A 52,915-nucleotide genomic window follows, 5' to 3' on the forward strand; every position below is an offset into this window, starting at 1 on the left:
ACCCAGTGCGGTGTCTCGCCGGAAAAGTACAGGCAGTCGCCTTTCTTTAGGACGATCTCTTCGTCCTCGATCTTGATCGCCATCTTGCCTGATATGACGAACAGGAATTCTTCGCCCGCATGCGATGCGCGCGGCGCGAATTTCAGCGGCGGCCGGATCAGGAACGGCTCCATCATCTTGCGTGTGCGTCCCGCAGCCAGCGCCAGCAGATCGACGCCGTCGTCCTGCATGGGCGTTTGCTGTTCGTCCTGCCGGAATAGCGTGTAGCGCGGGGCCGGCGTTGGGTTGGGGTCGAACAGATAGGTGACGTTGACATCGAGCGCAGCGGCGAGGCGCAGCAGCGCATTGACCGACGGCGTTTTCAGGCCGCGCTCGACGAGGGAGATATAGCCGCGTGTCAGTTCGCTCTGGGTGGCGAGCTGATCCAGCGTCAGTCCCTTGGTGGTGCGTAGCTGGCGCAGGTTGAAGCCAACCGCATTCTTGCTGACGTCGAGCAACGTCGATCTCCTGATGAGGTGCTTGTTCTTTTAGAGGGCGCGCGGCGATGGTGGAAGGGCCGTCTCGCTGATCTCTTTGAAAGCGCTCCAGAGCGATACCGGAGTGTTTCTACAGGAAAACATTGCTGCAGATATTTCCAGCACGGGCAAGGATAATTTAGGCAAAAGTGCTGGGAAATGCCGATTTTCCGCCTGTGTTATGTGCATCGGACGCCTTTTGCCGATTTAGGCATCAGATGCCGATTTTCGTGACGTTGATTTCTGTCAGTAAACCTGTTGGATTTTGATGACGGGAATATGTCCTCAGAAAACGACACGAAGGCAGATAGATGATCAAGCGTTTGAAGCCCGGTAAGCGGCTCAGCATGGCCACGGTGCATGGTGGTCTCGTTTATCTCGCAGGACAAGTGCCGGACGATCTGTCTGTCGGCGTCGAAGCGCAGGCCACTGAGGTGCTCGCCAAGATCGATGCGCTGCTGAGCGAAGCCGGCACCGACAAGTCATCGATCCTGAGCGCCACGGTGTGGCTGCCGAACATCGCGGATTTCGCGGCTTTCAATACGGTCTGGGATGAGTGGGTGCCGCCAGGCGCATCGCCCGCGCGCGCCTGTGTCGAAGCACGGCTCGCCAATCCGTCGATCCGCGTTGAGATCGCAGCCATCGCTGCCATTCCTTAAGCATCACCACCGCCTGCGCTGGGGCGACTGAAGCAACAGCGAAAGTTCACGAGAAGACCCGGACCGCGCCGCGAGATGTCGTGGCACGGAACGAGCCCATGCGCCTGAAACTGAACATGTCTTTTGAAGGAGTGAACGATGACCGTCGCAGAAGAATTCAATGCAGTTACAACTGCCGACCATCCCGACGACGCAGTGCTGCGCAAGATCGTCTGGTCGAGCGTGATCGGCACTGCCGTCGAGTGGTATGACTTCCTGATCTACGGCGCAGCGACCGCGCTGGTCTTCAACAAGGTGTTTTTCGCAGCGGGAGATCCGGCGCTCGCGACCATTGCAGCCTTCGGCACCTATGCTGTCGGCTTCCTCGCGCGTCCGCTGGGTGCGGCGATCTTCGGTCACTATGGCGACCGTGTCGGCCGCAAGGCGATGCTCGCTATTACCATCATGGTGATGGGTCTCGGCACCTTCGCCATCGGTCTGCTGCCGACCTACGCACAGATCGGCATCGCTGCGCCGATCCTGCTCATCGCACTCCGCTTCCTGCAGGGCATCGGCCTTGGCGGCGAATGGGGCGGTGCGGTTCTGATGGTGGTCGAGAATTGTCCCACGCATAAACGCGGCTTCCTCGGCAGCATGGTGCAGGTCGGCAATCCCGTCGGCAATCTCGCGGCCATCGGCATGTTCGCGCTGGTCTCGCAACTGCCCGAAGAAGACTTCATGAGCTATGGCTGGCGCATTCCGTTCCTGCTCTCGATCCTGCTGGTCGGCGTCGGCCTCTGGATCCGCATGAGCATGGAAGAGACTCCGGCGTTCCGCGCGTTGAAGGCGAAGAACGAAGTCGCCAAGATGCCGATCGTTGAAATCTTCAAGTATCACCGCCGTCCGTTCTTCACGGCCGTTGGCCTGAAGATCTCGGAAATCGCCTATGCCTCGATCGCCGGCGTGTTCATCATGTCCTATGCGACGTCGAAGCTCGGCCTGTCGCGCGGGCTGGTGCTGAACGGCGCCTTCATCGCATCCTTCGTTGCGCTGTTCTCGATCCCGTTCTTCGGCTGGCTGTCGGACAAGGTCGGTCGCAAGGCGATGTTCTATGCGAGCTGTCTCTTTTGCGCAGCCTTCGCATTCCCGATGTTCTGGCTGCTCGACACCCGCGATCCAACCATCGTGATCCTCACCATCGTCGTCGCGATCTCCTTCGGCCAGATGGTGATGTTCGGCATCGGCGCGCCCTGGTATTCGGAGCTGTTCACCGCGAAGCTGCGCTATAGCGGTGCGTCGCTCGGCTTCCAGGTCGGTGCAGCCATCTCGGGCGGTCTCAGCCCGCTGATCGCGGCATCGCTGATGACCTGGGCCGGTGCGACCTGGCCGGTATCGGTATTCCTGATCTTCTGCGCCTGCATCACCGCCATCGCGACGTCCTTTGCGCCGGAAATGGCGAACAAGGAATTGACGTAACACACACACCGTCATGGCCGGGCAAAGCGCGAAGCGCGGCTTCGCTAGATGTCCCGGGCATCCACGTCTTGGCTGCAAAAGAGAAAGACGTGGATGCCCGGCATGCGCCGGGCATGACGGCGAAGCTGTTCAGGCACGCAAGGATGACAAAAATGCTCGACACATTGACTGCCAAACCCGCATCCGGCGCCGTGGTTCCGTCCTGGACCGGCGTGGTGCGCCATCTCCACATCACCCCGCGCGCGTTTCTGCCGATGCGCGAAATGTCCGAACTCACGCTGGTCGCCGGCAAGGGTATCGAGGGCGATCGCTACATGATCGGCCGCGAGGAGGGCTTCTATTCGCACAAGCCTGAAGAAGGGCGCCAGGTCACGCTGTTCGAATATGAGACGCTGTTAGCGCTGAAGCGTGATCACAATATCGATCTCGCCCCCGAAGAACATCGCCGCAATGTCACCGTGTCCGGCGTGCCGCTGACGCATCTGGTCGGTCGCCAGTTCTGGCTCGGCGAGACGCTGCTAGAATCGACGCGGCTGTCGATCCCGTGCCGGCATATCGAGGAGATCACCGGCAAGGCGATCTTCGATCCGCTGATCAACCGCTCCGGCCTCAACTGCAGGATCCTGCAGGGCGGCACCGTGCGCGTCGGCGATGCCGTGCGGAACGTGCAATGAGCGCGGTGCCGATCACCAGGGTCAGGACCATCGTCGACAAGATCGAGGATGGCGGCCGGGGCATCAAGCTCTTCTCGTTGGTCGATCCCGATCACTGGGAACTGCCGCCGTTCCGGCCGGGCGCGCATATCGATCTGCATCTGCCCCGCGGATTGGTGCGGACCTATTCGCTCTGCAACGATCCCGCCGACAGCAAGCGCTATGTTGTTGCCGTGAAACGCGAGGCCGAAGGGCGGGGTGGTTCGATCGTGCTGCATGACGCGGTCAAGGTCGGCGACACCATCGGCGTGACGCTGCCGCGCGGCGGGCTCGATCTGTCTGCGGATGTGACGCGCTTCACCTTCATCGGCGGCGGCATCGGCGTCACACCGTTCCTGTCGGCGGCGACCTGGCTCAAGCGCATGGGCCGTTCAAAATTCACGCTGCACATGATCGCACGCGGCGAGCCGCCGCTGGCCGATCTGCTCGCGCCGCTGCGCAAGTCCGGTCATGTGGTGATCCACGACACATCGAGCGGGCAACGCCCGGATATCGCGGCACTGGTCGGCCGGCCACTGTCGGACGTCGCGCTCGCCTGCTGCGGTCCCGACGGCATGATCGACGACTTCGAACAAGCGTCGCGCGACTGGCCCGCCGATCGCGTGCATATCGAGCGCTTCGTGCCGCCGCCGCTGCCGATCGATCCCGACGCGAAGCCCTATGTGCTGGCGCTGGCGAAATCGAAGCGGGAAATCACCGTGACTGCCGGACAGACCATGCTGTCGGCGCTGACAGATATCGGCATCGACGTGCCGGCATCCTGCTGCGGCGGTATCTGCGGCTCCTGCAAGGTGGACTGGCTGGAAGGTCAGCCGGTGCATCGCGACCGCGTGCTGTCGCCGGCGGAACGCGAACGCAGCCTCTTGGTCTGTGTGGCAGGTTCCGCTGGGGATCGTCTGGTTCTCGATCTCTGACATCCGATCTGACGGCGAAACAGGCGGCAACGGTTCATCCGTTGCCGCCTGTTTGCGTTTCATGCAGCGCATCGCAACGCGCGACGTTCCGGTCAGCGAAACGCCCGCTTTGGATGGCTTACAAACATACCTTGATGGCTTAACTAATTTTTAGAAATTGCGCAATTTGCGCAAAAAGTGTTTGATGGCTGCGCAATTTGCGCATATTGGCGATGTGCGCAGGGGCTCCTGAAGGGAAATTGCGCAGAATAATCAGTGACGCGCAGGACGCGGGAAGGAAATGGACCATGCAGATTCCAATTAAGCGGGCGATTGAGAAGGTGCCGGGCGGCATGATGACGGTGCCGCTGCTGATCGGCGCGCTGTTCGCGACCTTTGCCCCCAACACCCCGAAATTCTTCGGCTCGTTCACCGGCGCGCTGTTCTCCGGCGGCGCTCTCAGCATTCTCGCCGTGTTCTATGTGTGCATGGGCGCGAGCATTGACTTCAAGGCGACGCCTTACATCGTGAAGAAGGGCGGCGCCCTGATGATCGTGAAGGTCGGCACCGCAATCATCCTCGGCCTGATTTTCGGCCGCTTCCTCGGTGAAGCGCCGGTCACCGCCGGCATCTTCGCAGGCGTGTCGACGCTGGCGATCGTAGCCGCCATGAACGACACCAATGGCGGTCTCTACATGGCGCTGATGGGCCAGTATGGCCGTCCGCGCGACGTCGGTGCCTACAGCATCATGACGCTGGAAAGCGGTCCGTTCCTCACCATGGTGACGCTCGGCGTTGCCGGTCTGTCGTCTTTCCAGTGGCCCGCGCTCGTTGGCGCGATCCTGCCGCTGGTGGCCGGCATGATCCTTGGTAATCTCGATCGCGAACTGCGCGACTTCCTCAGCAAGGCCGTGCCTGTGATGATCCCGTTCTTCGCCTTTGCGCTCGGCACCGGCCTGAACCTGACGCAGGTCTGGCAGGCGGGTCTGCTCGGCGTCGGCATGGGCGTTGCAGTCGTCATCGTGACCGGCATCCCGCTGTTCCTCGTTGACCGTCTCACCGGCGGCAACGGCGTCGCGGGCGTCGCTGCGGCGTCCACCGCCGGTAATGCGGCGGCTGTGCCTGCGATCGTCGCTGCGGCCAATCCGGCCTATGCGGCGGCTGCCGGCCCGGCGACCATCCTCATCGCGGCCTGCGTGGTCGTGACGGCGATCCTGACGCCGATCCTGACCTCGTGGGTTGCCGGTATCGTCGGCAGTGATGTCGAGCCGGAAGCGGAGGCGACGACGCCTGCTGCGCCAAGCGTCGCATCAGCCGCACCCGTGGCTGGGCACTAAGATGGCGGGACGCTGGCTGATCCTCGCCGATGATCTCACCGGAGCAGCGGACTGCGCCATCGCCTTTGGTCGCCGGGGCCTTGCGGCTGCCGTGACCTGGGGCGAGATCGCAAGTGCCGGGGATCGCCAGCATCCGGTTCTCTCCTACGATGCAGCGAGCCGCGGCCTTACGGCCGAGGCCGCTGCGCGTCGGCACGCCGACGTGTTGCAACAACTGATGGAGCCGGATCGGCTCCTGTTCAAGAAGATCGACTCCACGCTGCGCGGCCAGCCGGCGTCCGAGACGGCGGCTGCGCTGGCGCATCTCAAGTCGCAGTCGGGTTCGGCCTTCGGCATCTTCGCGCCGGCCTTTCCCGCGACGAACCGCACCACGATCAATGGCCGCGTCGTCGTCAATGGTCGTCCGCTTGAGGAAGCCGAGGTCTGGAAGCGCGATCACACCTACGATAATGCCGACATCGCTGATGTATTGGCATCGGCTGGTATTCGCAGCGAGAAGGTGCTGCTTGCGACGATCCGCGGCGGCCATCTCAAGGCTCACCTGGCGCGTATCGCGTCCGAGGACAGCGTCGTTGCGATCTGCGATGCGGAGACCGAGCACGATCTGCATCTGATCGCCGAAGCCAGCCTGAAGATTTCACCGGCGACAGTGTTCATCGGCAGCGCGGGCCTTGCACATGCGCTGGCTGCGCTCGATGACACCAGTGCTGCCGAGAAGCTGGAAATTCCACCCAGCATCTACGGCACGCTGATCGTGGTCGGCTCGCTCGCCGGCGCGTCGCGCTCCGCAGCGCGCAAGCTGGTCGCGAGCGGCACCGTCATTCATCTGCCAGTTACGCCGGAAGTTCTGCTCGGCGACAAGGCCGGGCAGGCCGCACTGGCTACCCGCGTGACCGAAGGACTGACCGCAGGCGGCGATGTCCTGGTCGAGATCGTGATGGATGACAATCCGAAAATGTCGCTCGGCCCGCAGCTAGCGCAGAATCTCGCCGATGCGCTCATGCCCGTGGCATCCAGCATCGGCGCCTTTGCCGCAACCGGCGGCGAGACCGCCGCTGCACTGCTGTCGCGCTTCGGCGTCAATGGCATCCGTCTTGCCGACGAGATCGAGCCCGGCGTTTCGCTCGGCCTCACGCTCGGCGCATTATCCGTGCCGATCGCCACCAAGGCCGGCGCCTTCGGCGACGAGAACAGCCTGATCAAAATTCGCGAACGTCTTCACATCGTCCGAACTCAAGGAAGCTTTACATGACCCGTCCGACCATTGCGATCACCATGGGCGATCCCGCAGGCATCGGCCCCGAAGTGATCATGAAAGCCTTCGCCCATCCGGAAATGCTCGCGATGTGCAATCCGCTGGTGATTGGCGATGCCAATCGCCTGCGCAAGGCCGGCGAGATCGTCGGCGCGAAAGTCGGCGTCGACTCGCTCAGCGATGCCAAGGCGGCAAATTTCACGTCCGGGAACGTGCAGTGCGTGGACCTGAAGATCGTGCCCGAGGATCTGCCGTTCGGCCAGAACTCCCCGATCGCGGGCGAGGCGGCTTATCGTTTTATCGAGAAGGCTGTCGAGATCGTGCAGGCCGGCATCGCGCAGGGCATCTGCACCGCGCCGTTGTCCAAGGAAGCGCTGCATGCAGCCGGTCACAAATATCCCGGCCATACTGAACTGCTCGCGCATCTGACCGGTACGCCGGAAGTGTCGATGATGCTGGTGTCGCCGAAGCTGCGCGTCATTCATGTGACCACGCATATCGGCCTGATCGACGCCATCAAGAAGATCGAGCCGGGCCTGGTCGAGCGTGTCATCACGCGTGGCCATGAAGTGCTGGTCAAGGCCGGCATCAAGAACCCGAAGATCGGCGTGTGCGCGATCAATCCCCATGCCGGCGAGAACGGCTTGTTCGGCTATGGCGAGGAAGCCGAGAAGATCACGCCGGCCGTGGAAGCCTGTCAGAAGAAGGGCTGGGATGTGCGCGGTCCGCTGCCGGCCGATACGCTGTTCTTCCTGGCCGGTCGCGGTGACTACGACATGGTGGTCGCGATGTATCACGATCAGGGCCATGGCCCGATCAAGGTGCTGGGTCTGGAATCCGGCGTGAACATCACGGTTGGCCTTCCGGTCATCCGCACCTCGGTCGATCATGGCACCGCCTTCGACATCGCCGGCAAGGGCATTGCCGACGAGCGCAGCCTTCTCGAAGCGCTGCGGCAGGCGGTCGATCTCGCGCCGGGCGCCAAGGCGGCCTGACGCATCCTTCGCCATTCCGGGGCGCGCGCTCTTGCGCGCGAACCCGGAATCTCGAAGTGTCTGTCACATATCGAGGTTCCGGGTTCGTCGCCGCGAAGGCGCGGTGACGCCCCGGAACGACGAGCGTGATGAGAGGGCAGGGACATCCATGTCGATGCGCAGCAAGGAGCGGCACGCCCGCTTGTTGGATGCCCTGAACGCAGGAGAGATCGACGTCGACGATCTCGCGCGGCGCTTTGGTGTGTCCGGCTCGACCGTGCGGCGCGACCTGCAGCATCTCTCGAAGAACAACGCGGTGCGCCGCACTTACGGCGGCGCGATTCTCACCGGCCATGTCGCGGAGACCACGCTCGATCAGCGCTTCGCGGTCCAGGGCAAGGAAAAGCAGGCCATCGCGCGTGCGGCGATCGACCTGATCGAGGATGGCGACACGCTGATCCTCGACGCCGGATCGACGGTCGCTGCTTTTGGCAAGCTGCTGTTGCAGCGCCGCCTGCGCATTATCACCAACAATATCGCGCTGCTGCCGTTTCTCGCCAAGGCACCAAGCATCGAGCTCGTGGTGCTGGGCGGCGCGCTGCGCTCGACCAGCATGAGCACCATGGGACCGCTGGCCAGCGAGGGCCTGCGCCGGCTCACGGCTGACCGTGCCATCATGAGCGCTGACGGTGTGGTGAGTGGCCGTGGCCTCTGCGAGGCCGACCTCGATCAGGTCGCCTTGAAATCCTTGATGATGCAGCAGGCCAAGGAGGTCATCGTGCTCGCCGACGCCGGCAAGCTCGGCCGCGCCGAACAGGATGCCTGGGCGCCGCTGCCGCCGCGCTGGACACTGGTGACCGGCGCTGGTGCCTCGGCGGAGCAGCGCAGGCTGATGGAAGAGGAGGGGGCGCGGATTGTCGTGGCGGGGACGTAGGCGCGCCCGGCGCGTTTTGCTCTGAATGGCTGGCTTGAGACTCACAAGGCTCTAGTAACGTCTCAGCAGGCCGCGCGCCGCGCTAATATCACCATAGTCGGCACAGGCCCCTTTCGGGTTTTTGATGAGGTCCGCCCGGAGCCGCTTGGACGTTTTGCTGGCGGCCTCAAACACTTCGAGACGAAATTTACTTCTATCGTAGTCCTCGCCATCGTGAGCCTTTATGGCCGCGGCATAGGCGTCGATCATTGCCATCGCGGCATCAGGGCTTCCAAGAAGTCTGGCGCCGAGTTGAACGCCGTGGGCACCGTCGGCCTCGTAGCCGCTGCATCGTTGTTCGAGCACCGCGGCTGCAGTGACGAGTTGGTCAAGGAACGTCGCCTCGGCGTCGGTGAGTATTGCGGCATTTGCCTGTCCTGGCGCGATCATCGCGAGCAGCGCAATTGCTGGCAGTTTGATTTTCTTGGCCATGGCTCTCCCGAAAATCCCGGTGTCGTACATCATCGGCAAATACTGCAAGTCGCACAAATCTGACACGGATGAATGCGATGCAGAAGAATTGGCGTTGAGAAGGACATCGCGGATCACGAACCCGGGTGCCAACTGGCGCCAGAGTCCGTGAACTGCAAACAAGTCCCCTACCGCCGCACTCCGACGCGATTGACACCACCATTCAAATTGGTTGCGCTCGCCGTACCGGCCCGAACCGCAGCGCGTGCCACGGGACGTGGCCGAAGCACCACCCCGGCTCTTGCAACGCAATGGGCGGGATAGCCAACATATTGGCAGTAGACGACTGCCTCGGCCGGCGCGGGGCTAAGAGCAATTCCTGCTAACCCCAGTGCGGCGCTGACCGCAAAACCTGTCAATGTCACGTGCCTCATGGCGATACTCCCGATCTTGCTGTTCGACTCATCAGCATTTGTCAGCCGCTGGACGGCGGATCGGATCGTCAAAGGTGCAGGGAGAGCGCCGTTGATGTAGATCAACAGCGGAGGGCGGTTCGAACGGCGGCCTGGTCCTTGTCGAGCAAAAAAAAATGTCTGAGCCCAAGGCGCGCAAGCGGGACCCCAACGCAATGGCGGAGTCGGCAGGACCGTCAATCGACGTACTACCGCAAAGCGAGGATGGGCAGCAGGCCCGAATCAGGGGCGCTGCAAGTGCGTGCACTGCGCTTTGTCGACACGGCTTGGGATTTGCTGGTGCCCCCTGCCGGACTCGAACCGGCACGCCCAGAGGACTCAAGATTTTAAGTCTTGTATGTCTACCAATTCCATCAAGGGGGCAGGCTGCGCTTCCTTACCTTTAAAATCGCCAGCCGCCAAATCGTGTGGGGGATCAGGCAAATAGTCGGCGGGCGCGCGCAGCTTCAGCCTCAATCCGGCCACCGGCGGCTGCTTTACGCAACGTCAATACTGCCCGGCTAGAAAGTCCCGATGATCGCATCTCCATCCCGTTCCCGCCTGCCGACGCGCGCTGCCGCGATGGCGTCGTTGCTCGTCCTGGCCGGATATCTCGGCGGCTGCGCGAGCATGGGGGACGGCATGGTGTCGGGCGCCTTCGTCGATCCCGCAAGATACGACCTCTACGACTGCAAGCAGCTCGAGGCCGAGCGCAAAACGCTGGCGACGCGGACGGCCGAGTTGCAGGGGCTGATCGACAAGGCCCAGACCGGCACCGGCGGGGCTGTGGTCAGCGAACTTGCCTATCGCAACGACTACATCTCCACGCGGGCGCAGGCCAAGCTGGCGGAAGAGAATTGGCAGAAGAGCAAATGCGTCGCGAGCGCGCCGGTCGCGCCGCCGCCGGCTGCGCCGCGCCCGCGGGCCGGCGCGCGCTCCTGAGCCGTCCGGCTCAAAGCCTCCAGTTATAGATCCAATCCTGCCGCGCCTGCAGACGTCCTGCACCCAGCGCGCGCATGGCGAGGTCGCGCGCCAGCGCCATGGGCCCGCGCAGATGATAGATCTGGCCGGATTGCCGCGCGGTGCGCTGGACATGGGCCACGCGTGGCTGGCGCAGCGCCGCGTAGCGCGCCAGCGCGGGCGCAATCCCTGCCGCATCGTCGCCCACCGTGCCGAGGCATTGCGCCAGCACCGCCGCATCCTCGATGGCCATGCCTGCGCCCTGCGCGGCGAATGGCAGCATCGCATGGGCGGCATCGCCGAGCAGCGCCACGGGGCCCTCGTGCCACATGCCGCCGTCCTGTATCGTGAACAGCGGCCAGCGCCGCCAGTTCTCGACGCTCTCGATCATGGCGCGCGCATTGGCGGGCCAGTGCGACGCTGCAAAATGTCGCCTGATCTCGCCGGTGTCGCCGGTATCGCTGCTGCCAGGCTGCATCACGGCGCCGGGCATGATCGCGACCATGTTGATCCGCTCGCCCGATGACACCGGATAGACGACGAGATGGGACTTCGGCCCCATCCAGAGCTGGACGCCATGGGGAAACAGGTCGCTGTCCAGCCGGCTCGTTTCCAGCGTCCCGCGCCAGGCGATCAGGCCGGAGAATTGCGGTCGCGTTTCGGGAAATACCTGTCGCCGAACGGTCGACCATGCGCCATCGGCGCCGATCAAGGCCAGCGCAGACTCGTCATTTACGGCAATGCCGCCGGGCTGCGCGCGGAATGTGTCCACCGGACAGCCAAGGCGCAGTTCAATGTCGGGATGCGCGGTGACTGCGCCGAGCAATGCCGATTGCAGATCGGCACGATGCACCAGCCAGTAGGGTGCATGATCGCGGGCGCTGCCGAGCGGCAGACGGATCACCTCGCCGCCGCTGCGCGCGGTCATGATGCTCACACTGGCCGGCGTCGTGACATAGGGCGCAAGGCGCGGTTGCAGGCCGAGGCCGATCAGTATGCGGGTCGCATTGGGCGAGAGCTGCAGTCCGGCGCCGGCTTCTTCGAGCCGTCCGGTCTTCTCACAGATAAGGACGCGAAAACCCTGGGCGGCCAGCGCCAGCGCAGCCGTCAGTCCACCGATGCCCGCACCAGCGATGACGATGGTGCGCGGGGCCGTCACGGCCGGAAATCAGGCAACCTTGTCTTTCACCACGCATTCCGGCGGACGCGACTGGCCGGCAGCGAGATCGGCGGCAAAGCGGTACAGAGTCGAGCAATACGGGCAGATGATCTCGTTGTCGTTGCCAAGGTCGAGGAAGACATGCGGATGATCGAACGGCGGATTGGCACCCACGCACATGAATTCCTGCGAGCCGATCTCGATGATCGGAACGCCGGCGTCATTGTGAAAGTGCGGAACCACGTGGTCGGACATCTTCTCTACCTTTGCTCGCAACAGCCGCGGGCGTATGAGCCGGCGCGCCATTCAGTGCGGCGCACCATACTGGTCCGGAACCATGATTCCTAGACCGCGGAGGGGTCATTCATCCGTACAAATTCGACACAATTCGGGTGTCTCCGAATAGCCCTTCTTTCGTCGGGGCAGTTGTGTCCACGATGTGACGTACCATTTCTAAAGAGGTGCAAGGATAGGGTTTTCCGCCATGTGGTTCCGGCTCGACACAGCTTTGACGGGGGTAGCGGTCTGTGCGACCGCCGGCCTGCTGTTGCTGCCGCAGGCGCGCGATGCCGGCGCGGTGCTGACCGCCCAGGATGACCCCGTTGCTCTGGCCGATGCGCAACTCAGCTCTGCATTGCGGAAGGATCCCGCGGTGCTCGCCCGCAATATCGAGGACGCGCTCGCGGCCAAGGATGCCGATCTCGCCAAGAGCTTTGCCGACGTTGCGGCTGCCAGAAATGTTCAACTGCCGGACGACCTCGCCAGGCGCGTGACCGAGGCGGTTGCGGACGAGAATTCCGCCTCCCATTTCGCCAGCCGCTTTGCGACCGGTTTCGTCACTGGCACTGCCGACGATGTCGGCAGCCTGTCCGGCACCGTTGCCGGCGATCTCTTCGTGTTCGGCGATATCCGCGACGTGGTGCGCGAGGGCAAGCACATGGCGATGGGCGAGGACACCGATCATCTCATTCTCGGCCTTGCTGCTGCAGGCCTCGCTGTGACCGCCGCGACCTATGTCAGCGTTGGCGGCGTCGCGCCGGTGCGCGCGGGTCTCACGCTGGTAAAGGATGCGCGCAAGGTCGGTCGGATCGGCGAGGGGCTCACCACCTGGGCGGCGCGCTCGGCGCGGGGCGTGGTGGACGGTCCGATGCTGCGCGCTGCTGTGGCCGATGCGTCGATCCTGCGGCCGGGCCAAACCATCACGGCGGTGAAGGCCGCGTTCCGCACCGAGAAAGCCGGCGGCATCGTTCGTCTTGCCGGCGATGTCGGCCGCGTTGGCGAGAAGGCGGGCACGCGCGGCGCGCTCGATACGCTGCGTATCGCGCAGAGCCCGAAGGACGTCGCGCGCGCGGCGCGGCTCGCCGAAGTGAAAGGCGGCCAGACCCGCGCCATCATGAAGATGTTCGGTCGCGGCGCGCTGCTGCTGGCGGCTGGCGCCTTCAATCTTTTCATGTGGCTGTTCTGGGCATTGTTCACGCTGCTCGGATTTGTCGTGTCGATCAAGGCAACCACCGAGCGCATAACCTGGTCGTGGCTGCAGCGCTCCAAAGCGAAGCGCGCGCGCCGCGACCTGGCGGTACGACAGGACGCTCTGCTGCAGGAGATCTCACGCAAGGACGCATTACTCAGGGACATGGCTCTCCGCCATCCGGCGCCGGCTCACTCACTGGCGCCGGTGCTCGTCCACGGGTAAACTGCGCGCTTCCCCATCACCATTCATTCTCTCAATCACCCATCTCTCAATCGTAACGGAATTCTGGATGCCGAGCTTTCACAACGGCGCTGTCGAAATTGCTTATCTCGATGAAGGCGAGGGCGATCCGATCGTTCTCGTGCACGGCTTTGCGTCGAGCAAGAACGTCAACTGGGTCTATCCGACCTGGGTGTCGGAGTTGAAGAAGCACAATCGCCGCGTCATCGCGCTCGACAATCGCGGCCATGGCGATTCCAGCAAGCTCTACGATTCCGAACAATACAGCATCGGTGCGATGGCCGCCGACGTGCGCGCGCTGCTCGCGCATCTTGGTATCGTGCGCACCGATATGATGGGTTATTCGATGGGCGCGCGCATCACTGCCTATATCGCCTACAGCCATCCCGAATTGATCCGCAGCGCGATCTTCGGCGGTCTCGGCATCGGCCTCATCAAGGGCGGCGGTCCCGGCGAGAACGTTGCGCTTGCGCTCGAGGCGGACTCGCTCGACGACGTCACCGACCCCGTCGGCCGCACGTTCCGCGCTTTCGCCGATCAGACCCGTTCGGATCGCCGCGCGCTCGCAGCCTGTCTGCGCGGCTCGCGCCGGCTGATGACGAATGAGGAAGCCGCCGCCATCAAGGTGCCGCTGCTGATCGCGGTGGGAACGACCGACGAGATCAGCGGCTCCGCGCAGGAGTTGCAGAAGGTCATCGCCGGCTCCGAAGTGCTGGATATCCCGAACCGCGATCACATGCGGGCGGTCGGCGATCGCGTTTACAAGGAAGGCGTGCTGGATTTCCTGTCCCGCCGCCCGTGATGACAATTGGCGAGGGGCGCACCTTGTTTTGATCACACGAGCGCCCACTTCTGATGCACGCCCGGTTTGTGGGCGGGGTGGGGTCGTCCCGGGAATGTCTGCGCTTTCAACGTGTTAGCGGGGGATTGCCGGGTAAGCCACCGTTCACGATGGCAGGAGCCGTGTCACGACAGCGACGCGTCTTGTGCTATAACCGATGCACTATTCAGGAAATTGCGAGTCCGCCATGGCCGTGCAGAGCATCAATCCGCAGAATTCAAAACTCGCAACGCTGGATCCGATCTGGGATCGCATCCGTTCCGAGGCGGAAGACATCGTCCATCGCGAGCCTGAACTCGCATCCTTCATCTATTCGACCGTGCTGCATCACAACCGTCTGGAAGATTCGGTGGTGCATCGCGTTGCGGAGCGTCTCGATCATGCGGCGCTGTCCGGCGACCTGATCCGCCAGACCTTCGACGAAGCGCTGCGCGACGAGCCGGATCTTGGCAATGCGTTCCGCGCCGACCTCGTCGCCGTGTTCGACCGCGATCCCGCCACCACGCGCTTCATCGATCCGCTGCTGTACTTCAAGGGCTTCCATGCCATCCAGGCGCATCGTCTTGCGCATTGGCTCCACAAAAAGGGCCGCAAGGACTTTGCGTGGTATCTGCAGAGCCGCTCGTCGGCGGCCTTCCAGACCGACATCAATCCCGCCGCCAAGATCGGCCGCGGTATCTTTCTCGATCACGCGACGGGCTTCGTTGTTGGTGAAACTGCGGTCATCGAGGACGATGTTTCGATCCTGCACGGCGTCACGCTCGGCGGCACCGGCAAGGAAAACGAGGACCGCCATCCGAAGATTCGTCACGGTGTGCTGATCGGCGCCGGCGCCAAGATTCTCGGCAATATCGAAGTCGGCCATTGCGCGCGGATTGCCGCGGGCTCCGTCGTCGTCAAGCCTGTGCCGCACAATGTCACCGTGGCGGGCGTGCCGGCGAAGATCGTCGGCGAAGCCGGCTGTTCGGAGCCGTCGCGCACCATGAACCAGATGCTGAACGCGATCGGGCTCTGATTTTCAGGGGCTGAGACTTCTGGGCTTGCGATTTGCAAGCGCTGATATTGCACGCGTTTTCGTTCACTTGTGGGATGGCGTGATTTTTCGAGAAACGGCCTAGCCGTGGCCGTCATCTCGCATTAAAGCTTCTCTCCATCAGCTCAACAGACATCAACTGCATTGGAGACACCTGTGGACGTTCAGGAAGTCAGAAAGCTCGACGCCTATCTCAAGCGCGTGTTCGGCAACCAGAAGCTCCGCGTGGTGCCGCGCCCGAAGAAGGACGACTCCGCCGAAGTCTATATCGGCGAAGAATTCATCGGCGTGCTGTTTGTCGATGACGAAGACGATGATCGCTCGTTCCAGTTCCAGATGGCGATCCTGGAAGAAGATCTCGTCGATAACGGCTGAGGAGCCACCTTGCCCCCGCTTGGCGGCGGCGAGATCAGCGCAAGCGCCGGCGCGGGCCTTCGCGCTCTGTACATCTCACGCTAGGCCGCGTTGTCCGGCGCGACCAGGCCGGCGGCGGTGGCAAGCCAGACCAGGTGCGCGTCGGTGCGCGCGCCGATCTTCGATTTGATCTGGTAGTGATAATTCTGCACGGTCTTGATGCTCAGATTGAGCGATGTCGCGATCTGCTCCGTGGTCCAGCCTGACGCCACCAGTCGCAGGATTTCCGTTTCACGCGGCCCGAGATCTTCCACCAGCGACCGTTCGTTGCCGAGCCGCTCGCTGGCGATTTCGCGCGCGATGTCTTCGCTCAATGCGCGTCCGCCGCCGGCGACGGTGGCGATGGCGCGCACCAGTTCGTGCGGTGCGCTGCTCTTTGTGATGTAACCGCAGGCGCCAGCCTCGAACGCTTTCAGAGCGAATGCAGCGCTCGCATGCATGGTGAACACCAGCAGGCGCGCGGTGCGATCCCATTGCCGGATATGCCGGATCGCTTCCAGCCCGCCGGGGCCGGGCAGCGACAGATCCATGACCACCACGTCCGGGCGCTCTGCCTGATAGGCGCGATAGGCCGCAGCGGCATCCTCGGCCTCGGCGCTCACGCGAAAACCGACCTGCCGCTCCAGTAGCCGGCGATAGCCTTCGCGCACCACCGGATGGTCGTCGACCAGCAGGATGCTGACGGCGGTCATGCCGCTGCTTGTCGTGGCAGCAGCGGAATCACTGCGGCCACGCGGATACCGTGTGCCGCCGGGGCGATCGACAGGCTGCCGCCAAGCGCTGCGATGCGTTCGCGGATGCCGAGAATGCCGTGACCGGAGGCGGTGTGGGCCTGTGCGGCGTCGCCGCCGCCGTCATCCTCGACACTGACGGCGACGGCGTCGCGGACCTCTTCCCCATGGCTGACGCGGAGATGAACGTGCTGCGGCCGGCCGTGGCGTGCGGCGTTGGTGAGGCACTCCTGCGCGATGCGGTAGATGTTGACGGCGGCTTCTGCGGGGACGGCGGTGAGATCGCCGGTTACGTCGAGATGAAACACGGCGCGCCGCGTTGTGCTGGCATTCCACTGCGCCACCAGTTGCACAAGGCTCGCCTGCAATCCCAGTTCCTCGAGATCCTGCGAGCGCAGCCGCGCCAGCGCGCTGCGCAGCGTCGTCATCATTTGGCCGGTGATGCGGGCGACGGCGCGGGCATCGTCGGCCAGATCGGGACGGGACGGCGTGGCGCCGGTCTCGATGGCTGCGGCGAGCGCCGCGGTGGCGGTGAGGCACTGGCCGAACTCGTCGTGCAGATCGCGCGCCAGTGCGCGGCGTTCTTCTTCCTGTACCTGAAACAGTCGCTTGGTCAGTGCGATGCGTTCGGCGGTCGTGGCCGCGAGACGGCCGGCGAGATCGTTGACGGCGCGGGCGATATGGCTGAATTCGGTGGCGCCGAAAGCGGGCAGGCGATGGCGGTGGTCACCATGTTCGAGGCGGCGCAGGCCGCGTACGATGCTCCGGGCCGGCATCAGCGCATGGCCGACCAGGAGGATCGCGAGCAGACTGATGCCCAGAGCCATCGCCGCGGCGATGCTGACCATCACGGTCACCTGCCGCCACGCCTGGCGCACGGCGGTGGCGGGGTCGACACGGGCTTGCACGGTGCCGGCATCGCGCTGCCGCACGGTAAGCGGTCGCGTCTCCGTGGCATGTGGCCCGAACAGCGCGCCGTAGAGACTGACGAACCATGATGGCGCCGGGCTGCCGATGTCTTCGGTCTGGCTGCACAGGTCGAAAGGCGGTGCGCTGCCGAGCCGGAAGTCAATGCACACGCCTGGCGCGATCACCTTCATGGTCGCAATGGATTTCCAGTCCGGCAGCGGCAGCAGTGCATCGCGGTAAGCGCCATCGCGCCACAGCAATTCGCGCCAGTAAAGGTTCTGCAGGGTTGCCGCCGCGCGGTCGGCGGAGGCGGCAGTGTCGGCCTCGATGGTGCGGTGCGCATCGACCAGAATCCATCCGATCGTACAGGCCAGACAGAGCAGCACCACGGCGACGAGACGAAGGACGAGATGTATCAGCAGGCGCATGATCACATTCCCCGCGGTCAGACGTTGATATTAAAGCGGCACGCGCCGTGGTCTGGCAAGCGGTTCTGCATCGTTTGGGCAATTTGCCCGGTATGTGACGGGTGCGATGCCCTTGGAGGCTCAGTCATACAGGCGGCAGATTGAAGCCAATCGCCGATCGTGATCGGTGAAACAACCAGCAGGAGGGACAAGTGGTGAGCCGGCATCATCTCGATCCGGCAGATCGCGCGCCGCTGCTGCACTGGTTGATCTTTACCGGGCTCTGCCTGTTCGCCGCGGTTCTGCTCTGGCACTATGGCCTGGTGCGGCAGATGCTTGCCGTCGATCGCACCTATATCTCGTCGGTGATCGTGCTGCTTTATTTCGGTGCGTCGCTGCATTGTCTGTGGCGTCTGATCGCGGTGTCGCGCGAAGCCGATGCGGCGCGGGGTGCAGCGCAGCTGTTCGCGCAGGGCGGCCAACGCGTCGTCGTGGCCGGCGACGGTGTCGCGATCGACGGCGTGGGCATGTTGCCGAAAGGCCTGATGGCGTCGCATATCCGCGACCTCGCCGTGAAGTCCGCGCTGCAAAGTGGGCGACGGCTCGACCAGACGCTGCTGCTGCGTCGTCTCGCCGGCAATCTGCGCGGCTCCAACGGCTTCGGCGGCTTTGCCGGCGACACGCTGATGAAACTCGGCCTGATCGGCACGATAGTTGGCTTCATCATGATGCTCGCGCCGATCGCCGGCCTCGACACCGGCAATCAGGGCGCCATCAAGGCGTCCATGAACCTGATGAGCGAGGGCATGGCGGTGGCGATGTATACCACGCTGGCAGGGCTGATCGGTTCGATCCTGATCCGCATCCAGTATTACATGCTGGAGGACGCGACCGCCAAACTGTTTGCCTTTGCCGTCGGCGTCATCGACGTCCACGCCGTGTCGCTGCTCGAACGTGAAGCGGAGCCCGCGAGGTGATCGACGAGTTCGAATTCGAACCTTCTGCGGTGCCGTTCGATCCGCTTGGCGTCATGCTGTTTAAGGCGCTGCAGGTGATCGCGTTCCTGTTCTTCATCGCGCTGCTGGCGATCAAGACCCACGACGACGAAGGCAAGGTCGATCCCAAGCTGGAGTTTTTGATCACGGTGAGCTGGCCCGACAAGCACCCGGACGACATTGACATGTTCGTGCAGGACCCGATCGGCAATATTGTGTGGTACCGGCGGCGTGAGACCGGCTTCATGGTACTCGACCGCGATGATCGCGGTGGGCTCAACGATTTCATCATGGTCAACGGCCAGAAGGTGCTCTCGCCGATCCGGCAGGAGATCGTCAGCCTGCGCGGCATCGTGGCCGGCGAGTACATCGTCAACATCTACCATTTCGCGGCGCTGACCGGACAGCCAGTGCCAGTGACGGTCAAGGTCGAGAAGCTGAATCCGAAGGTACAGGTGGTGCACTACGACACCGTCAATGTCGATCATGGCGGCGCCGAGACGACCGCGGTGCGCTTCATCATGGACAAGGCCGGCAATGTGACCGAGGTCAATCACGACCAGACATCGCTCGTGCAGATGCTGAACAAGCGGTACAGGGAGCGCAAGGCTGGATGAAGCGATGAGCCTGCAAGCCAGCATTATCGGTCTGTCGCTCGGCTACGTGCTGCTCGGCCTGTTGCTGTTGCTGGCGGTAGTGCGGACGCGGCTGCCGTGGCCGGTAAAGGCCGGCGCGGTGGTGGTGACTTCGGCATTTTACGTGCTGGTGTTCTTCCGCACCCAGGGCCTGCTCGGTTGGTCGGCGGACGATCCGCTGCCGCCAAACTTCCAGTTGTTGTGGGTGCGCAGCGTCGAGCCCAACATCGCCCAGGGCGAGCCCGGCGCCATCCACATGTGGGTCGAGGCCCTCGACGACGACAATCTGCCGAGCGGGGCGCCGCGGGCCTATCGGCGGCCTTACTCCACCGCGCTGGCGCGCAAGGCCGAGCGTGCGCGCACTGAGATCGCCGCGGGTCATCCGCAAGGCGGCCGCGCCGCGCAGTTCGGATCAGGCGAGGGCGAGTTGCCACCTGGTGGGTCGCCAGGTGCGCTGTTCGCCAGCGGGGAGCCGGGCGGCGATCCGTCCGGGGGTGGTCTGCTGGACCCCGCTTTCATGCGCGGCGACTCCCAGTCCATCACATTCGCCCCGCTGCCTGTGCCCGTCCTGCCAGCCAAAGATGTGCCGTAGCGGCGATGGTCATCGCGAACGCTAACTCCGCGCAGCTCCACTTGGAGTGGCGGGGAATCTCAGAAGTTTTGCTCAAACGTCATTCCGGGGCTTTGTCCTTGCTCGTCATTCCCGGGCGCGGCCGGCACTTGCCGGACGCGAACCCGGAATCTCGTTGTGTTTTGCGCTGAACATGTCGGGATTCCGGGTTCACGTGCGCGAAGGCGCGCCCGCGCCCCGGAATGACGAGCTGGGGCGGCAAAACGGCGCCCAAACATTTTTTCCTGCATTCTATTGACAATATACCTACAAGGATTATTATCCGAATTATCCGGTTCGCGAGGGGCGCTTCTAGAGGCGTCTTGAAGCGGGATCTGGATTGCGGCGCCTGCGGGCGTGGGGTGACGTACCCCGCGCACTCGGGAGGCCTTGGGTCACCGTCCGGGCCCACTACGGGGCTCTGCCACTCATGCTGGCTGGACGTGGCATTGGTGAACGGCGGGAAACCGTCGGGATCAGCGGAGTGCGGAGCTCTGCGCCTTTGCCCGGAAGAACGGTCCCGGGGACAGAAATCGCCGCGGTGGCGCGCCGTGAGGCGTTGCGCGGTTGCAGCTTGCCGGCGTTCCGGTGGAGCGGATCGCGACAGAAACCACCCTTTGCGCCTCACGGCGCGTCGCCACCCCTCATCGTTTGAGGGGACTGCTCACACCTCGGACGCCATGGGCGCCGCGAGACTGCGAGAGCGTGGCTGTTTGACAATTGCATCCGATGATCAACGCAAATGACGCCGCGAGCGATCAGCGCAGCCCGCTGAGCTGCATCGTCAGTCGATCCATGGCGTTACCGACATCGCGCCATTGCTCAAGCCAGCTCCGTGGAAAGCGAAAGATGAGATCGGCGCCGCCGATGCGTCGTTCGCTCATGCACATGCCGGGCGTGGCGCCGTCGCGTGTACAGCGCGCCACCAGCGCCGGCGTCGTGCCGAGATAGAGATCTTCATTGCTGTAAGGCGAGTTGTCGCGGAATGGCTGCGTGGTCAGGCCGTCTTCGCTTGATGTCGCGCGGTCGATATAGCGCGGATAGATCGTGCGCAAGCGCGTGTCCGGCGAGGTCGCATCGTGATGCGCCGAGATCGAGACGAAGATGCGATCGATCGGCTGCGCGTTCTCGTCGAAATTCTCGACGCTGACATGCCTCGGCAGGTTGCTCGCTTCGAGCGATGGATAGACATAGCTCAGATCGACGCGTTCCTGCGGTCCTGAATGTTTCTGCACCTTGCGGCGAAACGCATGGGTCGGGACGTTGAACAGTGTGGCGCCCACGCTCACCGGAATGCGGTCAGGATCGCCGGGCTTCTGGCTCTGCCAGGTCGGCCACAACAGATACGCCACCACTGCGATAGCGGGGGCTGCAAGCGCTGCACCGACCAGCATCGGTACGACGTGGCTGCGGCGGCGATGGCGGCGCCGCGGCCGCGTCGTCGGGTGGGTCGGAAACAGCAGAGACATGCGCACGCTAAATTGGAACTGGGACGGTGTACCGGGTGGGCGAATCAACCGCGAATATGCCAGCCGATGGTTAACGGCCTCGCGTACCCCGCCGCAGAAGGTATCCTGGAGCCATGCACGGTACGCGGTTCCCGACCGCGCCGTTAACCCTTTATTAACGTTATGCTGGCGGGGAGCCTCGCGCTTTGCGATGCAGGGCGGTGTTTGTACGTGAAAGAGCTTCGATGTCCCCCGATGCCTTGAATTCATTCTTCCAGCTATGCATTGGCTTCGCGCTCGCAGGCGCTATTGCAAGCGCCTATCAGGCCTTTGCCAAACGTCCCCCGAGCTTCAGCCTGCTCCAGCAGGGGCCGTCCCCTGAAGCCTTCGCAGCCGTTCCGCTGCTCGTCTTCACGGCTCCCTTCATCATCATGCGCAATACCCTGCGCAACGGCGCGGCCGAGCAGCATCGCGTTCAGTTCGTGATGATCGCGACAGTGCTGGCTGGCCTCTGGAGCCTGATGTCGGGCACCTTCATCGTGATGACGCTGGAAGCGCTGGGCATACTGGCCTAAGCGCAAGAATCCATGGCAGTGTCTCCCGCAAAGGAGACGCTTCAATCATGGCAATCTACGAACTCGACGGGCAGGGACCGGATCTTCCGGCCAGCGGAAATTACTTCATCGCCGACACGGCCGATGTGATCGGCAAGATTCGTTTGCTGGAGCAGGCGAGTGTCTGGTTCGGCGCGGTGCTGCGCGGCGACAACGAGTGGATCGAGATCGGTGAAGGCTCCAATGTGCAGGACAACTGCACGTGCCATACCGACAAGGGCTTTCCCCTGACCATCGGCAAGAACTGCACCGTCGGTCACAACGTCATCCTGCACGGCTGCACGATCGAGGACGGCGCGCTGATCGGCATGGGCTCGATCGTGATGAACGGCGCGAAGATCGGCAAGAACAGCATCGTGGGCGCCGGCTCGGTGATCACCGAGGGCAAGGAATTTCCCGAGAATTCGCTGATCATCGGATCTCCTGCGCGCGTCATTCGCACGCTGTCGCCGGAGCAGGTGATGGCGATGAGCAGCGCGGCGCGGTTCTACGCGGCAAACGGCCCGCGCTTTCAAAAAGGTCTCAAGAAGATCGGCTAGATCGCGCTGCGCGCGATCACGTCCCTTCGGACTCATTGGCTTCGGTCTCGCCGGCCACGCGCTCGTGGCCGGCGCTCCATAGCGAATGCTCCTCGGTGCCGTCCTGATAGGGATTGGCCTCGGCAGGAATGCCCTCGCTGGCGGCACGCTCGCCTTCCTCAAATGGATCTTTTTGTGGATCGTTTGGCATGGGCCTTCTTCCTTGCTGGACGTGACGGGGCGGAGCGCAGCGCAGTCTTGCGGCTTGATGCGGATGATGAGCCGGCGGCTTTTGCGCTTTTGCGCAAGGCGTCCGTGAGGTCGATCGGAACGCCGTGCTTCTTCAGGAGGTCGGCGAAAGCCTCATCGGCAAGTTCTTGCGTCGTCGCCATACGGTCGCGACCGAGCTGGATGAGCTTGTCGAGGGTCTCGTCGTCGAAGTCGATCAGCTTGCGCATGACATCTGCTAACCAAGGCCCGGCTTGCGCCAGCGCGACCGCTTGCGCGTCGGGTCGAATACTTTTTCCTGATGGCGATGCAGCGCTTGCGCAATGCCGAGGCGGGCAAAGCTGACAGGGCCGCCGTAGTCCGCGGCCTCGATCAGGCAATGCATTGCGGTCTGCCACTCCTCTGCATCGTGTTCAGATTGCGGAAGCTGTGTGATGTAAGCGCCGGCATCGCGTAACGACACCAGCGTGTTGCCGTCGGGCAATTCGATCGGTTCGCGAAACGGCTTGTCCCAGGACACGCAGGCTTCTCCTCGGCAATGTCGGGGATTCAAGCCGCCGGCGCCAAATTCGTTCCCGCTGCGGAACCCGTTTCCACTGGTCTCGTTGAACGCCAAAGGAGATTTCCAATGGCGCATTCCTCGAAACTCATCGCGGCTGCAACGGCTGCCGTCCTGTTGTCCTCGGCCGCGGCGGTCGCTCAATCCGGCGGCGCAGGCGGCGGCGCGACAGGTGGCGCTGCGGGCACCAATAGTGCAGGCACCGCGAACGCGAGCGGTGGACGAGCCGCGACCGGGATCACGGCAGGCGCGAGCGGGACCGGACAGGCGTCGCCCGATGGCAAGCCGGCGACGGGCGATGCAGCGGTCGATGCGCAGGATCGTGCCGTCGATCGCAAGGTGAAGAGCATCTGCAAGGGTTGCTAGCGCAACGTTGCGCGACAGGCGTTCAGCAACACGCCGTAACCGACAGTCGCGAACAAGTGACGGCTATTGATCGTCACACCGTGGCGGTTCACGAACGAAAGAGCTACCTATCTGGGAAGGGCGGCGCTGAAGGTGACCCGTGACGGAGTGTAGTTGATGTTACGCAAATTGGTGTTTGGTCTGGTGACCCTCGCCGCAGTCGCGCTGGTCGCGCCGACGGCCGCATCGGCGCGGGGTGGCGGCGGGCATGGCGGCGGCGGAGGCTTCCACGGCGGCGGATTCCATGGCGGCGGTGGCTGGCATGGCGGCGGCTTCGGCCGCGGATGGCGCGGTGCAGGTTTCGGCTTAGGACTGGGTCTTGCCGGGGCTGGTCTTTATGGCGGCTACTACGGCTACGGCCCCTATGCGTATTACGGTGGGTACCCCTACGCTTATGGCGGTTATGATGACGAAGGCGGATGTTATGTAACTCGTAAACGCGTACGGACGCCGGCTGGATATCGGGTGCGTCGGGTCGAGGTTTGTGAGTGATTGGCCTTGAACGACGCCACCTGATTACCTCATTGGCTCCAGCATAGCTGCGCTGGAGCCAAATCATGGCTGGTTAGATTGTCTGGTACGCGTTTTGCAAAATCGAAACGATGACCATGACCCTCGACATTGCCAATCTCACGCTGCTGTTCGTCACCACCGTCTTTGCGCTGGTGATGGCTTTCGTCTGGATGTTTTGTGAGTTCGAACGCCGGTTCGGTAAGCGGTTGACAGCGATTGCACTGGTGCGCTTCGGCTATCGGCCCGACGGCACCATCGACCGAAACGTAAATCGCCGCGACTAGCGCGGCGATTTGCTTCTCAGTTCGTGTTTCTCGGACGTCAGTCCGCGATCAGCCGCGCACTTTGTAGTGCGTCAATCGGACCCCTCATCTGTTTCCAGGCATAGTCGGCAGCTTCCTGTCAGTAGCTGCGTGACCACCACCCCAAAAAGTTGCGGCCGAACCTTGGGGGAGGTTCGGCCGCGCGCGATCCGGTCTGGGACGGGGAGGGGTGGGGATGTGACCGGGTCGCGTGTCTCCAATTCGTGTTGTTTAGCGATCCCGCGCGCTGGCCGTAGCCACCGCAGGACGGTTGTCGCCGAGCGAGACCCAGGCATTCGGATCGCTCTGTGACTGACGCTTGACGAAGCGGTAGCCGGTCTCGGTCCAGGCGAGGACGTTCTCATTCTGGTTGTCCAGAACGTACTCGCCCTTGTCCGTCTTCACCGTGAGCACGGCGTGGCCTTCGCCCTTCTTGTCGCGCACCACGGTGATCAGCAGCGCCTCACGTGGCCAGCCTGCTTCGATCAGCATCTTGCGCTTCAGGAGCACATAGTCTTCGCAGTCACCGTAACCGTCTGATGGCAGCGACCACTTTTCGATCACGCCCCAATGATCCATGTCGGTCATCGGCTTGACTGTCTCGTTGACCCAGCGATTGACCCGCACCAGATCCTTCCACGCAGTCTGCGTGATGACGATGTCACGTGGTTGCGTTGCGCTGCCACGGCAGTCGGCGGGATTATCTGAGCAGAATTCGACCCAGCCGATCGGTGCGCGCGTGCTGTCGCCCAGGCTTGCGTAGAGCTTTTCGTTGCCGGCACGTGCCGACGAAGTCACTCCAAGAAGGACTGCTAAAATGGCCAGTCCGAAGTATCGCCCCTTGTTACCAAACATTGTGGCCCCCGTTTTCTTGTTGGGACCATGTTTCGCACAAAGGATTTTCGTCGCCGCTAAATCGTTCAAGTACAATTGAAGCGATTACAAGTAAAAGGCGCGGCGAATTCGAACTATACTTGAATCGAATTCGATTCAAATTTTAGCTAATTGCATTTGATTCAAATTTTACGCGTTAATGGCTTGAATGCTGCAATTCAGGAACTTGCGTGCGCAAAGCGGCGTGAAATTAACCGCTCGCGACGGAGTGCAGATGACGCGCAACGGTATCCGCGGACGCAGATAGGGCTTTCGGGCCATTGGAAAACCGGGATCGGGGGCGTTCGGCCGTTTACCGGGCGTTGACGCTGTCTTCGAGCGTCTCTGCCAACTGCTCGTGGAAGAACTCCAGAGCGAAGCCTTCTTCGAGATGGCGGACCACACGGGACTGGATTCGGCCGAGCATGACAATCGAGTTCAGTGGCGGACGCTTCTCTGCCGCAATGGCGGCGCCGGACAGCGACAGGTCGATAATGCGGCCGTTCATCTGGACGCCATCCTCGAGGGTGAGGAGCACCATCGGATTGCGCGGCACGATACGGTCGTGGCGGCGGTCTTCCGGCAGATTGAGAATGTCGCGGTTGGCGAGCCAGGTCAGCTGTGCGGCCAGCTTGTCCCGTTTGCGCGGCGTCGCACCCACGGTCATGGCGAAGCCGTTGTCGATGATCCGGGTTATCTTACCTTCGACGCGGCCGATATGGTCGAGATAGGCGATGACGCGGTCGCCCACATTGCCGATGCCGGGACCGAGCAGCGCGAGGCCACCGGGCGACATATTGATGACCTGACACGGAAACTCGCGGCGATCCGGCAGCATGTAGCGGCCGAGCAGGTGCACTTTAACCCGCTGAAAGCGACGGCGTTCTTCTGCAGACGGAAGAATCGATTTTGTTTGCGCGAACGCCATCAGTGCTGTGCCGGTCATACAGGTCGAGTTTCGACCGACCCTACGGCCCACAGGGTTAATGCCGCGTTAGCAAATACCGATGTGGCGCAACCAGGCGGCGTGCATGTTCTGTGCGACACCTACAGTGAGCGAGGCGCATCGAAGGCTGTTTAGCGCAGCCCTTCATAGACCATCAGGCCGCGGGCAGCCTGCAGCTTGCGCAGGGCGCGCGGCGCAAAGCGCTGCGGCTGGTGGGCGAGATAGCGGAACGAGGTCAGCTGGAATGCGCCGAGCCGGCCGCGGACTTCATACATCGGCGCCAGCAGGCCGGTCAGGCTGATGGGGGAATGCGCGCGCGCCGCGAACGGCAGCAACAGCAGTTCCAGATGCGCCTTCTGACCGAATTCGGTCATTGCGGTCACGCCCGCGACGGCGACGAGCTGCTCCTCGGATACGACGGTGATCATGTCCCGGATCTCGTCGCGACACTCGGGCGCGAACAGCAACGGAAACGGCTGGTTCTTCAGGTCCCGGCCGAGCAGGGCACAAACTCTTGTGCCCGCCACACGGAACGGGAATTCGACGGGTTGGTCGTAGGACAGCACGAAGATATCGCCGAGCAATTCGCGCACGGGGCCGGGTTCCAGCTCACTCCGATCGGGGGCGCGCGCAAAACCGCGTTTGTCGTCCCAATAGGCGAAGAACGCGCGGCTGGATGGATGTTTCATTCGCCTGATCCTGACCCGGCTTGCAGTGGATCGGGGACATTTCTGTCCCGAATCCATCCATCGCTCGCCGCTACATGTTGTGCAGATCAGTCATTGCAGCGTCCATGCCGAAGGCGCGTTTTCCACCGCGTTCGGGCTGGGTATCCGCCGTTAAGGTTAAGTTTACTATGATTTTTAGGATCTCATTAACCGTCCGGTTTCGGAGCGGGTGGACCGGTTCGCCGTTAACTCTAAGTTAAGCATGCGCTTGGCAATGCGGGGATTGCCGGTAGTCTCCTGCTCACTCCAGAGCGGAGCGGACTGTCTCCAGCAGTTCGTGACGCGCTTCGATAAACAGGTGGCTGAAAACAGAATTGGTCGTCACGCGGGGAGGGGTGGGGATGTCGGCTTGTCCGGCATACCGGGACATCCATCCGCGGGAAAAGATCAAGACGGACCCGGGAGAGCCTTTCTCAGAGGCTCTCCCTTTTTCTTTTCAGGCGGGTTTGCTGTCCTGCGGCGATCCTGAGCTTGCACCGCACCGGCAAAGCCGACTATCTGGGGCATCGCTCGCCAGAGCTGCTGACAGGCCGTTATCCCTTGGACACATTGGCTTCCCCCGCTCCCCCGCGTGAACCGATCCTGACCCTACCGGGGGCGCTGACGGCCTATGTCGGGTTGCTTGCCGTGATCCACATTATCCGCATGCTGCTGCCGGTGGATCTGGAATACTGGACCATCGAGGTCTTCGGTTTCATTCCGAAGCGCTACGACCAAACGCTGTTGTCGATGCCGTTTCCTGGCGGCAATGGCGCCAAGGTATGGAGTTTCGTCACTTACTCCCTGCTGCACGCCAATCTCAGCCATATCGGCTTCAATGTGTTGTGGCTGCTGCCGTTCGGCAGCGCGCTGGCGCGGCGCTTCGGCGCGGTCCGCTTCTTCATCTTCATGGCGGTGACGGCTGTGGCTGGCGCCGCCGCGCATCTGGTTACCCATGAACACGCACTCGCCCCGATGATCGGCGCTTCGGCTTCGGTCTCCGGCGCCATGGCCGCGGCCATCCGGTTTGCCTTCGTGCGCGGCAGCTTCCTGTCGTTCAATCGCGGCGATGCCGATGAGGCGGCGCGTGTGCCGGCGCTTCCGTTGCTGCGTTCGTTGCGCGATCCGCGCGTGATCGGATTTCTGGCGGTCTGGTTCGGCGTCAATATCATCTTCGGCGTGGGCTCGATTGCGATCGGCGCGGAAGGGGCGAGCGTTGCGTGGCAGGCGCATATCGGCGGCTTCTTCGCTGGGCTGCTGCTGTTCTCGCTGTTCGATCCTATTCCGAGGTTGCAACGCACGGGTTCGCAAACATCGTCTCCGGACATGTCCGACCTGCATTAAGCGCGTACCGGCTTCTTGCGAGGCCGACGCATTTGATCCATCTTATGTATTCGACAGGTGACTCACGTTGGCAGGTTCGGCCCTTGAGGCCGATCCCGTTCCCGGCGCGAACGGTGTTTCAGTGCGATCACCACATCTGAACGACTGTTGAACTGCGCTGTTACACTGCATCTGCCTGACGACCCTAGAATGAAAGACCGCGCCCGACAAAGGGCATGGTCGACTTAGGAGGCGACAATGACGGTACGTGCAATTCTCGATTCCAAAGGCCACCAGATCATCAGCGTCTCGCCGAACGATAAGGTCTCGTCGGTGGTGCAGATGCTGTCCCAGCGAAAAATAGGTGCTGTGCTGGTGATGAGCCATCACCACATCGATGGTATCCTGTCTGAGCGTGATATCGTGCGGGTGATCGGAGAGCGCGGCGCCGCGGCGCTGGACGAAGACGTGAGCGCCGTGATGACGCGCAAGGTCATTGGCTGCAAACCGGCGGACACGGTCGGTGCAATCATGGAAAAGATGACGACCGGAAAATTCAGGCATCTGCCCGTTATCGAGGACGAGAAGGTCGTTGGCCTGATCTCGATCGGTGACGTCGTCAAATTTCGCTTGCGCGAATTCGAACGTGAACAGGAAGCGCTGCGCGAATACATCGCGACGGCCTGAGCCCGCCGTGTTCAGCTCTGCGAAGCGGTCGGCTTCTGCGCAACGACGGGCGCAGGCGAGTTTGCCACTTCGGGGGCGAGGATCTCGATCGCCTCTTGAATGGACTCGACGGCGCGTTCTGCGGCGCGCGCGCCGAGCGTGATCATTTCTTCGGCGCGGTGGAAATCGAACCAGCCGATGCGGCCAACGCGCGGTGCGATCAGGAGATCCGGCGGATCGCCGGCAAGGCGCGCGCGGGTGATGCGATCCTGCATGATGTTGAAGGCATCGACCATTACGGTAGAGATGCCCGGCCGTCCGCCGCCGCCGAAGAATTCGCGCTTCATGGTGCGCTCGGCCGAGAAGAACTTGCTGAAACCGCGCTTGGGCTCTTCGACTTCGATGATGGGCTCGGCCACTTCCGGTCCAGTGCCATGGTCGAAAATCGTGGTCGAATGGCCAAACACGTCATTGCTGAGATTTGCCGCGATGACAATCTCAGCGCCCAGAGCACGCGCCGCCGATACCGGCACCGGATTGACCAGCGCGCCGTCGACCAGCCAGCGATCACCGACCAGAACCGGAGAGAAGATGCCCGGCAGTGCATAGGACGCGCGCATCGCATCGACCAAGCGACCATGAGTCAGCCAGATTTCATGACCGGTGCGAACTTCGGTGGCGACGCTGGCGAATTTCAGCGGGAGATCTTCGATCAGTGTATGGCCCAGCGATGCTTCGAGCTGCGCGGCCAGCTTGTTGCCGCCAATCAAGCCGGAACCGTTCAGACGGATGTCGAGATAGCTGAGAATATTGCGGGGCTGCAGACCGCGGGCCCATTCCTCGAGCGTATCGAGGTGGCCGGCGGCGTAGGATCCGCCAACCACGGCACCGATCGACGTGCCCACCACGACGTTCGGGACAATGCCATGGGCAAGCAAAGTGCGGAGGATGCCGATATGGGCGAAACCGCGCGCCGCACCGCCGCCGAGCGCCAGACCGATGATCGGACGTCGAACGCTTCCCAAACCAGGCTTGTCGCGACCGTTCGCGCCATTCTGGCCGCGCCCCATCAAAATCTCCAGCACACCAAGCTCCTCGACGCCGCCGATATTAAATGCAGCAACGCCATCATTCCAGACGGTAGCTAATTCATGATTTATGTCGCGTTTGCGAGATTTAGGCACCAAATGTGACTGCAGAGCGACCCGTTACCGCACGGTACACCGGTTCATGGGGAACCTCACGCGATTGTGGGTCTGGCGGCGGGACAGTCGCGTCAAGGCTTGAATTTGTCGCGTTTTGGGTGAAAAGCATGACCATGACTGCACGGGGCCATGATTTGCGAACATCCGGCCGGAGCGGACGGCTGGCTTTGGTGCTGGCCCTCGCTCTGTTGCAGGCCGTTGCCTTGCCCCGGACAGCGTCCGCACAGTTCTTTTCGGACCGCCCGGCACCGGTTCCGCCGGGCTCGATCCCGGATGTCCCGTCGGGTCCGGCCATCAGCCTCGCGCCGCCGTCCGGTCCTGCTTCCACCCCCCTGTTGCCGACGCCGCTGACGCAGCCGCCGGTTGCCAATGTCGCCCCGCCTGTGCCGTCGCCGGTCCAGGCTGCTCCAACGGGGCCCGCACAGGGCGTGCTGGCGCTGACGGCGCGCTATGGCAAGGATATGCCGGTCATCAATAGCGGGCTGGTCTGGCGGGTCTATTCCGATCGACCGGACGAGACCGGGGCCTTTAAGCTGATCCGCGAGGATCGCGGTGCCACGCCGAATATCGTGCTGCCGCCGGGCAGCTATGTGGTGCATGTGGCACTCGGCCTCGTGAGCGCGGTGCGGCCGGTGACCATCAAATCCGAGACCGATCGCGAGGCGTTCGTGCTCCCCGCGGGCGGATTGCGGATCGAGGGCCGCGTCGGCACAACGAAGATTCCGCAGAACCAGATCTCGTTCTCGATCTACAAAGGCAGCCAGTTCGAAGGCGGTGAGCGCACGCCGCTACTGCCGAGCGTTCCTGCCGGCGATGTCGTGTTGCTGCAGGAAGGCACCTACTACATCATCTCGAATTACGGTGACGCCAATTCGGTGGTGCGCTCCGACATCCGCGTGCAAGCGAGCAAGCTCACCGACGTGACCATCACGCATCGTGCGGCTGTCATCACCATGAAGCTGGTGAGCGACAAGGGCGGCGAGGCCCTCGCCAACACCGCATGGTCGGTGATCACGCCGGCAGGCGACGTCATCAAGGAATCCATCGGCGCCTTCCCGCGCGTCACGCTGGCGGAAGGTGAGTACCGCGCCATCGCCAAGAACGAAGGCAAGGTGTTCGAGCGCCCCTTCAACGTCGTGAACGGCGTCGACGGCGAGATCGAAGTCATCGCGCGCTAACTGCTGTTCGCAAACTACTCAACAATCTTCCAGAACAAAGATCTCGTTGCAGACAACACGCTTCAAACGCGAATGAATTGTCATGCGCGTGTCATGGTCCTGAATCGCCAACTAACCATCGTGCCAGTTTGTCGCGTTACAACACGTCGTTGCCGTCCGCGGCCGCTGAACGTTTACATGACGTTAATCCCCATAGCCCGAATAGCAAGTATCGCTAGAAGTGTTCCGAAGGGGATGTCGTGACCGCGGCAAGACAGTTATCCGGAAGCCCGGACGTCAAATTGTTCGACGACATTCCCGCCTTGCAACGCAAATGGCGGGCGGCCGTTCGTCCCGGCCAAATTCTGCCCGGCTATGAAGAAGTGATGCTCGGCAGTCTTGGGCGTATGGCCGATCACATCGTCCTGCTGAAGGTCGAAGGCGAGACGCTCGAAGTGTCACGCAGCGGCCGCTATGTGCAACAGTGGCTGGGTGACGATCGCTGGGACATTCCGCTTGACGTGCTGGCACCTGACTGTGTGCGTGCGCTGACGGAAGCCGCGAACTGCGCGTTGCAGGCCAACAGGCCGCATTTGATGGTGGCGCATTGCGTGCGTGACGGTCTCGTCCACACCTATGACATTCTGGCGCTGCCGACAGCGTCGCGCTGGGGTGGCCGGTTGGTCGGCGTCTATGTCAACGAGCAGGGCACCCGTTACAATCTGGTCGATGCGATCTTCTCGTCGACGGACGAAGGCATCGTGTCGCTTGCGGCAATCCGGGATTCCGCAAGCCAGGCTTTTGACTTCCAGATCGTGCATCATAATCAGGGCGCTTCGCGCCTGCTGAAAGTATCGCCCACCGACCTTCAGTGGCGCAAGCTGAGCGCAGGCGGCCACGCATTGTCGCTGCCGAGCGTGACGAAATGGCTGTTGTCCATGATCGCCAATGGCCAGAGCGGTCAGCTCGAAATAGACAGCGACGATCGCAACCTTCGGCTCAGCGCGACGGCCTTCGGCGATCTCGTGTCCCTCACGGTCTCCGACGTTACCGACATCAAGCGCCGCGAAGCCTCGTTCCGGCTGCTGTTCGACAGCAATCCGATGCCGATGTGGGTGTTCGATGCCGAGACGATGGACTTTCTCAGCGTCAATGACGCGGCTGTCGCGCATTACGGATACGATCGCGCCACTTTTCTCCGCATGCAGCTCAAGGAAATCTGGCCGCGCGACGAGTGGGAAATTCACACGCGCGCGTTGATGCAACTCGGAGATATCTATCAGTCGGATCGCAACTGGCGTCACCTGAAGGCTGACGGAAGCGAGATCGAGGTGCTGACCTATGGCCGCCGCGTGATGTTCGAAGGCCGCGACGGCTTCCTCGTGGCTGTCGTCGACATCACCGAGCGTCGCAAGGCCGAGGCGCGTGTGGCGCATATGGCGCATCACGATGCGCTGACGGATTTGCCGAATCGTGTTTTTTATCAGGAGCGTCTGGCTCAGGCGCTCGATCACGACGATCTGAGCAAGCATGTCGCGGTGCTGTGCATCGATCTCGACCTGTTCAAGAATGTAAATGATTCCTTCGGTCATCCCATGGGTGACCGGCTGCTGAAAATGGTCGCCACACGAATGCGCACCGAGGTGCGTGGCAACAATCTCGCGGCGCGGCTCGGCGGCGATGAGTTCGCCGTGGTGCTGGCCGCCGATATCACGCCCAATGAAGCCAATGATTTTGCCGCACGGCTCATTGAGATCATCAGCGTCCCCTATGACATGAACGGCGTCGAGGTCGTGATCGGTGCCAGCATCGGTATCGCCATGTCACCGGGCGATGGCGATACCAGCGAAGAGCTGATGCGCAATGCCGATATGGCATTGTACCGCGCGAAGTCCGAAGGTGGCGGCGTGCATCGCTTCTTCGAGCGCGAGATGGATCGTCAGGCGCAGAAGCGCCGCGACATGGAGCTCGATCTGCGTAGCGCTTTCGCTGATGGGGACTTTGAATTGCACTACCAGCCGCTGGTCGATCTGGCCGCCGATCGCATCACTGGATTCGAAGCGCTGCTGCGCTGGAAACATCCCGACAAGGGCATGATCTCGCCGGCGGATTTCATCCCGGTGGCGGAAGATATCGGCCTCATCGTCACGCTCGGCGAGTGGGTACTGCGCAAGGCCTGCGCCGAAGCCGCCAAGTGGCCGGACGATATCAAGGTCGCGGTCAATCTCTCGCCAGTGCAGTTTCGTAGCCGCAATCTGGTGCAGGTCGTGGTCGCTGCGCTGGCTTATTCCGGACTGTCGCCGCATCGCCTGGAGCTGGAAATCACCGAGTCGGTGTTTCTTGCGGAAACCGAGGCCAATCTCGCGATCCTGCATCAACTGCGCGCGCTGGGCGTCCGCATCTCGATGGATGATTTCGGCACCGGCTATTCCAGCCTGAGCTATCTGCGGAGTTTTCCGTTCGACAAGATCAAGATCGACCGGTCTTTCGTGAAGGATCTGATTGAGCGGCCGGATTGCGTTGCCATCGTACGCGCGATCTCCGGGCTCGGTCGCAGTATGAACATCACCACAACGGCTGAGGGCGTCGAGACGATCGATCAGCTGGACTGGCTGCGCGCGGAAGGCTGCAACGAGGTGCAGGGCTTTCTGTTCAGCCCTGCAAAGCCAGCATCGGAAATCGAGAACCTGCTGCGCCGGTTTGGCAGCCAGGCGTCCCAGGCCGCGTAAACCCGGTTCAGAACCGGGTCACGACGTCCTTGAGTTCTGGCCGCGGCCGGTCCTCGATCACCTTGTCAGGCTTGCCGCCAATATGGATAAAGCCGGCCAGTTTTTCATTGGCGGCGAGGCCGAGGCCTTCCAGCACGTCGCGGTCATAGACCATCCAGCCGGTCAGCCAGTTGGCGCCATAACCCATGGCTGTGGCGGCCGACACAATATTCATGCAGCTCGCACCTGCGGACAGTTCCTGCTCCCATGACGGAATCTTCGGATGCGGCTTGATGATGCTCACCACGCCGATCACCAGCGGCGCTTCCGTCAGTTTGTGTTTCTGCGCCTCGATATCCTCGACAGGTGCATCGGGATTCTTCCGTGCGAACACGGTGGCGATGACGTTGCCTGCGCGTTTGCGGGCGTCGCCCTCGAAAATGATGAAGCGCCATGGCGCCAGCTTGCCGTGATCCGGCACCCGTGCCCCGATGGTCAGGATGGTTTCGAGTTCGGCGGATGAGGGGCCAGAGCCGGTCATTTCGCGCGGTTTGACGGAGCGGCGGGTCTTCAGGAAGTCGATGATGTCGGGCACGGGCAGTTCTCACAGATGAGGATGCAAAGAATTTGTAGGAATTGAATGACCGCTTACCACGCGAAAAGGCCCGCCACGAGGCGGGCCCTGCTCATTTAGACGGATTGTGACCGCGCGCATCCGCTTAGCTGACCGTTTTGTGCTCCGGCATCTTGGAGGCACGGTCCAGCAGATCACGGCCCAGATCCTCCAGCACGGCCCGCGAGGCCAGATAGAGGCTGTGGCCACGCTCGGTCTCGAATGCCAGCGCGACCACGTCCGGCCGGTTGGGGTCGGCGATCAGCTGATAGGATCGAAGCGGATAGGCTTCGATTTCGATCTCTTCATCGTCGCTCATCGGCTCAGCCCTCCGCCAGTGTGCGCTTCACGTCGGGCGGTGTCGCCTCATCGACCAGTGCGGCAAGGGCTTCCTCGAGCGAACTCACCTTCTGGCCATCGCTGCCGAGACGGCGCACCGAGACCTGGCCGGTTTCGGCTTCCTTCTTGCCGACCACGAGCAGAGCAGGGATCTTGGCCAGCGAGTGTTCGCGGACCTTGTAGTTGATCTTCTCGTTGCGCAGATCGATCTCGACGCGCAGGCCGGCCTTTCGGGCGGCTGCAGCAACGACCTTGGCGTATTCATCGCCTTCCGAGGTGATCGTGGTGACCACCACCTGCACCGGCGACAGCCAGAGCGGGAAGTTGCCGGCGAAGTGCTCGATCAGGATACCGATGAAGCGCTCCATCGAACCGCAGATCGCGCGATGCACCATGACTGGCGCCTTCTTCGAGCCGTCGGCGTCGATATAGAACGCACCGAAACGTTCCGGCAGGTTGAAGTCGACCTGCGTGGTGCCGCACTGCCAGTCGCGGCCGATGGCGTCGCGCAGTACGTATTCGAACTTCGGTCCATAGAACGCACCCTCGCCAGGCGAGATCTCGGTCTTGATGCGGCCGCCGGACTGGCTCTCGATCACCGACAGCACGGTGGCCATCACGCGCTCGGCGTGATCCCACATCTCGTCGGTGCCGACGCGCTTCTCCGGCCGCGTCGACAGCTTGACCACGATGTCGCCGAAGCCGAAATCCGAATAGGTCGACAGGATCAGGTCGTTGATCTTGAGGCATTCCTCGGCGAGCTGCTGCTCGGTACAGAACACATGGGCGTCGTCCTGGGTGAAGCCGCGCACGCGCATCAGCCCGTGCATGGCGCCCGACGGCTCATAGCGATGCACGACGCCGAATTCGGCGAGGCGCAGCGGCAGGTCGCGATAGCTCTTCAACCCATGCTTGAAGATCTGCACGTGGCCGGGGCAGTTCATCGGCTTCAGCGCAAACCAGCGCTTATCCTCGGCCTCATCGCCAGCGGACTGCGCCGCGAACATGTTCTCGCGGTACCATTCCCAGTGGCCCGAAGTCTCCCACAGCACCTTGTCGAGGATCTGCGGCGCATTGACTTCGCTGTAGTCGCCATTGAGGCGACGGCGCATATAGGCGATCAGCGCCTGGAAGATGGTCCAGCCCTTGGGGTGCCAGAACACGACGCCCGGGCCTTCTTCCTGGAAGTGGAAGAGGTCGAGTTCGCGACCCAGTTTACGGTGATCGCGCTTCTCGGCTTCCTCGATCTGCTTGAGGTAAGCGTCGAGGTCTTCCTGCTTTGCGAAAGCCGTGCCGTAGATACGCGTCAGCATCGGATTGTTGCTGTCGCCACGCCAATAGGCGCCGGCCACCTTCATCAGCTTGAAGGCGTTGCCGACCTTGCCGACCGACGTCATATGCGGGCCGCGGCAGAGATCGAACCAGTCGCCCTGGTAGTAGATCTTGATCGGCTCGTTGCCGGGAATGGCGTCGACCAGCTCGACCTTGAAGGCTTCGCCCTTGTCGCGGAATACCTGCTTGGTCTTCGCGCGATCCCAGACGTCCTTGGTGAACGGTTTGTCGCGCGCGATGATCTCGCGCATTTTCTTCTCGATCGCGCCGAAGTCCTCGGGCGTGAATGGCTCGTTGCGGAAGAAGTCGTAATAGAAACCGTTCTCGATCACCGGACCGATGGTCACCTGGGTGCCCGGCCACAGCGTCTGCACGGCTTCGGCGAGCACATGCGCCGCGTCATGCCGGATCAGCTCCAGCGCGCGGGGGTCGTCGCGGTTGATGAAATCGATCTTGGCGTCGGCGTCGATCGGATCGGAGAGATCCGAGACGGTACCGTCCAGCGCCATTGCGACGGTACGCTTGGCCAGCGACGGCGAGATGCCCTTGGCGATCTCGAAACCGGTCGTGCCCTTCGCGAATTCGCGCTTGGCGCCGTCAGGGAAAGTAACGGTGACGTTGTTGGTTTCGGCGGGGGTGAGGTTGGCGAGGCCGAACTTGAATCCCGAGCCTTCATTCTCAGTCATGTCTTCTCTCCTGTGGCTCACTCCTGCACACGGGCGCAGGTAAGCGGACGAGCGGTATAGCAGCCGATTCGGGCGTTGCAACACCAGTCTAACTGACCTGATTTGCACGCTTGGCGGGCAGGTTTGACTTGCATGCAGTTGCATCCATAAGATGCGATATCTTGACAGTCGCTCGCCCCTACGCCCCCACCGCACTCATGATCGGCAATTTCGTCACCGGCATTGGCCTGATAGGCCCGACGGCGATGCTTGGCGAGTTGTCGGCGGGGCTGGGTGTCACCATCCGCGAGGCGGGGCTTTTGATCACCTTCGGCGCAGTGATGCTGTGCATCTGCTCGCCCCTGATGTCGTGGCTGACCAGCCGGATCGAACGGCGGCATCTGTTGCTGTGTATCATCGCGGTGGTAGCGGCCGCCAATCTGGCATCGGCCTTCGCGCCGAATTTTGCGGTGCTGCTGGCGATCCGCCTGGTGATGTGCATCGCTGCCGCGCCCTATACACCGCAGGCCGCGGGTGCGGTCGGGATGCTGGTGCCTCCGGACAAGCGTGGCAGCAGCGTTGCCTATGTGTTTCTCGGCTGGACTCTGGCGGCTGCGGTCGGTCTGCCGCTGGTGACCTTCATTGCCAGCCGTTATGGCTGGCGCGAAGTTTACGCATCCGTCGGTGTGATGAGCTGCCTGAGCTTCATGCTGCTGGCGTGGCGATTGCCGCGCGAGCTGTTCGGCGCGCCTGTCGATCTCAGCACTTGGTCTTCGCTGGCCCGCAATCGTCTGGTCGTGCTGCTGCTAATCATCACGACGCTACAGCTTTCGGGGCAGTTTGCGATTTTCACATTCATGGCGCCGCTCCTCGAGCGGCTCGCCGGGGCAGGGCACGATGCCGCAGCGTCCGTCTTCGCGATCTATGGTGTCTGCGGCTTTCTCGGCATCATGACCGCGACGCGGATCGTCGATGGCTGGGGCGCGCTCAATACGTCCATCCTGTCGACGTCGCTGGCGCTTGCGGGCATAACGGTCTGGACGCTCGGCGCAGGCCATCTGCCCGTGATGGCGCTCGGCGTCGCGATCTGGGGGCTCGGCTTCGGCGCCATCACGTCGATGCAGCAGGTCCGCTTGATTATGGCCGCACCGTCGGCCGGAGCGGCGTCGGTCTCGCTCAATACATCGATGCTCTATGTCGGTCAGGCGATTGGATCGGGCATCGGTGGCGCGCTGTTCGCCGGTGGATACTTCCACGCGTCGGGGGTCGTCGCGATGGGTTTCCTGACGACGGCACTGGTGGCCATCGCGTTCAGCCGTAAAATGTCGGGACGTGTCGCTTAGTCGCAGATGCGGGTCAGTTGCGCCTTGAACGGCACGCCGGGCAATTGCAGCGCACTGCCTTCGAAATCGAGCAGGTCGCCATTGACGCGGCCGGTCAATGCCAGTGTGACACCTTCAAAGCCGAACACCGACTTGAAGGTCTGATCCGGGTTGTAGCGTTTCGATGACACCTTGACAGAGATGGTCTCGCCTCTGTTTTGATAGTTGCCCATGAAGGCGAAAGCGGAGTTGCCGCCGCGTAGCTTACCGCCGATTGCATAGACGACACCGGTCCCGGTGCCATGAATAGTATGAAAATGTACTTCGTATAGGCCGTCTTCCACCTGAGTGCCCCGGGCAGTGATGTTAAGTGAAGATGAATTTGGCGAGATGAAGTGGCGGCACCCTATGGTATCAAATGTTATTCAACAATCCCAACAGTAGGCATTTTGTAAAAATAGCTTTGATAATTTGAGGTTCGGGGTGCCGCGACATATCCGCCAACTGTTTTCTGCATGCGTTGCTACATTAACGATCAGCGTATTGATGAGCGGCTGTGCATCGCTGCCACCATCGTGCCTGCTGCCGTCGCGCATGATGGTGTCCGTGGAGATGATCTTCGGCCGCAACATTGGCGATCGGCCTGGTATCAGCGAATCTGCATTTGCAAATTTCGTCGCAAGGGAAATCACGCCGCGCTTTCCCGATGGTCTCACTGTCATCGATGGAGACGGGCAGTGGCGCGACGGCGTGCGTAATGTTGATGTTCGCGAAAGGGCAAAGGTCGTTCTGATCACCTTCGCCGACGACGCTCAGAAACGTGCCGATCTCGTTGCCATCGCGGAAAGCTATAAGCGGCAGTTCAGTCAGCAGTCCGTGCTCACGAAAGTCGGCAATGCCTGCGTAAGCTTCTAGCTTGCGCTGTCATTGACACCGCGCCAGCGCGCGTAGCGCCACGGTGTATACCAACGGGCATCGGGCGACAGCTTGGCCGGCACGTTATCGATACCCGACGTGCCCCATGGCTGGCAGCGGAGCAGCCGCGCCAGTGTCATCCAGCCGCCGGCCCACAATCCGTAGCGCTCGATCGCTTCGTCGCCATAGACCGAGCAAGTCGGGAGATGACGGCAATTGTATCCGACCAGCGGTGACAGCGTGTGGCGGTATATCCAGATCATGCCGCGACCGGCATTGCGTGGCAGCCGTTGAATAGTACCGGCGCAGTTCGGGCACATGGATGAATGTTTCATGGTCGGATTGCTATCAGATCAGCCGGGTTTTGCCCGGTTCCTTTGCATGGAACCCATCTACTTATGCATTGGAGACACACCTGCCAATTTATCGCATGCAGTGCAGCAAAAGTAACTGGACGCTACGGCGAAGCCCGCTAGGTTTTTACGTAACGCCCGTGTGACAGAATCATGAGCGTTGTTTGGGGCCGTTGCCATTGCTCATGAGAGTGCGGGGAAGGAACCGACTTGGGACGTATGAGGTCGCTTCGATCAGGTAGTTCGGCGCTGTTTCGCGCCGCGGCTTTTTGCATCGTTCTTCCCGGACTCGCGGCCGGCCTTATGGCTTCGGTGGCGTCCTCTGCCCAAGCTGCAGCCGTTCTCGAAGAACGCAAACTCCCGATGCGCTTCACCTGGGTCGCCTGCGAGCCGAATTGCCGTGGCTGGATCGGCGCGGTGGGGATTGTCACCGGCGACACCGTCAGGGATTTCGACGAGTTTTCCAAAGGCCGCGATCTGACTGACGCGACAGTGGTGCTGGATTCCAGCGGCGGCTCGGTCAATGACGCCATCACCATGGGCCGGCGCTGGCGCAAGCTTGGTCTGCGCACCACAGTCGGTATCACGGTTGACCTGCAATCATCCTCGGGCGTCATGAAGCCGGCGGTCGTGCCGCAGGCCTATTGCGAATCCATGTGCGTGTTTCTGCTACTGGCGGGCAAGACCCGCTATGTGGCCGAGGAATCCCTTGTACGCGTCCATCAGATCTGGATGGGCGACCGCGCCGACGATCCGAAGGCTGCGAGCTATACGGCAAACGATCTGATGATCGTCGAGCGGGATATCGGCCGTCTCGCCAAATACACTTTCGACATGGGAGGCACGGGCGATCTCTTGTCATTGTCGCTCAGCGTGCCGCCGTGGGACGATCTGCATCGGCTTACAGAAGCCGAGTTGAAGCTGACCAATCTGGTCACCAGCCATAGTGTCGATGATGTGTTGCCCGAGCCTCGCGAGCAGCAGGCGCCGGTCGCATCACTGGTGCCGAAGTCGGTACAGGATCGTTTCGTGAGCGGGCCGGAGAATGAAAAGACCCCGGTCGCTTCGGCACCGGTCGCGTCTTCGACGAAGTCGACCAAGACGGCCGAGGCCTCGGTGCCGACTGGCGGCGTCGCATCGGCACCGTCAGGGAAATAGCCGCGCTGGCGTTAAGCCGGCGTCGGCTGGCTAGCTCCGGCGTTTGACTTGGCTTCAATCTGCCCGATGGCGTCCACGACCGCATCGAATGTGAGGAGCGTCGAGGCGTGGCGCGCCTTGTAGTCGCGCACCGGTTCGAGCAGGGCGATATCTGCCCACTTTCCGTCCGACGGCGGTGCGCCGTTTTCCTTCAACATCTTGCGCACGGTCTCGCGCAGCGCACGCAATTCTTCGGCAGTCGAGCCCACCACATGACGCGCCATGATCGACGACGAGGCCTGGCCAAGCGCGCAGGCCTTCACGTCATGGGCGAAGTCGATGACCACATCGGCATCCATCACGAGGTCGATCTTGACGGTCGATCCGCAGAGCTTGGAATGGGCGGTGGCAGACGCATCGGGGGCAGGGAGGCGGCCCAGCCGGGGAATGTTACCGGCGAGCTCGATGATGCGCTTGTTATAGATGTCGTTCAGCATCTGGTTCGGACCTTAACTGTGCCATCGGTCACCGGGATCACGTTCTTGGCGCGCGAGGAACTGGACTCTATATAGCGTCCATTCCACGAAATAAAAGATCAGCAGTTTCAATGGTCTGTGAGCAGTTATGTTTTTGGCGACGCACGGATTTTGCACGTCGCAGCCGTCCCCGTCATGTAGGGACGCTTTAGCGACTGCCCAACATCTTCAGAAAGAAGGCACGCCGATCGGATCACATGCGATCCGTGATGGCAGACCCAAAGACTCGATGCCTTCGATCAGCCGGCGCTCGTCCTTGAGACAGACAAAAAGAATTTCGGACCTCTCCGCGCCGCTCAATCGCTTCCGCGGCTGACGTCTCGCCGAGCCTGGGCGCGCTTGTTCGCCTGCGACACCCTCCCGATCCGTGAAGGAGGAATCTTGATATTCCGGCGCCGGTTTGGGATGGAGCGCATTCCTTCACCAGGGCGAAGATCATTCTGTGGTCGAGAGAATTGCTGTGTCCGTCGCAGGGCCAGTGCGCGCCTGGCGGCCTCTCCGAGGTCCTTTTTCGCTTCGAAGTTCTGCAGGCGCTTTAGCTCCTTGCTAACGCGTTTTATAGCAGCAACGAAGACTTGCTTGCGCTGAGTTGCATGTTCGGCCGTTCCGGAAAAGCTGCTGCCTCGCGGGTCGGCTTTTCCTCTTGCTTCGCGCTGTCGATGCCGCGCTAGGGTGTGCTCCTTGCCATGAAAATCCCGTAGCCTCGAGCGAAGGCTCTCCAGCTTGTCGCGCGTTAATTCGCCGATGGCGGGATGATGAGTAGCAAGCACGATTTCTTGCTCATCGTGTTTCAGAATGCTGATTTCATACCTGCTGGATGCCGCCATCGTCTTTTCCTCCAACCAATGCCTGGGTTACGGATCGTTCGCGCTGTTTCTCGCACCTCCCTCAGAACCAGCGTCATGAGAGTCGCGCGGGGGCTATTTGACCCGATGCGCTGCCGAGATTGTTCCTCCGGGCCGTTCTGAAGTATCGGGTCATCACCCTAGGCTCACATGGGAACTGCCCGCATTGCCCTTGAATGGCGCACTGGGAATAATAGGAAAAAGACCAACGATTTAAATGTGATGAGTGGGTTGCCTGATGGCTGGCAACGGTCGTAATGGTTCACTATATAGGGCGGAGCCCGGCCAACAGAGCGCCGGGCGTTCTCCAGATCGCCGGAATTTGAGAATTCAGTTCGGCGGCCTCGGTGTTATTGTCGCAAGACGATGTTTTATTGACGGACTCAGGCGTCCGGCGGCTTGGCCGCCCCGTCTGCCCGGTGACACTCCGGCCTCCCGTGGGGCCGGTCGAACGGAGTAAAGATGGACGCAGTGATCAAGCCGCTTCGCGGCAAATCCCCGGATGGCAAGCCGACCGAGAGCAAAGTGCAGGAGTTCCGGCCGGCGGAGCTCGATCCTGCCGAGTTTCTGGCCGCGGCGGTAAATCCCGACCAGCTGCGGCCCTCGCGCGCCGAGGCCGAGCAGGCCGTGCAGACACTGCTCGCCTATATCGGCGAGAATCCGCAGCGCGAAGGTCTTATGGACACCCCGCGGCGCGTGGTCGAGGCCTATGACGAGCTGTTCCAGGGCTATCATCAGTGCCCGGCCGAGGTCCTGAACCGGACCTTCGGCGAGACCGCGGGTTATGACGATTTCGTGCTGATCCGCGACATGGCCTTCGTCTCCCATTGTGAGCATCACATGATGCCGTTCTACGGCAAGGCGCATATTGCCTATACGCCGGTGGAGCGCGTCGTTGGTCTCTCCAAGCTGGCGCGTCTCGTGGATATCTTCGGCCATCGGCTGCAGACCCAGGAGCATCTGACCGCGCAGCTTGCTGCTGCGGTCGATGAAGTGCTGAAGCCGCGCGGCGTTGCTGTCATGGTTGAAGCAGAGCACACCTGCATGTCGGCCCGCGGCATCCGCAAGGAAGGCTCGCGCACCTTCACCACGCGTTTCACCGGCAACTTCCGCGACAATCCTGCCGAGCAGGCGCGGTTCATGTCGATGATCCAGTCCATGTCGCGCTAAACCCACGTCGCGCCGATCGCGCGACGACCGTGATTTGCTGCTAGAGTATCGGGCGCATCAGGCGCCCGATTTTCGTTTGACGACCACAGCGAGAGATTTCCCCGTGTCCAATACATCGCACGCGCACAGCCATGATCTCGAAGAAGGCCTTGCGCTCACGCCGAAATTCGACGCTGCCGGTCTCGTTACCGTCGTGACGACCGACGTGGCGAATGGCGACGTGCTGATGGTGGCGCATATGAATGACGAGGCGCTGCGCAACACCATCGAAACCGGCGATGCCTGGTATTATAGCCGTTCGCGCAAAGCGCTATGGCGCAAGGGCGAGAGCTCCGGCAAGACCCAGCGCGTGGTCGAGATGCGGATGGATTGCGACCAGGATGCGATCTGGATCAAGGTTGAGCAGATCGGCGGCGCCGCCTGCCACACCGGCCGTCGCTCGTGCTTCTACCGCGCGATCACCAAGGGCGAGGCTGGGGCAGCGAAGGTGTCGTTCATCGATGCGGACAAGGTGTTCGATCCGGCGTCGGTCTACGGAAGCTGAACTGGCTTCGATCTTGGGTCACGCCAGCCGGCTGGCGAAATCCTGCCGGGATTTGGCGGCGCTGATGCCGGTTGGATCGGCGATCATGTCCATGTAATCAACGGCCGCTGACCGGAGCTTGCCGTCCTTCATAGTCATGACGCCGGACAGGGTCTGGATGTTCATCGAACGGAGATTGTAGTTCTTCCAGGCTTCCGCCTGTTTCGCTTCGCTATTGGTCGATTTTTTCTGCTCGTTGTAGAGATCGAGCGAAGCTTGCGCGGCCTTCAGGGCATTCAGGCCCGAGACTTCCTTCATCTCCTTGGCGAGCGCCGGATCGTCGCTGAACATCTTCTCGATCTTCGCCTTCCAGGGGCCTTCGGCAGTCACGTTGCCGAATTTGTCGACCTTCATGTGGGTCGCATATTCGGGCGGGATGTTCATTTTCTCGAACGCTTTGGAGAGGCGGTCGGCTAGGGCGTCGGTCCGCTTTGTCAGCATTTCGTCGAATGTATCGGTGAGCCCTTCGGTCGCGGCCTGATCGGCCTTGGCCTTTTCGATGATCGCCTTGGCGCGGTCCGACAGCGATACGAAGGCAGCAGGAGCTACCGGCGCAGCTGCAGGCTTGTCGGATGAGGCGGATGGCTTGGCGGAGGCAAGGGCGGCGGGGGTCGTCTTGTCCCACGATTGTGCCGACGTCGAACGCGCGTTTGCGCCATTTGCGACCGCAACCATCGTGATCTCCATTCCCGCTGCCGACGGGAGCGAATCTCCGTCAGACACATACGGAAACACCCTCGCGTTAATGCTCTGTAAAACATGCAACCAAGGATGGAGGTGTTGGGCGCCAAAACCCTCTTAGCGTTTCGTTAACCATGAATGTCCCACTGTGTCCGCGGCTTCCGCACGGCTGACAGGGCACGATTCCCGGTGGTCATGTCGCGGCAGCGGGGCACCACACTATGGCGGTCGACGCGACCAACCTCGCATCAGCACTCTCGTCAACGCGCAGTCAGGTGACCGGCGCGATCAAGAATGCTGCCGGCACCACGGGCACGAGCTTCGAATATCTGCTCGCCACCGCCAAGATGGAATCCAATTTCAATCCCTCGGCCACGGCTTCGACGTCCTCGGCCAAGGGCCTGTTCCAGTTCATCGAGCAGACCTGGCTCGGCACCGTGAAGGAGGCCGGGACGCAGCTCGGCTACGGCAAATATGCCGACGCCATCACCAAGTCGCCTTCGGGAAGTTATTCGGTGAACGATCCGGCTGCGAAGGCCGAGATCCTGAAACTGCGTGACGATCCCGTCGCGAGTTCAGCGATGGCCGGCGTGCTGACGCAGTCCAACGGTTTCAAGCTTACGGGCGAGATCGGTCGTCGTCCCAGCGATGCCGAACTCTATATGGCGCATTTCATGGGCGTCAGCGGCGCCTCCAAGCTGATCAACAATGCGGCGAACAATCCGAGCGCATCGGGCGCGGCGTTGTTTCCGAATGCCGCCGCAGCGAACCGGTCGATCTTCTACGATCAGAGCGGCAGCGCCCGCAGCGTGTCGCAGGTCTATTCGGTGCTGTCGGCGCGCTATGACAGTGCCGCGAATTCCACGGCGACACGGACGGCGATGGCATCCGCGGGCGTGGTGACGGCGCAGGCGGTCTCGCCACTGACGCCGTCCAGCAATGCCACATTCCTGTCGCGCTTCCCGGATCTGAGCACGGCGCAGGTCGCAAGCTTTGCATCCGATCAGTCATCGACGGCCGTGCAGGAACAGCCGATTTTCCGGTCGCTGTTCCAGGGTGGCGATCGTGCGCAACCTGTGTCGCCGGCCGTGCAGGAATTGTGGGGCAACCGCACGTCATTGACATCCGTGTCGCTGCCGAAGGCACCTGAAGTCGGCGTGCCAAAACCCCTCGATCTGTTCAGCGATCGCGCCGGAACTTTTAGTAGTTAGGTAGTGCGCTAACGCAGTTCGGATACGGCTTGGCACAGTCCGGATTTTATCCCACAGGCCTGAACTACACTTTCAAATACACTACTATCTTCCGACGACCGTATGTCGGATTGCGCCGCGTTTTATCCGCGTGGCAGACGTCTGGGGCAGGCCGCACATTTCCCCGCATGTCCGACCCTTAATAAAACCTCAACAAACCCATAAGCTTATGGTGAACCGTTTGTTAAGTGGGATGGTTTATTTTCTCTGACAGTGGCATCGCGTTTCGGTGTTGATCTTGTTGCGTAGGCTGGCAGAACCATGATTGTTCGGCAGTTCATCAGTTGGGTACGGACCGCTCCAGCCAGCGAGCGGGCAGAGGCAACGCGCTCTTTGGCGCGGGCCTGGATTTTTTCTGATCTGTCAGACGACGACCGTGCTGCCGCCGAAGGCGCGCTGCTGATGCTGCTCGATGACGCATCGCCGCTGGTGCGCCAGGCCATGGCGCAGGTGTTTGCCCGCGCGCCGTCGGCGCCCCCGGCCATTGTGCAGGCGCTGTCGGTGGACCAGCCCTGCGTGTCGCTTCCAGTTCTCGAACATTCGCCGCTGTTGATCGATGCCGATCTGGTCGACATCGTCGCCACCGGCAACAGCGAACTGCAATGCGCCGTCGCGCGCCGCATCAATCTGCCGATCTCGATCTGCGCCGCCATTGCCGAAGTCGGTTCTGCCGCTGCGGCGCTCGAACTCATCGAAAATCCATATGCCGAACTGGCGCCGTTCTCCTGGGACCGTATCGTCGAGCGTCACGGTCATCTCGCCGCCATCCGCGAAGCGATGCTGGCCCTTGACAACCTGCCAGCCACGACGCGCCTCGCGCTGGTGGCCAAGCTCTCCGAAACACTGACCCGCTTCGTCGTTGCGCGTAACTGGCTGTCGCCGGATCGTGCCGAGCGCATTGCCGACGAGGCGATGGCGCGCTCCACGGTCAATATTGCGTCACGTTCGCGCGGCGACGAGATGCGTGATCTCGTCCATCACTTGCGCGAAGCCGGGCAACTGACCGTCGGACTGATCCTTCGTGCCCTGCTGTCGGGCAATCTCGACCTGTTCGACCAGGCGCTGGTGGAGCTGTCCGGCCTGCCGCAGAGCCGCGTGGCCGCGCTGGTCTATGACGGCGTCGGTGCCGGGCTGAACGCATTGCTTGCCCGCGCAGGTCTGCCGGAGTCGACATTCCCTGCCTTCCGCGCCGCGCTGGCTGCGCGCAATGAAATCGGTTTCATCGGCTCCGTTGGTGGCGCCGTGCGGCTGCGCCGTCGCATGGTCGAGCGGGTGTTGACGGTGTGCGAGACCGATGAGGCGGCGTCCGAGCCGCTGTTGATCCTGCTGCGGCGCTTCGCAACGGAATCGGCTCGCGAGGAAGCGCGTGTGTTCTGCGATGAACTGGCTGAGCAGGCGAATGCGCGCGACGAGTATCAGCTGATCGCGGCGTAAGCATCGAATATCTCAGTCATGCCCGGCCCTGAGCCGGGCATCCATCGTTCGACATCAGCGCATTTCAATGGATGGATGGCCGGGTCATCAAGCGAAGCCTGCTTCGCACTGCCCGGCCATGACGTGGAGAGTGTTTCGATCGCATCAAACGAAATTGCGGAGCGACGCTATTCCTTCGGTGCGATGCTCGGCGCCGAGATCATCTCGAGATGATCCGGCCGATCGCGATTGACCAGCGTCAGATAGTCATCCGCGACGGCACGCAGGCGGGCGCTGAGTTCGTTGGCCACGCCGGCCTTCTCGATGGTGTTGTGCTCGCGCACGATGGCCTGGATCGCGTCGATGTGATGCTGGATCAGATCCGGCGGCACCGCATCGAGATCGGGGGCGTGTTCGAGAATCCGGCACAGGCTTTCTGCGGCGACGCCAGCGGCAGGAAAGCCGAAGGTCGAGGCGTCGCCCTTGATGTCGTGAGCGGCGCGAAACAGCTCACCGCGGGTGTGCGTATCGAAGCCCTTCTTCAGGATCGCGGCATGTGCTGCGGCAAGGCGGTCGCATTCGCTGCGCATCCAGGTCTTGAACTCGCCGGAGAGATTGGCCAGCGCCTGTTCGGCGCGCGCCACGGGATCGTCGAGCTCGCGATCGATGACGCGGCGGATCGCGTGCTTCAGTGTGTTCGGCGGCGTGATGACCTGGTGATCGGCGAAAGCCTGCACCTTCGGCGGCGCCGGCGCTTTGTTCTTGGCCATGGTCGTTTCTCCGAACATTGCGCTAGCCAGTGACACGGGCTTTATCCAGCAGCGACGGCTGCTGCAGAACCTCGGCTTCACCGCCATTGCGGCGTTCCGGTCCGATATAGGCGACGGTGGTGTTGCGGCGGCGGTCGGGCCCGAAATAGTTCTTCGTCTTGATGAAGGGGCGGGGATGCGCGACCACGCTCATGATGCGCAGATAGAGGCCCTTGGCCGAGATCGGCTTGGCCAGAAATTCGGTGACGCCGGCATCGCGCGCCATGGTGATGCGGCGTTTCTCGGAATGGCCGGTCAGCATGATGATCGGCGCGTAGGGATTGCCCTTGGAATCCGGCTGCCGGATCATCTGCGCCAGTTCGAGCCCGTCGAAAATCGGCATCGCCCAGTCGGCGATCACGATGTCGGGCACATAGTGGCTGTACATTTCCAGCGCCGTGGCGCCGTCCTCGGCTTCATAGACTTCGCGGGCGCCGAACGAATGCAGCAGCGTGCGCAGGATGCGCCGCATATGCGGATTGTCGTCGCAGACCAGAAAACGCAGCTTGTTGAAGTCGATACGGAACATGATGCGGCTCGAACCGGGCAGGGACCGTTACCCGATGTTAACCATACAGCGCCGCGTCTTAACGAATGGTTGAGGCGGGCAGGCGCCTCAATACCCGAACTGCTCGCTGAGGATGCGTTCTTCCAGGCTGTGGCCGGGGTCGAACATCATGCGCATTGAAATCGACTTGTCGGAGATGATTTCGACCCGCCGGACGTCGCGGGCTTCCTCGTTGTCGGCGACGGCGGCCACCGGGCGCTTTTCGCCCTCCAGCACCTCGATTGCGACGATCGCAGTATTGGGAAGCAGCGCGCCGCGCCAGCGCCGCGGGCGGAACGCGCTGATCGGCGTCAGCGCCAGCAGCGCGGCATTGATCGGCAGGATCGGTCCCTGCGCCGACAGGTTATAGGCGGTGGAGCCGGCCGGCGTCGCCACGAGGATGCCATCGGCGGCAAGTTCGGCCATCCGTTCGCGTTCATCGATGAGGATGCGCAGGCGCGCCAGTTGATGCGTCTGGCGAAACAGCGAGACCTCGTTGATGGCGTGATGGATGTGTACGCCGCCATGAACGTCCGTGGCGCGCATCAGCAGGGGATTGATCAACGTCTCGCGCGCCGCAGCGAGGCGCGCATGCAGATCGAGCGTCGAGAACTCGTTCATCAGGAAACCGACGGTGCCGCGATGCATGCCGTAGATCGGTTTGCCGGTGCGCATGAAGTCGTGCAGCGTCTTCAGCATCAATCCGTCGCCGCCGAGGGCGACGATGATATCGGCAGTGGCCGGATCTGCATTGCCATAGAGCTGGGCCAGCTGGTCGAGCGCTGCTTGCGCTTCCGCACTGGTACTGGCCACGAAGGCGATCCGGTCATAGCGCTTGGACGGGTTCATCGGGAAATTGCGGCCTTCAGCTCGATGCATGTCGGGCGAGGTCTGTATCGGCCTTCCCTGGCGTTGTCGAGGCAACACTAAGGGCAGTTTTCGCCGATATGTCGAGGGCAGGGAAGCTGGATGGTTACCGCGCCATACAGAAGCCGGCACAATCCGAAGGATTGCACCGGCTGACTGATCCGCGAATGGGATCAGTAGGTGGGACCGTAGCCGGGCGCCTTGTCCAGCGCAGCAGCGAGCGATTTATATTCAGCGGAGTCCTTGCCGCTCAGCGAAGCAATCTTGTTGAGATGATACTGCGCCTGATCGCGGTTGCCCTGTTCGACCTGCCACAATCCGTAATATTGCCAGGTGCGGACATGGGCGGGGTCGGCCTTCAGCGCGCGCTCGTACCAGATCTGCGAGACCTTGTAGTCGCCGAGCTTGCGATAGGAGTAGCCGATCAGGTTGGCGACATCGGCGCGGTCGTCCTGGCCGAGCGCCTTGAGTTGCGCGATGGCGGCCGTGTAGTCCTGCTTGTCATAGACCGTGGCATAGGCCGCGCGATAGTTGGCGAGGAACGCGGCATTCTCGGTGTTCGGATTCCTGGTTTCGGTTTTCTTCTTCTTGTCCTTGGCGCCCTTGGTGTCGGACGCCGGCGGTGCGGAAGGCGTATCGCCGCCTGCGGCATAGGCCGGGGTCAACGAGGGCGTGGCGGCAACGGCCACGGAAAACATTGCCAGCGTCGTCAGCCTGATCGCGAGGTGGGTCATGCAGCGCTCCTGTTTGCAACAGCAATAATCTGACACGGAAGTCACAGGTTGTGAACACCGGGCGTGGGTGTTCATTCCCGCCTTTGCCGACAGGGGGAGCAGACGTGGGAGCAGACTTGGGGCAGGACGCCTGACCCAGCCGATCATGACGAGGATGTCACCGAGATGAACGAAGTCTGTCCGGCTCCCTCAGAGTGGGTTCAGCGGAGCGTCGCTAGTCTGACTGCATTGATCGACAAGCCCGGCCAACCGACCGGTCAACTTCGTGATCGAGACCGACAGGAGACGACCATGTTGAAGATGTTTTCCGCTGCTGTGATTGCCGCTTCGATCCTCGCGGCGCCAGCGATGGCTGCTGGTATCGCCAAGACCACGCCGGCACCGATCACCAAGCCGGTGACGTCGGCCGATAACAAGGTGCAGGCCAAGCCCGGCGTGCTGAACGCAAATGCGAAAATGGTCCGCCATCATCACCGCCATGCCCGTCCTCATCACTTCCACAAGAAGATGAGCGTTCACAAAGTTCACAAGCACACCGCCATCCAGACCACAGTCGTGCACAAGCGCGGCTGAGGGGGCTTCGCGGTCGCGGCCTCATATTGCCCAGCCGCGATCGCGGAGTTTCAACGGCCGGCCTGCTGCACCTATCCCCTGGGATGCATAACATCCCTGAGGTGCGGCAGGCCGGTTCGTTTGCGCGGGTCCGTCACCGAGATGCGAATTCCAATTCCCGGGCGAACCGTCTAGGACAGGCATGACGGGGACACGCCTGCGCAATTGAGACGGCACGACGGATGAGACGGCATTTGGGGATATCTTTGAGACGGGCAGCAGTGGTGCTGTTGCCGCTGTGGCTTGCAGCATGCGGAGGAGGCGGGGCCGGTGGCGGTATCAGCTTCACGGATGATCAGGGCGTTGCCGCGCAGCCATTTCCAACCAATTATCGCGTGGACCTTCTGGCGTTCTTCAAGACCTATCTGAACAATCCCGTCGGTGTCCGCGACGCCATGATGGCTGAACCGGTGCAACGCACCGTTGGCGGTCGTCTGCGCTATGTCAGTTGCGTGCGCTATACGGCGAAGGATTTCGATGGCCGATACACGGCGCCGCAGGAGAAGGCGGTGTCCTATGTGGACAAGCGGCTCGATCGGATCGTCGACAATGTCGCAGAGGCGTGCGCCGGCGCCACCTATGCGCCGTTCCCCGAGATGGAAAAAATGACGCGCTAGCGCGTTAGCTGTCCGAACATTTCACGTCCGCGCAGTCGCATATTCTTGCGCGCGCTCAACCGGTGCATCGATGACCATCAAATCCATCGGCCGCTTGCTGCTTTGTCTCGTGGTCTGTCTCGGCATCGGCGTCGTGGGCTCGCTCTCGACCAAGCCGGAAATCGCCGGATGGTATGCGGGCATCGCCAAACCATTCTGGACGCCGCCGCCTGGCGTGTTCCCGATCGCATGGACGACGCTCTACGTCCTGATGGCCATCGCGTTCTGGCGATTATGGGACCGAACCGCGCCGTCGGCGCCGCGCAGCCGCGCGATGGTTCTATTCGCCATTCAGCTCGCGCTCAACGCCGCATGGTCGCCGGTATTCTTTGGCTGGCATGGCATCCGCACCGGCCTCGCGATCATCGTGCTGATGGTCGTCACCATCGCCGCCACCATCGTTTCGGCTTTGCAGGTGGACCGGATTGCAGCCTGGTTGCTGGTTCCGTATCTCTGCTGGGTGCTCTATGCGAGCACCATCAATGCCGGCGTGGTCGCTCTCAATTGATCGCAACGCTGCCGCAGGATTGCCGCACCGGCCTCCGGGGTATCATGACACTGAAAAATGCGATCAAGTTCGTGTGAGCGTTGAACCAGAAGCGCTTCTGCTTTGCCTGAAAATGAATAAATCAAAAAGTGTTGCTGCTTTGTCGCAGTCGGCAAACATCGATGTGGCAACGCCTGCCGTGAAGCAACCAAACTGCCGCCACGTTGTTTTTCGATGGTCATTACGCAACACAGGGGAACAACCATGAAGAAGCTTCTGCTCAGCGCGTCGGCCATCGTTGCCGTGGCCGCGATCTCGTCTTCAGCCTTCGCTGCCGACCTTCCGGCGCGGACCTATACCAAAGCCCCGGCCTATACGGCGCCGGCTCTGGTCTACAACTGGACCGGTTTCTACATCGGCGGCCATCTCGGCGGCGCCTTCGGTGACGGCAACAGCCTGGTCGGCGATAGTGGCCGGTTCATGGGCGGTGTGCAGGGCGGCTTCGACTATCAGTTCGCCACCAACTGGGTGGTCGGTGTCGAAGCCCAGTACAGCTGGCTGGCGAGCAGCAATACCAGCCTCGTCTTCCCGAACGGCACGACCATCACGGGCGGCGGTAACGATCAGCTCGGCTCGGTCACCGGTCGTCTCGGTTACACCTGGGGTCCGGCACTGCTCTACGCCAAGGGCGGTTACGCCTGGAAGGATAACAACAATCTGACCATCGCCGCTGTGGCTCCCGCGGTTGCGGTCATCGATGGCAACAAGAAGGACGGCTACACGGTCGGTGGCGGTCTCGAATACATGTTCTCGCCGAACTGGTCGGGCAAGGTCG

The 52,915-nt window shown here is 62.1% G+C and carries 64 protein-coding genes and 1 tRNA gene (1 of these 65 cut by a window edge); 37 read left to right on the forward strand and 28 right to left on the reverse strand.

The window, feature by feature from the left end; all coding sequences use genetic code 11:
* Positions 1-497 (reverse strand): helix-turn-helix domain-containing protein (locus tag AB8A38_RS00005; RefSeq protein ID WP_439084508.1); only part of this gene is annotated, 497 nt, incomplete at its 3' end.
* A 329-nt stretch (positions 498-826) separates the two neighbouring features.
* Here AB8A38_RS00005 and AB8A38_RS00010 point away from each other — a divergent pair.
* From AB8A38_RS00010 to AB8A38_RS00045, 8 genes are all read left to right on the forward strand, one after another.
* Entirely contained in the window at positions 827-1,174 is a 348-nt protein-coding gene (locus AB8A38_RS00010; protein WP_439084509.1) for a RidA family protein, read from the forward strand.
* Positions 1,175-1,312: 138 nt separating this feature from the next.
* A complete protein-coding gene (locus AB8A38_RS00015) occupies positions 1,313-2,629 on the forward strand; it encodes an MFS transporter (RefSeq protein ID WP_320444825.1) in 1,317 nt (438 codons plus the stop codon).
* Between the two features lie 152 nt (positions 2,630-2,781).
* Positions 2,782-3,303, forward strand: a complete 522-nt coding sequence (locus AB8A38_RS00020) for an MOSC domain-containing protein (RefSeq protein ID WP_439084510.1) — start codon at positions 2,782-2,784, stop codon at positions 3,301-3,303.
* Positions 3,300-4,256: a PDR/VanB family oxidoreductase gene (locus AB8A38_RS00025; protein WP_439084511.1), complete on the forward strand. Its 957-nt coding sequence runs from the start codon at positions 3,300-3,302 to the stop codon at positions 4,254-4,256. Before AB8A38_RS00020 ends, AB8A38_RS00025 begins: the two co-directional genes overlap by 4 nt.
* 287 nt (positions 4,257-4,543) lie before the next feature.
* Entirely contained in the window at positions 4,544-5,572 is a 1,029-nt protein-coding gene (locus tag AB8A38_RS00030; RefSeq protein WP_439084512.1) for a 2-keto-3-deoxygluconate permease, read from the forward strand.
* Position 5,573: 1 nt separating this feature from the next.
* On the forward strand, positions 5,574-6,824 hold the full coding sequence (locus AB8A38_RS00035; RefSeq protein WP_439084513.1) for a four-carbon acid sugar kinase family protein: 1,251 nt from the start codon (positions 5,574-5,576) through the stop codon (positions 6,822-6,824).
* Positions 6,821-7,822: a 4-hydroxythreonine-4-phosphate dehydrogenase PdxA gene (gene pdxA / locus AB8A38_RS00040; RefSeq protein ID WP_439084514.1), complete on the forward strand. Its 1,002-nt coding sequence runs from the start codon at positions 6,821-6,823 to the stop codon at positions 7,820-7,822. Before AB8A38_RS00035 ends, pdxA begins: the two co-directional genes overlap by 4 nt.
* Positions 7,823-7,970: 148 nt before the next feature.
* Positions 7,971-8,735 carry a DeoR/GlpR family DNA-binding transcription regulator gene (locus AB8A38_RS00045; protein ID WP_439084515.1) on the forward strand — a complete coding sequence of 255 codons (765 nt, stop codon included), beginning with the start codon at positions 7,971-7,973 and terminating at the stop codon, positions 8,733-8,735.
* A 51-nt stretch (positions 8,736-8,786) separates the two neighbouring features.
* On the opposite strand, the gene AB8A38_RS00050 is transcribed toward AB8A38_RS00045, so the two are convergent.
* The 3 genes from AB8A38_RS00050 to AB8A38_RS00060 form a co-directional block, all read right to left on the reverse strand.
* Entirely contained in the window at positions 8,787-9,206 is a 420-nt protein-coding gene (locus AB8A38_RS00050; protein ID WP_439084516.1) for a hypothetical protein, read from the reverse strand.
* 167 nt (positions 9,207-9,373) lie between these two features.
* Entirely contained in the window at positions 9,374-9,619 is a 246-nt protein-coding gene (locus tag AB8A38_RS00055) for a hypothetical protein (protein WP_439088436.1), read from the reverse strand.
* A 316-nt stretch (positions 9,620-9,935) separates the two neighbouring features.
* Positions 9,936-10,021: transfer RNA gene (locus AB8A38_RS00060), tRNA-Leu, on the reverse strand.
* Between the two features lie 150 nt (positions 10,022-10,171).
* Here AB8A38_RS00060 and AB8A38_RS00065 point away from each other — a divergent pair.
* Positions 10,172-10,579 (forward strand): twin-arginine translocation pathway signal, encoded by a 408-nt coding sequence (locus AB8A38_RS00065; RefSeq protein WP_439084517.1) that lies wholly within the window; start codon positions 10,172-10,174, stop codon positions 10,577-10,579.
* Between the two features lie 10 nt (positions 10,580-10,589).
* Here AB8A38_RS00065 and AB8A38_RS00070 read toward each other — a convergent pair whose 3' ends face one another.
* Entirely contained in the window at positions 10,590-11,756 is a 1,167-nt protein-coding gene (locus AB8A38_RS00070) for an FAD-dependent monooxygenase (RefSeq protein WP_439084518.1), read from the reverse strand.
* Positions 11,757-11,765: 9 nt separating this feature from the next.
* Positions 11,766-12,011 (reverse strand): zinc-finger domain-containing protein, encoded by a 246-nt coding sequence (locus AB8A38_RS00075; RefSeq protein WP_092146933.1) that lies wholly within the window; start codon positions 12,009-12,011, stop codon positions 11,766-11,768.
* A 229-nt stretch (positions 12,012-12,240) separates the two neighbouring features.
* On the opposite strand from AB8A38_RS00075, the gene AB8A38_RS00080 reads away from it, so the two are divergent.
* From AB8A38_RS00080 to AB8A38_RS00095, 4 genes are all read left to right on the forward strand, one after another.
* Entirely contained in the window at positions 12,241-13,449 is a 1,209-nt protein-coding gene (locus AB8A38_RS00080; RefSeq protein WP_439084519.1) for a hypothetical protein, read from the forward strand.
* 67 nt (positions 13,450-13,516) lie between these two features.
* Positions 13,517-14,269: an alpha/beta fold hydrolase gene (locus tag AB8A38_RS00085; protein ID WP_089264925.1), complete on the forward strand. Its 753-nt coding sequence runs from the start codon at positions 13,517-13,519 to the stop codon at positions 14,267-14,269.
* A gap of 226 nt (positions 14,270-14,495) precedes the next feature.
* Positions 14,496-15,323 (forward strand): serine O-acetyltransferase, encoded by an 828-nt coding sequence (cysE, locus tag AB8A38_RS00090; RefSeq protein ID WP_068736178.1) that lies wholly within the window; start codon positions 14,496-14,498, stop codon positions 15,321-15,323.
* A gap of 174 nt (positions 15,324-15,497) precedes the next feature.
* Positions 15,498-15,716, forward strand: coding sequence for a DUF3126 family protein (locus AB8A38_RS00095; protein WP_068736180.1), 219 nt, complete (start codon positions 15,498-15,500; stop codon positions 15,714-15,716).
* An 80-nt stretch (positions 15,717-15,796) separates the two neighbouring features.
* Here AB8A38_RS00095 and AB8A38_RS00100 read toward each other — a convergent pair whose 3' ends face one another.
* Together AB8A38_RS00100 and AB8A38_RS00105 are read right to left on the reverse strand one after the other, a co-directional pair.
* A complete protein-coding gene (locus tag AB8A38_RS00100; protein WP_439084520.1) occupies positions 15,797-16,447 on the reverse strand; it encodes a response regulator in 651 nt (216 codons plus the stop codon).
* A complete protein-coding gene (locus AB8A38_RS00105) occupies positions 16,444-17,823 on the reverse strand; it encodes a histidine kinase (protein WP_439084521.1) in 1,380 nt (459 codons plus the stop codon). The genes AB8A38_RS00100 and AB8A38_RS00105 overlap by 4 nt, the downstream gene beginning before the upstream one ends.
* A 194-nt stretch (positions 17,824-18,017) precedes the next feature.
* On the opposite strand from AB8A38_RS00105, the gene AB8A38_RS00110 reads away from it, so the two are divergent.
* The 3 genes from AB8A38_RS00110 to AB8A38_RS00120 are packed head-to-tail and all read left to right on the forward strand — an operon-like array spanning position 18,018 to position 20,024.
* A complete protein-coding gene (locus tag AB8A38_RS00110; RefSeq protein ID WP_439084522.1) occupies positions 18,018-18,779 on the forward strand; it encodes a MotA/TolQ/ExbB proton channel family protein in 762 nt (253 codons plus the stop codon).
* Entirely contained in the window at positions 18,776-19,414 is a 639-nt protein-coding gene (locus AB8A38_RS00115) for a hypothetical protein (protein WP_439084523.1), read from the forward strand. Before AB8A38_RS00110 ends, AB8A38_RS00115 begins: the two co-directional genes overlap by 4 nt.
* 4 nt (positions 19,415-19,418) lie before the next feature.
* Positions 19,419-20,024 carry a hypothetical protein gene (locus tag AB8A38_RS00120; protein ID WP_439084524.1) on the forward strand — a complete coding sequence of 202 codons (606 nt, stop codon included), beginning with the start codon at positions 19,419-19,421 and terminating at the stop codon, positions 20,022-20,024.
* A gap of 776 nt (positions 20,025-20,800) precedes the next feature.
* Here the strand turns inward: AB8A38_RS00120 and AB8A38_RS00125 are convergent.
* Positions 20,801-21,511, reverse strand: a complete 711-nt coding sequence (locus AB8A38_RS00125) for a hypothetical protein (protein WP_315842824.1) — start codon at positions 21,509-21,511, stop codon at positions 20,801-20,803.
* Positions 21,512-21,735: 224 nt separating this feature from the next.
* Between AB8A38_RS00125 and AB8A38_RS00130 the strand changes: the two genes are divergently transcribed.
* Together AB8A38_RS00130 and AB8A38_RS00135 are read left to right on the forward strand one after the other, a co-directional pair.
* Complete coding sequence (locus tag AB8A38_RS00130) at positions 21,736-22,065, forward strand: DUF6949 family protein (RefSeq protein ID WP_068731897.1); 330 nt, start codon at positions 21,736-21,738, stop codon at positions 22,063-22,065.
* Positions 22,066-22,112: 47 nt separating this feature from the next.
* On the forward strand, positions 22,113-22,643 hold the full coding sequence (locus AB8A38_RS00135) for a gamma carbonic anhydrase family protein (protein WP_439084525.1): 531 nt from the start codon (positions 22,113-22,115) through the stop codon (positions 22,641-22,643).
* A gap of 16 nt (positions 22,644-22,659) precedes the next feature.
* Here AB8A38_RS00135 and AB8A38_RS00140 read toward each other — a convergent pair whose 3' ends face one another.
* Positions 22,660-22,833, reverse strand: a complete 174-nt coding sequence (locus AB8A38_RS00140) for a hypothetical protein (protein ID WP_170849843.1) — start codon at positions 22,831-22,833, stop codon at positions 22,660-22,662.
* A gap of 124 nt (positions 22,834-22,957) precedes the next feature.
* Between AB8A38_RS00140 and AB8A38_RS00145 the strand changes: the two genes are divergently transcribed.
* Positions 22,958-23,092, forward strand: coding sequence for a hypothetical protein (locus tag AB8A38_RS00145; RefSeq protein WP_439084526.1), 135 nt, complete (start codon positions 22,958-22,960; stop codon positions 23,090-23,092).
* Here AB8A38_RS00145 and AB8A38_RS00150 read toward each other — a convergent pair.
* Positions 23,089-23,370: a hypothetical protein gene (locus tag AB8A38_RS00150; protein ID WP_439084527.1), complete on the reverse strand. Its 282-nt coding sequence runs from the start codon at positions 23,368-23,370 to the stop codon at positions 23,089-23,091. The genes AB8A38_RS00145 and AB8A38_RS00150 overlap by 4 nt on opposite strands.
* 108 nt (positions 23,371-23,478) lie before the next feature.
* Between AB8A38_RS00150 and AB8A38_RS00155 the strand changes: the two genes are divergently transcribed.
* The 3 genes from AB8A38_RS00155 to AB8A38_RS00165 all read left to right on the forward strand — a co-directional run bounded on the left by AB8A38_RS00155 (position 23,479) and on the right by AB8A38_RS00165 (position 24,611).
* Positions 23,479-23,775 carry a hypothetical protein gene (locus AB8A38_RS00155; protein ID WP_315842821.1) on the forward strand — a complete coding sequence of 99 codons (297 nt, stop codon included), beginning with the start codon at positions 23,479-23,481 and terminating at the stop codon, positions 23,773-23,775.
* 156 nt (positions 23,776-23,931) lie between these two features.
* Positions 23,932-24,306 carry a hypothetical protein gene (locus AB8A38_RS00160; protein WP_439084528.1) on the forward strand — a complete coding sequence of 125 codons (375 nt, stop codon included), beginning with the start codon at positions 23,932-23,934 and terminating at the stop codon, positions 24,304-24,306.
* 116 nt (positions 24,307-24,422) lie between these two features.
* The gene (locus tag AB8A38_RS00165; RefSeq protein WP_439084529.1) at positions 24,423-24,611 is read left to right on the forward strand and encodes a hypothetical protein; all 189 of its coding nucleotides are present in this window, start codon (positions 24,423-24,425) and stop codon (positions 24,609-24,611) included.
* Positions 24,612-24,860: 249 nt separating this feature from the next.
* Here AB8A38_RS00165 and AB8A38_RS00170 read toward each other — a convergent pair whose 3' ends face one another.
* From AB8A38_RS00170 to AB8A38_RS00180, 3 genes are all read right to left on the reverse strand, one after another.
* Positions 24,861-25,484, reverse strand: coding sequence for a transglutaminase-like cysteine peptidase (locus tag AB8A38_RS00170; protein WP_439084530.1), 624 nt, complete (start codon positions 25,482-25,484; stop codon positions 24,861-24,863).
* A 331-nt stretch (positions 25,485-25,815) separates the two neighbouring features.
* Positions 25,816-26,430, reverse strand: a complete 615-nt coding sequence (locus AB8A38_RS00175; protein WP_093762168.1) for a PilZ domain-containing protein — start codon at positions 26,428-26,430, stop codon at positions 25,816-25,818.
* Positions 26,431-26,579: 149 nt separating this feature from the next.
* Positions 26,580-27,137: a PAS domain-containing protein gene (locus tag AB8A38_RS00180; RefSeq protein WP_439084531.1), complete on the reverse strand. Its 558-nt coding sequence runs from the start codon at positions 27,135-27,137 to the stop codon at positions 26,580-26,582.
* A gap of 561 nt (positions 27,138-27,698) precedes the next feature.
* On the opposite strand from AB8A38_RS00180, the gene AB8A38_RS00185 reads away from it, so the two are divergent.
* Both AB8A38_RS00185 and AB8A38_RS00190 read left to right on the forward strand, forming a co-directional pair.
* Positions 27,699-28,499: a rhomboid family intramembrane serine protease gene (locus AB8A38_RS00185; RefSeq protein WP_439088437.1), complete on the forward strand. Its 801-nt coding sequence runs from the start codon at positions 27,699-27,701 to the stop codon at positions 28,497-28,499.
* 237 nt (positions 28,500-28,736) lie between these two features.
* The gene (locus AB8A38_RS00190; RefSeq protein ID WP_439084532.1) at positions 28,737-29,165 is read left to right on the forward strand and encodes a CBS domain-containing protein; all 429 of its coding nucleotides are present in this window, start codon (positions 28,737-28,739) and stop codon (positions 29,163-29,165) included.
* Positions 29,166-29,176: 11 nt separating this feature from the next.
* Here the strand turns inward: AB8A38_RS00190 and AB8A38_RS00195 are convergent, their stop codons facing one another.
* Complete coding sequence (locus tag AB8A38_RS00195) at positions 29,177-30,229, reverse strand: patatin-like phospholipase family protein (RefSeq protein WP_439084533.1); 1,053 nt, start codon at positions 30,227-30,229, stop codon at positions 29,177-29,179.
* A 227-nt stretch (positions 30,230-30,456) separates the two neighbouring features.
* Between AB8A38_RS00195 and AB8A38_RS00200 the strand changes: the two genes are divergently transcribed.
* Positions 30,457-31,527 (forward strand): hypothetical protein, encoded by a 1,071-nt coding sequence (locus AB8A38_RS00200; RefSeq protein ID WP_439084534.1) that lies wholly within the window; start codon positions 30,457-30,459, stop codon positions 31,525-31,527.
* A 239-nt stretch (positions 31,528-31,766) separates the two neighbouring features.
* On the forward strand, positions 31,767-34,235 hold the full coding sequence (locus tag AB8A38_RS00205; protein ID WP_439084535.1) for a putative bifunctional diguanylate cyclase/phosphodiesterase: 2,469 nt from the start codon (positions 31,767-31,769) through the stop codon (positions 34,233-34,235).
* 7 nt (positions 34,236-34,242) lie between these two features.
* Here AB8A38_RS00205 and AB8A38_RS00210 read toward each other — a convergent pair whose 3' ends face one another.
* From AB8A38_RS00210 to thrS, 3 genes are all read right to left on the reverse strand, one after another.
* Positions 34,243-34,809, reverse strand: a complete 567-nt coding sequence (locus tag AB8A38_RS00210; protein ID WP_068731925.1) for a nitroreductase family protein — start codon at positions 34,807-34,809, stop codon at positions 34,243-34,245.
* A 124-nt stretch (positions 34,810-34,933) separates the two neighbouring features.
* Positions 34,934-35,146, reverse strand: coding sequence for a hypothetical protein (locus AB8A38_RS00215; RefSeq protein WP_068731927.1), 213 nt, complete (start codon positions 35,144-35,146; stop codon positions 34,934-34,936).
* 4 nt (positions 35,147-35,150) lie between these two features.
* Complete coding sequence (thrS, locus tag AB8A38_RS00220; protein ID WP_439084536.1) at positions 35,151-37,184, reverse strand: threonine--tRNA ligase; 2,034 nt, start codon at positions 37,182-37,184, stop codon at positions 35,151-35,153.
* A gap of 197 nt (positions 37,185-37,381) precedes the next feature.
* On the opposite strand from thrS, the gene AB8A38_RS00225 reads away from it, so the two are divergent.
* Positions 37,382-38,506 carry an MFS transporter gene (locus AB8A38_RS00225; RefSeq protein WP_439088438.1) on the forward strand — a complete coding sequence of 375 codons (1,125 nt, stop codon included), beginning with the start codon at positions 37,382-37,384 and terminating at the stop codon, positions 38,504-38,506.
* Here the strand turns inward: AB8A38_RS00225 and AB8A38_RS00230 are convergent.
* Positions 38,503-38,829: a GrlR family regulatory protein gene (locus AB8A38_RS00230; protein ID WP_315842809.1), complete on the reverse strand. Its 327-nt coding sequence runs from the start codon at positions 38,827-38,829 to the stop codon at positions 38,503-38,505. The genes AB8A38_RS00225 and AB8A38_RS00230 overlap by 4 nt on opposite strands.
* Positions 38,830-38,968: 139 nt before the next feature.
* Here AB8A38_RS00230 and AB8A38_RS00235 point away from each other — a divergent pair, with 139 nt between their 5' ends.
* Entirely contained in the window at positions 38,969-39,400 is a 432-nt protein-coding gene (locus tag AB8A38_RS00235) for a DUF3574 domain-containing protein (RefSeq protein WP_439084537.1), read from the forward strand.
* Here the strand turns inward: AB8A38_RS00235 and yidD are convergent.
* Positions 39,397-39,735: a membrane protein insertion efficiency factor YidD gene (gene yidD / locus AB8A38_RS00240; RefSeq protein WP_439084538.1), complete on the reverse strand. Its 339-nt coding sequence runs from the start codon at positions 39,733-39,735 to the stop codon at positions 39,397-39,399. The genes AB8A38_RS00235 and yidD overlap by 4 nt on opposite strands.
* A 237-nt stretch (positions 39,736-39,972) precedes the next feature.
* On the opposite strand from yidD, the gene AB8A38_RS00245 reads away from it, so the two are divergent.
* Entirely contained in the window at positions 39,973-40,911 is a 939-nt protein-coding gene (locus AB8A38_RS00245) for a hypothetical protein (protein ID WP_439088439.1), read from the forward strand.
* Positions 40,912-40,922: 11 nt separating this feature from the next.
* Here AB8A38_RS00245 and AB8A38_RS00250 read toward each other — a convergent pair whose 3' ends face one another.
* Together AB8A38_RS00250 and AB8A38_RS00255 are read right to left on the reverse strand one after the other, a co-directional pair.
* Entirely contained in the window at positions 40,923-41,387 is a 465-nt protein-coding gene (locus tag AB8A38_RS00250) for an iron-sulfur cluster assembly scaffold protein (protein ID WP_439084539.1), read from the reverse strand.
* A 335-nt stretch (positions 41,388-41,722) separates the two neighbouring features.
* Positions 41,723-42,253, reverse strand: coding sequence for a hypothetical protein (locus AB8A38_RS00255; RefSeq protein WP_439084540.1), 531 nt, complete (start codon positions 42,251-42,253; stop codon positions 41,723-41,725).
* A gap of 480 nt (positions 42,254-42,733) precedes the next feature.
* Between AB8A38_RS00255 and folE the strand changes: the two genes are divergently transcribed.
* Positions 42,734-43,441, forward strand: a complete 708-nt coding sequence (gene folE, locus AB8A38_RS00260) for a GTP cyclohydrolase I FolE (protein ID WP_175365506.1) — start codon at positions 42,734-42,736, stop codon at positions 43,439-43,441.
* Between the two features lie 103 nt (positions 43,442-43,544).
* On the forward strand, positions 43,545-43,985 hold the full coding sequence (gene hisI / locus AB8A38_RS00265; protein ID WP_315842804.1) for a phosphoribosyl-AMP cyclohydrolase: 441 nt from the start codon (positions 43,545-43,547) through the stop codon (positions 43,983-43,985).
* Between the two features lie 18 nt (positions 43,986-44,003).
* Here hisI and AB8A38_RS00270 read toward each other — a convergent pair whose 3' ends face one another.
* Positions 44,004-44,699, reverse strand: a complete 696-nt coding sequence (locus tag AB8A38_RS00270; RefSeq protein WP_315842803.1) for a hypothetical protein — start codon at positions 44,697-44,699, stop codon at positions 44,004-44,006.
* A 227-nt stretch (positions 44,700-44,926) separates the two neighbouring features.
* On the opposite strand from AB8A38_RS00270, the gene AB8A38_RS00275 reads away from it, so the two are divergent.
* Positions 44,927-45,916, forward strand: a complete 990-nt coding sequence (locus AB8A38_RS00275) for a transglycosylase SLT domain-containing protein (protein ID WP_439084541.1) — start codon at positions 44,927-44,929, stop codon at positions 45,914-45,916.
* Positions 45,917-46,216: 300 nt separating this feature from the next.
* A complete protein-coding gene (locus AB8A38_RS00280; protein ID WP_439084542.1) occupies positions 46,217-47,389 on the forward strand; it encodes a DUF2336 domain-containing protein in 1,173 nt (390 codons plus the stop codon).
* Positions 47,390-47,556: 167 nt separating this feature from the next.
* Here AB8A38_RS00280 and AB8A38_RS00285 read toward each other — a convergent pair whose 3' ends face one another.
* The 4 genes from AB8A38_RS00285 to AB8A38_RS00300 all read right to left on the reverse strand — a co-directional run bounded on the left by AB8A38_RS00285 (position 47,557) and on the right by AB8A38_RS00300 (position 50,325).
* The gene (locus AB8A38_RS00285) at positions 47,557-48,138 is read right to left on the reverse strand and encodes an Hpt domain-containing protein (protein WP_439084543.1); all 582 of its coding nucleotides are present in this window, start codon (positions 48,136-48,138) and stop codon (positions 47,557-47,559) included.
* A 22-nt stretch (positions 48,139-48,160) separates the two neighbouring features.
* Positions 48,161-48,706 (reverse strand): response regulator, encoded by a 546-nt coding sequence (locus AB8A38_RS00290; RefSeq protein ID WP_068731951.1) that lies wholly within the window; start codon positions 48,704-48,706, stop codon positions 48,161-48,163.
* 87 nt (positions 48,707-48,793) lie between these two features.
* Complete coding sequence (locus tag AB8A38_RS00295; protein WP_439084544.1) at positions 48,794-49,573, reverse strand: NAD kinase; 780 nt, start codon at positions 49,571-49,573, stop codon at positions 48,794-48,796.
* A gap of 191 nt (positions 49,574-49,764) precedes the next feature.
* A complete protein-coding gene (locus AB8A38_RS00300) occupies positions 49,765-50,325 on the reverse strand; it encodes a tetratricopeptide repeat protein (RefSeq protein ID WP_439084545.1) in 561 nt (186 codons plus the stop codon).
* Between the two features lie 291 nt (positions 50,326-50,616).
* Between AB8A38_RS00300 and AB8A38_RS00305 the strand changes: the two genes are divergently transcribed.
* The 3 genes from AB8A38_RS00305 (at position 50,617) to AB8A38_RS00315 (ending at position 52,101) form a co-directional block, all read left to right on the forward strand.
* Positions 50,617-50,898 (forward strand): His-rich protein BRANT, encoded by a 282-nt coding sequence (locus tag AB8A38_RS00305; protein ID WP_439084546.1) that lies wholly within the window; start codon positions 50,617-50,619, stop codon positions 50,896-50,898.
* 221 nt (positions 50,899-51,119) lie between these two features.
* Positions 51,120-51,554, forward strand: coding sequence for a hypothetical protein (locus tag AB8A38_RS00310; protein WP_439084547.1), 435 nt, complete (start codon positions 51,120-51,122; stop codon positions 51,552-51,554).
* A gap of 70 nt (positions 51,555-51,624) precedes the next feature.
* On the forward strand, positions 51,625-52,101 hold the full coding sequence (locus AB8A38_RS00315) for a TspO/MBR family protein (RefSeq protein WP_439084548.1): 477 nt from the start codon (positions 51,625-51,627) through the stop codon (positions 52,099-52,101).
* On the opposite strand, the gene AB8A38_RS00320 is transcribed toward AB8A38_RS00315, so the two are convergent.
* Positions 52,059-52,322 (reverse strand): hypothetical protein, encoded by a 264-nt coding sequence (locus tag AB8A38_RS00320; RefSeq protein WP_439084549.1) that lies wholly within the window; start codon positions 52,320-52,322, stop codon positions 52,059-52,061. The genes AB8A38_RS00315 and AB8A38_RS00320 overlap by 43 nt on opposite strands.
* A 22-nt stretch (positions 52,323-52,344) precedes the next feature.
* Here AB8A38_RS00320 and AB8A38_RS00325 point away from each other — a divergent pair, with 22 nt between their 5' ends.
* On the forward strand, positions 52,345-52,915 hold the 5' portion of the coding sequence (locus tag AB8A38_RS00325; RefSeq protein ID WP_089264886.1) for an outer membrane protein. Its footprint extends 149 nt past the window's final position; only the first 571 of its 720 coding nucleotides appear in the window; the start codon lies at positions 52,345-52,347; its stop codon lies off the right edge, out of view.

The sequence above is a fragment of the Tardiphaga sp. 839_C3_N1_4 genome (assembly GCF_051811045.1).
Classification (GTDB): Bacteria; Pseudomonadota; Alphaproteobacteria; order Rhizobiales; family Xanthobacteraceae; genus Tardiphaga.

Coding starts and splice junctions, on each gene's coding strand:
- AB8A38_RS00010 (WP_439084509.1), top strand. CDS start 827: ATGATCAAGCGTTTGAAGCCCGGTAAGCGGCTCAGCATGGCCACGGTG.
- AB8A38_RS00015 (WP_320444825.1), top strand. CDS start 1,313: ATGACCGTCGCAGAAGAATTCAATGCAGTTACAACTGCCGACCATCCC.
- AB8A38_RS00020 (WP_439084510.1), top strand. CDS start 2,782: ATGCTCGACACATTGACTGCCAAACCCGCATCCGGCGCCGTGGTTCCG.
- AB8A38_RS00025 (WP_439084511.1), top strand. CDS start 3,300: ATGAGCGCGGTGCCGATCACCAGGGTCAGGACCATCGTCGACAAGATC.
- AB8A38_RS00030 (WP_439084512.1), top strand. CDS start 4,544: ATGCAGATTCCAATTAAGCGGGCGATTGAGAAGGTGCCGGGCGGCATG.
- AB8A38_RS00035 (WP_439084513.1), top strand. CDS start 5,574: ATGGCGGGACGCTGGCTGATCCTCGCCGATGATCTCACCGGAGCAGCG.
- pdxA (WP_439084514.1), top strand. CDS start 6,821: ATGACCCGTCCGACCATTGCGATCACCATGGGCGATCCCGCAGGCATC.
- AB8A38_RS00045 (WP_439084515.1), top strand. CDS start 7,971: ATGTCGATGCGCAGCAAGGAGCGGCACGCCCGCTTGTTGGATGCCCTG.
- AB8A38_RS00050 (WP_439084516.1), bottom strand. CDS start 9,206: ATGGCCAAGAAAATCAAACTGCCAGCAATTGCGCTGCTCGCGATGATC.
- AB8A38_RS00055 (WP_439088436.1), bottom strand. CDS start 9,619: ATGAGGCACGTGACATTGACAGGTTTTGCGGTCAGCGCCGCACTGGGG.
- AB8A38_RS00065 (WP_439084517.1), top strand. CDS start 10,172: ATGATCGCATCTCCATCCCGTTCCCGCCTGCCGACGCGCGCTGCCGCG.
- AB8A38_RS00075 (WP_092146933.1), bottom strand. CDS start 12,011: ATGTCCGACCACGTGGTTCCGCACTTTCACAATGACGCCGGCGTTCCG.
- AB8A38_RS00080 (WP_439084519.1), top strand. CDS start 12,241: ATGTGGTTCCGGCTCGACACAGCTTTGACGGGGGTAGCGGTCTGTGCG.
- AB8A38_RS00085 (WP_089264925.1), top strand. CDS start 13,517: ATGCCGAGCTTTCACAACGGCGCTGTCGAAATTGCTTATCTCGATGAA.
- cysE (WP_068736178.1), top strand. CDS start 14,496: ATGGCCGTGCAGAGCATCAATCCGCAGAATTCAAAACTCGCAACGCTG.
- AB8A38_RS00100 (WP_439084520.1), bottom strand. CDS start 16,447: ATGACCGCCGTCAGCATCCTGCTGGTCGACGACCATCCGGTGGTGCGC.
- AB8A38_RS00105 (WP_439084521.1), bottom strand. CDS start 17,823: ATGCGCCTGCTGATACATCTCGTCCTTCGTCTCGTCGCCGTGGTGCTG.
- AB8A38_RS00120 (WP_439084524.1), top strand. CDS start 19,419: ATGAGCCTGCAAGCCAGCATTATCGGTCTGTCGCTCGGCTACGTGCTG.
- AB8A38_RS00125 (WP_315842824.1), bottom strand. CDS start 21,511: ATGTCTCTGCTGTTTCCGACCCACCCGACGACGCGGCCGCGGCGCCGC.
- AB8A38_RS00130 (WP_068731897.1), top strand. CDS start 21,736: ATGTCCCCCGATGCCTTGAATTCATTCTTCCAGCTATGCATTGGCTTC.
- AB8A38_RS00135 (WP_439084525.1), top strand. CDS start 22,113: ATGGCAATCTACGAACTCGACGGGCAGGGACCGGATCTTCCGGCCAGC.
- AB8A38_RS00140 (WP_170849843.1), bottom strand. CDS start 22,833: ATGCCAAACGATCCACAAAAAGATCCATTTGAGGAAGGCGAGCGTGCC.
- AB8A38_RS00155 (WP_315842821.1), top strand. CDS start 23,479: ATGGCGCATTCCTCGAAACTCATCGCGGCTGCAACGGCTGCCGTCCTG.
- AB8A38_RS00160 (WP_439084528.1), top strand. CDS start 23,932: ATGTTACGCAAATTGGTGTTTGGTCTGGTGACCCTCGCCGCAGTCGCG.
- AB8A38_RS00165 (WP_439084529.1), top strand. CDS start 24,423: ATGACCCTCGACATTGCCAATCTCACGCTGCTGTTCGTCACCACCGTC.
- AB8A38_RS00170 (WP_439084530.1), bottom strand. CDS start 25,484: ATGTTTGGTAACAAGGGGCGATACTTCGGACTGGCCATTTTAGCAGTC.
- AB8A38_RS00175 (WP_093762168.1), bottom strand. CDS start 26,430: ATGGCGTTCGCGCAAACAAAATCGATTCTTCCGTCTGCAGAAGAACGC.
- AB8A38_RS00180 (WP_439084531.1), bottom strand. CDS start 27,137: ATGAAACATCCATCCAGCCGCGCGTTCTTCGCCTATTGGGACGACAAA.
- AB8A38_RS00190 (WP_439084532.1), top strand. CDS start 28,737: ATGACGGTACGTGCAATTCTCGATTCCAAAGGCCACCAGATCATCAGC.
- AB8A38_RS00200 (WP_439084534.1), top strand. CDS start 30,457: ATGACCATGACTGCACGGGGCCATGATTTGCGAACATCCGGCCGGAGC.
- AB8A38_RS00215 (WP_068731927.1), bottom strand. CDS start 35,146: ATGAGCGACGATGAAGAGATCGAAATCGAAGCCTATCCGCTTCGATCC.
- thrS (WP_439084536.1), bottom strand. CDS start 37,184: ATGACTGAGAATGAAGGCTCGGGATTCAAGTTCGGCCTCGCCAACCTC.
- AB8A38_RS00225 (WP_439088438.1), top strand. CDS start 37,382: ATGATCGGCAATTTCGTCACCGGCATTGGCCTGATAGGCCCGACGGCG.
- yidD (WP_439084538.1), bottom strand. CDS start 39,735: ATGAAACATTCATCCATGTGCCCGAACTGCGCCGGTACTATTCAACGG.
- AB8A38_RS00245 (WP_439088439.1), top strand. CDS start 39,973: ATGAGGTCGCTTCGATCAGGTAGTTCGGCGCTGTTTCGCGCCGCGGCT.
- AB8A38_RS00250 (WP_439084539.1), bottom strand. CDS start 41,387: ATGCTGAACGACATCTATAACAAGCGCATCATCGAGCTCGCCGGTAAC.
- AB8A38_RS00255 (WP_439084540.1), bottom strand. CDS start 42,253: ATGGCGGCATCCAGCAGGTATGAAATCAGCATTCTGAAACACGATGAG.
- folE (WP_175365506.1), top strand. CDS start 42,734: ATGGACGCAGTGATCAAGCCGCTTCGCGGCAAATCCCCGGATGGCAAG.
- AB8A38_RS00270 (WP_315842803.1), bottom strand. CDS start 44,699: ATGGTTGCGGTCGCAAATGGCGCAAACGCGCGTTCGACGTCGGCACAA.
- AB8A38_RS00275 (WP_439084541.1), top strand. CDS start 44,927: ATGGCGGTCGACGCGACCAACCTCGCATCAGCACTCTCGTCAACGCGC.
- AB8A38_RS00280 (WP_439084542.1), top strand. CDS start 46,217: ATGATTGTTCGGCAGTTCATCAGTTGGGTACGGACCGCTCCAGCCAGC.
- AB8A38_RS00285 (WP_439084543.1), bottom strand. CDS start 48,138: ATGGCCAAGAACAAAGCGCCGGCGCCGCCGAAGGTGCAGGCTTTCGCC.
- AB8A38_RS00290 (WP_068731951.1), bottom strand. CDS start 48,706: ATGTTCCGTATCGACTTCAACAAGCTGCGTTTTCTGGTCTGCGACGAC.
- AB8A38_RS00295 (WP_439084544.1), bottom strand. CDS start 49,573: ATGAACCCGTCCAAGCGCTATGACCGGATCGCCTTCGTGGCCAGTACC.
- AB8A38_RS00300 (WP_439084545.1), bottom strand. CDS start 50,325: ATGACCCACCTCGCGATCAGGCTGACGACGCTGGCAATGTTTTCCGTG.
- AB8A38_RS00305 (WP_439084546.1), top strand. CDS start 50,617: ATGTTGAAGATGTTTTCCGCTGCTGTGATTGCCGCTTCGATCCTCGCG.
- AB8A38_RS00310 (WP_439084547.1), top strand. CDS start 51,120: ATGAGACGGCATTTGGGGATATCTTTGAGACGGGCAGCAGTGGTGCTG.
- AB8A38_RS00315 (WP_439084548.1), top strand. CDS start 51,625: ATGACCATCAAATCCATCGGCCGCTTGCTGCTTTGTCTCGTGGTCTGT.
- AB8A38_RS00320 (WP_439084549.1), bottom strand. CDS start 52,322: ATGACCATCGAAAAACAACGTGGCGGCAGTTTGGTTGCTTCACGGCAG.